The 57671-nt window shown below is 71.4% G+C and carries 36 protein-coding genes, 1 pseudogene and 1 riboswitch (2 of these 38 running past the window's edge); of the genes and pseudogenes, 13 read left to right on the top strand and 24 right to left on the bottom strand.

Going from position 1 to position 57671, the window contains the following annotated elements; genetic code table 11:
* On the bottom strand, nucleotides 1-1032 hold the 5' portion of the coding sequence (locus ACFY2Q_RS17390; RefSeq protein WP_387131243.1) for a peptidoglycan-binding protein. Its footprint begins 87 nt before the window's first position; the window shows 1032 of its 1119 coding nt (coding positions 1-1032); it begins with the start codon at nucleotides 1030-1032; its stop codon lies beyond the left edge, outside the window.
* Nucleotides 1033-1420: 388 nt separating this feature from the next.
* Here ACFY2Q_RS17390 and ACFY2Q_RS17385 point away from each other — a divergent pair, with 388 nt between their 5' ends.
* From ACFY2Q_RS17385 to ACFY2Q_RS17355, 7 genes are all read left to right on the top strand, one after another.
* A complete protein-coding gene (locus ACFY2Q_RS17385) occupies nucleotides 1421-6373 on the top strand; it encodes a hypothetical protein (RefSeq protein WP_387131242.1) in 4953 nt (1650 codons plus the stop codon).
* Entirely contained in the window at nucleotides 6370-9774 is a 3405-nt protein-coding gene (locus ACFY2Q_RS17380; RefSeq protein ID WP_387131241.1) for a DUF6603 domain-containing protein, read from the top strand. The genes ACFY2Q_RS17385 and ACFY2Q_RS17380 overlap by 4 nt, the downstream gene beginning before the upstream one ends.
* Nucleotides 9771-15179, top strand: a complete 5409-nt coding sequence (locus ACFY2Q_RS17375; protein ID WP_387131240.1) for a DUF3892 domain-containing protein — start codon at nucleotides 9771-9773, stop codon at nucleotides 15177-15179. The genes ACFY2Q_RS17380 and ACFY2Q_RS17375 overlap by 4 nt, the downstream gene beginning before the upstream one ends.
* A complete protein-coding gene (locus ACFY2Q_RS17370; RefSeq protein ID WP_387131238.1) occupies nucleotides 15179-19591 on the top strand; it encodes a hypothetical protein in 4413 nt (1470 codons plus the stop codon). The genes ACFY2Q_RS17375 and ACFY2Q_RS17370 overlap by 1 nt, the downstream gene beginning before the upstream one ends.
* A 10-nt stretch (nucleotides 19592-19601) precedes the next feature.
* Nucleotides 19602-21347, top strand: a complete 1746-nt coding sequence (locus ACFY2Q_RS17365) for a hypothetical protein (RefSeq protein ID WP_387131237.1) — start codon at nucleotides 19602-19604, stop codon at nucleotides 21345-21347.
* 106 nt (nucleotides 21348-21453) lie between these two features.
* On the top strand, nucleotides 21454-22215 hold the full coding sequence (locus ACFY2Q_RS17360; protein ID WP_387131235.1) for a cyclase family protein: 762 nt from the start codon (nucleotides 21454-21456) through the stop codon (nucleotides 22213-22215).
* Nucleotides 22202-23866, top strand: a complete 1665-nt coding sequence (locus ACFY2Q_RS17355) for a thiamine pyrophosphate-binding protein (protein ID WP_387131233.1) — start codon at nucleotides 22202-22204, stop codon at nucleotides 23864-23866. The genes ACFY2Q_RS17360 and ACFY2Q_RS17355 overlap by 14 nt, the downstream gene beginning before the upstream one ends.
* Nucleotides 23867-24188: 322 nt before the next feature.
* Here the strand turns inward: ACFY2Q_RS17355 and ACFY2Q_RS17350 are convergent, their stop codons facing one another.
* The gene (locus tag ACFY2Q_RS17350; protein WP_387131232.1) at nucleotides 24189-25553 is read right to left on the bottom strand and encodes an MFS transporter; all 1365 of its coding nucleotides are present in this window, start codon (nucleotides 25551-25553) and stop codon (nucleotides 24189-24191) included.
* 214 nt (nucleotides 25554-25767) lie between these two features.
* Here ACFY2Q_RS17350 and ACFY2Q_RS17345 point away from each other — a divergent pair, with 214 nt between their 5' ends.
* Both ACFY2Q_RS17345 and solA read left to right on the top strand, forming a co-directional pair.
* On the top strand, nucleotides 25768-28953 hold the full coding sequence (locus ACFY2Q_RS17345; RefSeq protein WP_387131230.1) for a penicillin acylase family protein: 3186 nt from the start codon (nucleotides 25768-25770) through the stop codon (nucleotides 28951-28953).
* A 138-nt stretch (nucleotides 28954-29091) separates the two neighbouring features.
* A complete protein-coding gene (solA, locus tag ACFY2Q_RS17340) occupies nucleotides 29092-30246 on the top strand; it encodes an N-methyl-L-tryptophan oxidase (protein WP_387131229.1) in 1155 nt (384 codons plus the stop codon).
* Between the two features lie 70 nt (nucleotides 30247-30316).
* Here solA and ACFY2Q_RS17335 read toward each other — a convergent pair whose 3' ends face one another.
* The 10 genes from ACFY2Q_RS17335 to ACFY2Q_RS17290 form a co-directional block, all read right to left on the bottom strand.
* The gene (locus ACFY2Q_RS17335) at nucleotides 30317-31588 is read right to left on the bottom strand and encodes an MmgE/PrpD family protein (protein ID WP_387131227.1); all 1272 of its coding nucleotides are present in this window, start codon (nucleotides 31586-31588) and stop codon (nucleotides 30317-30319) included.
* Entirely contained in the window at nucleotides 31585-32328 is a 744-nt protein-coding gene (locus tag ACFY2Q_RS17330) for an ABC transporter ATP-binding protein (protein ID WP_387131226.1), read from the bottom strand. The genes ACFY2Q_RS17335 and ACFY2Q_RS17330 overlap by 4 nt, the downstream gene beginning before the upstream one ends.
* Entirely contained in the window at nucleotides 32325-33095 is a 771-nt protein-coding gene (locus ACFY2Q_RS17325; RefSeq protein WP_387131224.1) for an ABC transporter ATP-binding protein, read from the bottom strand. Before ACFY2Q_RS17325 ends, ACFY2Q_RS17330 begins: the two co-directional genes overlap by 4 nt.
* A complete protein-coding gene (locus ACFY2Q_RS17320; RefSeq protein ID WP_387131222.1) occupies nucleotides 33076-34062 on the bottom strand; it encodes a branched-chain amino acid ABC transporter permease in 987 nt (328 codons plus the stop codon). The genes ACFY2Q_RS17325 and ACFY2Q_RS17320 overlap by 20 nt, the downstream gene beginning before the upstream one ends.
* Entirely contained in the window at nucleotides 34059-34955 is an 897-nt protein-coding gene (locus ACFY2Q_RS17315) for a branched-chain amino acid ABC transporter permease (protein ID WP_387131221.1), read from the bottom strand. Before ACFY2Q_RS17315 ends, ACFY2Q_RS17320 begins: the two co-directional genes overlap by 4 nt.
* Before the next feature lies 1 nt (nucleotide 34956).
* Nucleotides 34957-36141 (bottom strand): ABC transporter substrate-binding protein, encoded by a 1185-nt coding sequence (locus ACFY2Q_RS17310; protein WP_387131219.1) that lies wholly within the window; start codon nucleotides 36139-36141, stop codon nucleotides 34957-34959.
* A 22-nt stretch (nucleotides 36142-36163) separates the two neighbouring features.
* Nucleotides 36164-36664 (bottom strand): nuclear transport factor 2 family protein, encoded by a 501-nt coding sequence (locus ACFY2Q_RS17305; RefSeq protein WP_387131217.1) that lies wholly within the window; start codon nucleotides 36662-36664, stop codon nucleotides 36164-36166.
* Nucleotides 36661-37185 (bottom strand): nuclear transport factor 2 family protein, encoded by a 525-nt coding sequence (locus ACFY2Q_RS17300; protein ID WP_387131215.1) that lies wholly within the window; start codon nucleotides 37183-37185, stop codon nucleotides 36661-36663. Before ACFY2Q_RS17300 ends, ACFY2Q_RS17305 begins: the two co-directional genes overlap by 4 nt.
* Nucleotides 37182-37871 carry an NAD(P)-dependent oxidoreductase gene (locus tag ACFY2Q_RS17295; protein ID WP_387131213.1) on the bottom strand — a complete coding sequence of 230 codons (690 nt, stop codon included), beginning with the start codon at nucleotides 37869-37871 and terminating at the stop codon, nucleotides 37182-37184. Before ACFY2Q_RS17295 ends, ACFY2Q_RS17300 begins: the two co-directional genes overlap by 4 nt.
* Nucleotides 37872-37971: 100 nt before the next feature.
* Nucleotides 37972-38082: riboswitch (SAM riboswitch) on the bottom strand.
* Nucleotides 38083-38263: 181 nt separating this feature from the next.
* Nucleotides 38264-39304: a LacI family DNA-binding transcriptional regulator gene (locus ACFY2Q_RS17290; RefSeq protein ID WP_387131212.1), complete on the bottom strand. Its 1041-nt coding sequence runs from the start codon at nucleotides 39302-39304 to the stop codon at nucleotides 38264-38266.
* 532 nt (nucleotides 39305-39836) lie between these two features.
* Between ACFY2Q_RS17290 and ACFY2Q_RS17285 the strand changes: the two genes are divergently transcribed.
* Nucleotides 39837-41573, top strand: a complete 1737-nt coding sequence (locus ACFY2Q_RS17285) for a cellulose binding domain-containing protein (protein ID WP_387131210.1) — start codon at nucleotides 39837-39839, stop codon at nucleotides 41571-41573.
* 152 nt (nucleotides 41574-41725) lie between these two features.
* Here ACFY2Q_RS17285 and ACFY2Q_RS17280 read toward each other — a convergent pair whose 3' ends face one another.
* A complete protein-coding gene (locus ACFY2Q_RS17280; protein ID WP_387131208.1) occupies nucleotides 41726-42529 on the bottom strand; it encodes an SGNH/GDSL hydrolase family protein in 804 nt (267 codons plus the stop codon).
* 571 nt (nucleotides 42530-43100) lie between these two features.
* On the opposite strand from ACFY2Q_RS17280, the gene ACFY2Q_RS17275 reads away from it, so the two are divergent.
* Nucleotides 43101-43643 carry a hypothetical protein gene (locus ACFY2Q_RS17275; protein ID WP_387131206.1) on the top strand — a complete coding sequence of 181 codons (543 nt, stop codon included), beginning with the start codon at nucleotides 43101-43103 and terminating at the stop codon, nucleotides 43641-43643.
* A gap of 87 nt (nucleotides 43644-43730) precedes the next feature.
* On the opposite strand, the pseudogene ACFY2Q_RS17270 reads toward ACFY2Q_RS17275, so the two are convergent.
* From ACFY2Q_RS17270 to ACFY2Q_RS17245, 6 genes and pseudogenes are all read right to left on the bottom strand, one after another.
* Nucleotides 43731-44507 (bottom strand): annotated as a pseudogene (locus ACFY2Q_RS17270) (DUF2470 domain-containing protein); the annotation flags it as partial.
* Nucleotides 44508-44637: 130 nt separating this feature from the next.
* Nucleotides 44638-44934, bottom strand: a complete 297-nt coding sequence (locus ACFY2Q_RS17265; protein ID WP_387131204.1) for a DUF1540 domain-containing protein — start codon at nucleotides 44932-44934, stop codon at nucleotides 44638-44640.
* A 413-nt stretch (nucleotides 44935-45347) separates the two neighbouring features.
* Nucleotides 45348-47870 (bottom strand): FtsX-like permease family protein, encoded by a 2523-nt coding sequence (locus ACFY2Q_RS17260; RefSeq protein WP_387131202.1) that lies wholly within the window; start codon nucleotides 47868-47870, stop codon nucleotides 45348-45350.
* A gap of 3 nt (nucleotides 47871-47873) precedes the next feature.
* Nucleotides 47874-48647: an ABC transporter ATP-binding protein gene (locus ACFY2Q_RS17255; protein WP_387131199.1), complete on the bottom strand. Its 774-nt coding sequence runs from the start codon at nucleotides 48645-48647 to the stop codon at nucleotides 47874-47876.
* Nucleotides 48648-48758: 111 nt separating this feature from the next.
* The gene (locus tag ACFY2Q_RS17250; protein WP_387131197.1) at nucleotides 48759-49418 is read right to left on the bottom strand and encodes a response regulator; all 660 of its coding nucleotides are present in this window, start codon (nucleotides 49416-49418) and stop codon (nucleotides 48759-48761) included.
* On the bottom strand, nucleotides 49406-50689 hold the full coding sequence (locus tag ACFY2Q_RS17245; protein WP_387131196.1) for a sensor histidine kinase: 1284 nt from the start codon (nucleotides 50687-50689) through the stop codon (nucleotides 49406-49408). Before ACFY2Q_RS17245 ends, ACFY2Q_RS17250 begins: the two co-directional genes overlap by 13 nt.
* A 168-nt stretch (nucleotides 50690-50857) precedes the next feature.
* On the opposite strand from ACFY2Q_RS17245, the gene ACFY2Q_RS17240 reads away from it, so the two are divergent.
* Both ACFY2Q_RS17240 and gdhA read left to right on the top strand, forming a co-directional pair.
* On the top strand, nucleotides 50858-51079 hold the full coding sequence (locus ACFY2Q_RS17240) for a hypothetical protein (protein WP_387131194.1): 222 nt from the start codon (nucleotides 50858-50860) through the stop codon (nucleotides 51077-51079).
* Between the two features lie 349 nt (nucleotides 51080-51428).
* Nucleotides 51429-52775, top strand: a complete 1347-nt coding sequence (gene gdhA, locus ACFY2Q_RS17235; protein ID WP_387131191.1) for an NADP-specific glutamate dehydrogenase — start codon at nucleotides 51429-51431, stop codon at nucleotides 52773-52775.
* A 96-nt stretch (nucleotides 52776-52871) separates the two neighbouring features.
* Here the strand turns inward: gdhA and ACFY2Q_RS17230 are convergent, their stop codons facing one another.
* The 5 genes in view from ACFY2Q_RS17230 to ACFY2Q_RS17210 are tightly spaced (each overlapping or abutting the next) and all read right to left on the bottom strand, a layout consistent with a single transcriptional unit that may run on beyond the window.
* Nucleotides 52872-53573: an ABC transporter ATP-binding protein gene (locus ACFY2Q_RS17230; RefSeq protein ID WP_387131189.1), complete on the bottom strand. Its 702-nt coding sequence runs from the start codon at nucleotides 53571-53573 to the stop codon at nucleotides 52872-52874.
* Nucleotides 53570-54574: an ABC transporter ATP-binding protein gene (locus ACFY2Q_RS17225; protein ID WP_387131188.1), complete on the bottom strand. Its 1005-nt coding sequence runs from the start codon at nucleotides 54572-54574 to the stop codon at nucleotides 53570-53572. The genes ACFY2Q_RS17230 and ACFY2Q_RS17225 overlap by 4 nt, the downstream gene beginning before the upstream one ends.
* Nucleotides 54571-55449, bottom strand: coding sequence for an ABC transporter permease (locus ACFY2Q_RS17220; protein WP_387131187.1), 879 nt, complete (start codon nucleotides 55447-55449; stop codon nucleotides 54571-54573). Before ACFY2Q_RS17220 ends, ACFY2Q_RS17225 begins: the two co-directional genes overlap by 4 nt.
* Nucleotides 55442-56461: an ABC transporter permease gene (locus tag ACFY2Q_RS17215; RefSeq protein WP_387131186.1), complete on the bottom strand. Its 1020-nt coding sequence runs from the start codon at nucleotides 56459-56461 to the stop codon at nucleotides 55442-55444. The genes ACFY2Q_RS17220 and ACFY2Q_RS17215 overlap by 8 nt, the downstream gene beginning before the upstream one ends.
* Nucleotides 56431-57671, bottom strand: the 3' portion of a protein-coding gene (locus ACFY2Q_RS17210) for an ABC transporter substrate-binding protein (RefSeq protein WP_387131299.1). The gene runs 349 nt beyond the window's last position; the window shows 1241 of its 1590 coding nt (coding positions 350-1590); its start codon lies beyond the right edge, outside the window; its stop codon occupies nucleotides 56431-56433. The genes ACFY2Q_RS17215 and ACFY2Q_RS17210 overlap by 31 nt, the downstream gene beginning before the upstream one ends.

The raw sequence follows: 57671 nt of genomic DNA, 5'->3' as shown, positions 1-57671 counted from the left end.
GCGCACCCCGGCCTCGGTCCGGGCGCCGAACTTCCCGTCCGCCTTGCCGCACTGCCGCTCGCCGATGAACCGCTGGACGAAGCCGACGTCGTCGCCCGTCGCGTCCCGGCGCAGCGTACGGCTACCGGGCGTCCGTCGCGGCTGAGCCGGCGGCTTGCTCTGCGGCTTCGCGGGCGTGGCCGGCTTGGGGGGAGTCGACGGCTTCGCCGGGGTCGGCTTGGACGCCGCGCGGAGGGCCGCCACGGTCTTCGGCCCGACCAGGCCGTCGACCGTGAGCTTCTTCGCCTTCTGGAAGCCGCGTACCCACGCCTCGGTCCGACTGCCGAAATCGCCGTCCACGGTGAGTGGCGGCTTCGCCCCGAGCGTGTTCGCCAGGGTCTGGAGTTCGCGGACGTCACCGCCCGTGGAACCTTTGCGCAGCACCCGTTCGCCGAGTTTCAGCGCCACTGTCGGTGCGGCGGTGGCGATGCCCCAGGCCCGGCGGCTGTTCTCCAGGTCGGGGGAGTGGCTGACGCTGACGTGCAGGTGCTTGGTGTGCGGGTTCGACCCGGTGTACCGCGACGGCGCGAACCCTCGGGTGCGGCTCCAGATCGTCCGGTCGAAGATCACGTACTGGGTGGACGGGTGGGCGATGGCCCGGCGCACCACCAGTTGCGGATCAATGCCGTCCCGGTCGACGTCAAGCGCGTTGACGGAATTGTCCTGGTCGGGGTTGTGGTCGGATTTCGTGGCCTGGTGGGCGGTGTCGCCGATCCAGCCGTCCGAGGCGCGATCCCGGTTCGGCCAGCGGGCGTTGATCTCATTTCGCAGGCACACAAGCACCGGGGCGAGCCGGACCGGCGGGCGCATGCCCGGAGGTTCCTCGCCGTCGTCGCCCGGCTCACCCCCGCCCGGGTCGGTGCCCGGGTCGTCGGCTGGGTCGTCGGCCGGCCCGAGGTCGTACTCGACCTCCTCGCCGATCAGGCTGCCCGGGTCGTCGTCCTCGTGGTGGTGGGTGACATCGAGCTGGTCGATGTCGGGTGCGTCGTTCATGTCGTCCTCCCAGGGATGTGGATGCCGGCGCCGCGTCGCGGGAGACGAGCCATCCCGGCACCGGCTCCGACCAGGCTGTGTTCTTCGAATGTCCGTCCACAAGGGAGAGTCGGGTTCCTTGCAGCAGGAGGGCCGGACAGGTTGAGGAGCAGGCATCCGATCGGTAGATGGGCCGCCCGCGAAAGGCCCCTGGTTGTCAAACGAAGGGTTACGAGTTGAGCGGCAATCGAGCGATGTTACTCATTGGTCACCCGGCGTTGACTGAACGCGATAGACGGCGACGAGCTTGGGATCGGTGGCGTGTGAAGGGTTTCAGTGCAATGGGTATGTCCAAAGTGGACGGTTGTCGCCAGCACGGCGCCGTCGGCTCGGGCTCGTGGAGGTCGGCGTGACCTGGCAGCCCCGCCCGCTCGCCAGCCTCCCGCTGGTGCTCGCCGGTCCTCTGCTGCGGCGGGTGGACGGCACGTCCGTCACCGTGTGGTTGGCGCTGCGCGAACCCCGCAAGGTCACGCTGCGGGTCTACTCGTCGGACGCCGACGGCGTCGGGGTGACCCAGGTCGGCGAGGGCAGCCGCAACACGGTAAAGGTGGCCGCCAACTGCCACCTGGTAGCGGTCACCGCCACCGCCGCGGCGCCGCTGGCCGCCGGAACCCTCTACCGGTACGACGTGTTCTTCGCCGCCGTCGGCGACGAGTCCGTGCCGGTACCGGCCACCGAGCCCCGGCTGTACTCCCCGAACGTGGTCGCCACCACCGTGGCCGCCGCCCGCACGGCCCTCAGCTACGCCGGGTCGGGCGCGCCGAGCCTGCCGAGCTTCGCCACCCCGCCCCAGGACCTCAACCGCCTGCGCGTGGTGCACACCTCCTGCCGCAAGCCGCACGGCGGTGGCGACGACGCGCTCGCCGTGCTCGACGAGATCCTGCGCGCCGACGCCGCCGACCCGCTCGCCCGCCCGCAGCAACTGGTGCTCAGCGGCAGCCAGATCTACGCCGACGACGTCGCGGACCCGCTGCTGGCGGTCGTCACCGGGCTGGGACGGACCCTCCAGGCCGGCCCGGAGGCGCTGCCCGGGGTCGTCGACGCGGACCCCCGGCTGCGTCCCGGACACCGCCAGGAGCTGGTCACCGGGGCCGCCGGGCTGACCGCCACGGCGGCGAAGAGCCACCTGCTGTCGTTTGCCGAGTTCTGGGCGATGTATCTGCTCGTCTGGTCCGACGTGCTCTGGCCGGAGAACCTGCCGGAGTTCGCCGACGTACACCCGGACGAGCACGCGCTGCTGGAGCGCTCGCTCACCGACTCGGGGCTCTCCGACCCGTGGGCCGCCGCGGCCCGGTACGGCCCGGCCAAGCAGCGGCGGGACACCTTCGCCGACGAACGGGCGGCGGTGCTGGAGTTCCGGTCAAGCGTCGGCGCGGTCCGCCGGGTGCTGGCGAACACCCCGACCTACCTGGTGCTCGGCGAGCACGAGGTAAGTGAGGACTGGTTCTCGACGCAGGGCTGGGCGGAGCGGGCGCTGGCCACCACCGGCGACGCCAGCGGGCTCGGCCGGCGGGTGATCCAGAACGCGCTCGCCGCGTACGCGCTCTGCCAGGCCTGGGGAAACACCCCGGAACGCTTCGCGTCCGCCGGCCCGGCCGGCGAGCCCGGCAGGCGGCTGCTTGCCGCTGTCTCGACCTGGGACGGCACCGAAAACGACACCTCAGCGACCATTCGCACCTGCGTCGGCCTGCCCACCGGCTTCAACAGCGGCGTGCCACTGCGCCCTGCCGGGGCGCTGAGCTGGCACTTCCACGTCGAGTGGGCGAAGCACCAGCTCATCGTGCTGGACACCCGGACCTCCCGGGTCTTCCTCGGCGGGCCGGGCGACCCGCCCGCCCTGCTCTACGGCGACGCCGCTCTGCAGGAACAGTTGCTGGACCCGCCGGACCTCGGCCCGGAGGCGGCCACATTCGTGGTCTCCGCGACGCCTGTGGTCGGCTACCCGTTCGTCTCCGACTTCGTGCAACAACTGCTCGGCAAGCGCTACCGGGGTCGGGCCACAGTGGACGGCGAGGCCTGGGGGCTGCAACGCGCCGGGTACGAGAAGCTGCTGTCCCGGCTGTTCAACCGGGGCGCCGCACGACCGGACGGCACCCGCCGGCAGCGACTCGTCCTGCTCTCCGGCGAGGTCGGCTACGGCTTCGCCGCGCGGCTACGCTACGAGGGCGCGGCGCCGTTCCGGGCCACCGAGCCGGTGCCCACCCGGGGGGTGCTCGCGCAGTTCGTCTCCAGCGCGGCGCGCAACGAGGACGGGCTGACCCGGTTCCTGCACGGCACCGGCTTCGACGTGACAGCCGACGTGCTGCCCCGCAGTAGCCGGGTCGGCTGGACGAACCCGGCCGGCGGGAGCCTCACCGTCGGCACCGAGCTGGTCGACACGATCACCGGGCACCTGCGGAGCGTGCCGTGGACGGTGAGCGGCACCCCCGCCGTGGCGGAGGCCGGGCCGCTGCGCACGGTCACCCGCGCCCCGGACTGGTCCTACGACCTGAGCTTCGCCAAGCACGACGCCGCCGACCCGACGATCCCGCCCCGACCCGGCTCGCCGCGACCGGTCTACCCGCCGACCGGCGACCGCTCGGCGGCCCTCGGGCAGTACCTGGCGGCCACCGAGAACCACGACGACTACCTGGGCAAGTGGGGCGACGGCAAGGAGGTGGTCGGCTACGCGAACATCGGCGAGGTCAGCCTCTCCTGGCAGCCGGGCAACGCCAAGAAGGCCATCCAGACCCTCTGGTGGCGGCTGCCCGGCCAGGACGCCGCCGCACCGTTGACCCGCTGCGTGGTCGACCTCTCCAACCGGGCGGTCGGGGCACCGCACGATCCCGACCACCTAGTCCTGATGACCGGCCGGACCGGTGCCGACGGTGTCGCCGCGACCAGCCAACCCGCCGAGGACGCCTGGGTCTACTGGCGTACCGGCGGCGGAACCCGCCGATTGCGTGCCGGCACCGACGGCTACCTCTACGCCAGTGCAGTCGCCGGCTCGATCGAGCCGTGGGACTACACCGACGCGTTCAAGCCGGCGGCGGGCAGCGTCGCCGAGGTCGCCTACAGCACCGGCGCACGACCGCTGCCGGACGCGTTGCTCGGCACCGCCGGCCTGTTCCAGCAGCGCACCGTACCGCCCATGCCACCGACCGTCGACAGGGAACCCGAGCCGGTCACGATCACCCTCCCCGCCCGTGTGCTGAGTCTGATCAGTCCCCAGGAACTGGCGCTCTGGCCGCTGCTGTGGCACGTGCCGGACACCTACGCCACGGGGAACCTCCGGCAGGAGGCCGACGCGTGGGTGGCTCCAGCCGTGGTGGACGGCAATCCGGCCCCGGCCGCGGTGGCACCGGACCGACCGGTGGAGCGTGGCCTGCGGATCGAGGGGCAGGTCGACGCCGCGGCGACCCAGGTGCGGCTACGGCTGCAGACCGCAGCCGGCGGCGCGCTGCAGTTGCGAACCGGGATCGCGGCCGACGCGCCCACCACCGACGAGGTGACGGCGACGCTGGCACCCGCGGCCGGCGGGGTCCGCACGTTCACCGCGACCGTGTTCCTGGCCAACGCGGCGGCGGCGTTCGGCCCGGTGGAGGTACTTGCCGTCGCCGAGGGCCCGGCGGTGCCACACGTCGAGTCGTTCACCCTGCATCTGTGCGGCCTGCAGACCGCGCTGGTCGACGACCCGACCGCGCAGGGGCGCGGCCCGTTGCGAGGCGAGGCCGACGAACTCCAGGTCGTGGACTTCCTGCGGTCACCACAGGACACTCTGCCCCTCCTCAGTGACCAGACGCGGGTACGCCGAATGGTGCCCTACCACTTGCGGAACGAACGGCGGCCACTCGTCCCCGGAGGGCCGGACCGGCTGCAACCGCAGATGCCGATGTGGATGGGCGAGGTGCAGTTCGTCGGTGTCACCGACGCGCAACTGCGGGACCTGCTGCGCCGGCGGTACACCCGGTCGGCGGTGCTCGACCCGCCGGACCCGGCGGCCAATCCGGCTCCGCCTCGCACGTTGCGCATCGACTGGACCTGGGACCTGCGGCTGAGCTGGGACGGCCCGGATGACAACGCTGACGCCGTGACCGGCCCGGTGCAGAACCCGCACCTCGGCCACAACTACCAGTTGGACCTGACCGGGAGCCCGACGGTGGTGCTGCACTACGGAGCCAACGGCCAGTTCACCGACGCCCAGGGTCGGGACATCGTCGTGGACGGCCAGGGGCGGGTGCCGGCAGCGTTTACGCCCGCACCGACCGCGGTCCCGTTCCCAGTCGCGAACCGGCGGTTGCCCGCCGTGCTGGTCACCGGGCAGCAACGCCCGTGGGGTCGTCACGTCGGTGCCCCGGCCCGGCCGGCGCTGGTGCTGGAGTTCCAGCCCGCGGTGACGCAGAACGGGCGGGAGGTGATCCGGGGCGGCGACGGAAGGCTGGGCGTGTCGGCCCTTTCCTTCGACAAGCGACAGTTGGATCCCGGACTAATTGCCGACGCGGCAGGAGTGCTCGGATCGCCGCCGGCCGCCGTACCGCTGCTGGTGCTGCCCGACTTTCGGGTCCTTGGGCAGAATCCGGCCCCCAACGCCGACATCGAGGCGGTGATCGAGGACTTTGTCGACGAGTACTACAACCGCAATCAGGCCCTGGACCGGGTCAGCATCCTGAGTTTGGCGTGCTGGCGGCGGACCGCGATGCTGATCTTTCGGCATGAGAGCGGCCTACGCGGCGGCTACAACCAGTTCTTTCCCGATGATACGGGCCGCTACAGGTACGAGTACCGGAACCGCGATTGGCGGTACGGCAAAGAGAAGAACATGCCGATGCTCGGGCCACCCCACGGTTACGGGATGGCGCAGCTCGACAACTGGAACGACCCCCCGGTGGGCGCCAGTGCCGACGAGGTGTGGAACTGGGTGGAGAACATCCGCACCGCCGTCCGCCTGATTTTCGAGTACTACGGCGACACGGCCTACAACGTGGTCCGGAACCACCTGCCCAACCCGATCGACCAGCGCAGCCGCGCGGTCTTCCAGCGGGAGACGATCCGCCGCTACAACGGCGGCGGTCGCGAGTTCCGGTGGGGTAACAACGGCTGGGAGATCCAGCCGACCATGCAGTTCCAGACTCCGAACACCCCTGCGGATGGCCCGAACCCCCGGCTGCTCTATCCGAACCAGGTCCTGGCCCGCGCCGGCGTCCCTGCCATCACCTACTTCACCGACGCGGCAGGCGCCGCGAACATCGCCGACGGGGCCGCCACGGTCTACAACCGACCGGCTGCCTTCACCGCGGCTCACTACGGACCGGAGACGGCATGACCGACGACGGCAACTTCCAGACACAATTGCTCGGCGAGATCGAGGCGCTGCTGTCGCCGATCACCATGGCCGCCACCAGCGAGTGGCGTCGCTCCGGCATCCTCGACTCGCTCGGCTGGGACCTCGCCGCCTTGGCGGCGATGCCGGCCGGGGAGTTCGAGAAGTGGTTGGCGGACTGCGCGGAGGCGGTCGACGGCGTACGCCGGATCGTCGAGCAGGGGCCGCCAGAGACGCTCGACGACCTGACCGCGGCGCTGAACACGGTGTCGGCGGCCGTGGCGGCGGTCAGCGGGCTGCCGCCAGCGCTGAGCGCCGGCGCGGCGAACCTGCCGCCCGCCGAGGTGCTGGCCGAGGACCTGATCACCTTCCTCACCGTCAATTTCCTGCAACGCCAGCACCCGGTGGCGTACCAGGTGGCGATCCTGTTGACGCTGCTCACCCCGGCCGGTGAGCCGCCGGTGAGCGCGCCGATGCCGGCGACCGGCACCCCGGTACGGCTGCCCCGGTCCCGACCGGAGCTGCACCTGGACCGGCTCGGTGACCTGCTCACCGACCCGGTCGGCACCCTGCGGGCGGAGTACTTCCCGGACGGGCTGGCCACCACGGCGGCGGCGGACGCGGCGGCGGCGAAGCTCTTTCCCCGCATCGCCGCCGTACTCAAGGAACTCGGCGTGCCGGCGCTGTACGGCCTGAACCCGGCCGACGGGCCGGACCTGGGTGCTGTCGGCACCGCCCTGGCCTCCCGAATGCTCACTGTGGCCGCCCCGGTCCGGGTCGGCGACGCCCAGGTCACCGTCGGGGCGAGCGCGGCGCTCTCCGCCGCCGACCGGGGCGGGCTCGGCCTGGTCCTGGCTCTGCGCGGCGCGCTGGAACTCGACCGGATCGTCGCCGGGTGGGCGTTGAAGCTGGCGGTCCAGGGAGCCGGCGCCGGCTTCGCGATCGGCCCGGACGGGCTGACCCTGCCGGCCGGCCTGGACTCGATGGTGCGGATCGCGCTCACCGCCGACCGGGTGCCCGACGCGACCGGGGTGGCCCTGCGCATCGGCAGCGCCACAGGCACCCGCCTGGAGGTGCAGGGCCTGCGGCTGGCCGTCGGCGCGGCACTGGGCGGCGGGGTGGACGACATCGAGCTGTCGATCTCGGCGGCCCGCGCGGCCCTTGTCGTCGCGGCCGGTGACGGCGACGGCTTCCTCGCCCAGGTGCTGCCGCCGCAAGGGCTGCGCGCCGAGTTCGACCTCGCGCTGACCTGGTCGCTGCGCAAGGGCCTGACGTTCCGGGGCGCGGCCGGGCTCGACGCGGACCTGCCGCTGCACATCTCGGCCGGCCCGGTCGAGATCTTCGGGCTGCACGCGGCGCTCGGCGTACGCGGCGAGGGGCTCTTCGCCGCGCTGGCCGCCTCGGCGACCCTGCGGTTGGGGCCGCTGCACGCGGTGGCCGAGCGGATCGGCGTCGAGGCGGAACTGACGTTCCCGCCGGACGGCGGCAACATCGGCCCGGCGGAGACGGCGCTGGCCTTCAAGCCGCCGTCGGGCATCGGGCTGTCGCTCGCCGCCGGGCCGCTTGTCGGCGGCGGATACCTCTTCGTGGACGCCGACGCCGGCCAGTACGCAGGCGCGCTGCACCTTCAGTTCGAGTCGATCGCGGTGAGCGCGGTCGGCCTGCTCGCCACGAAGAACCCGGACGGGACGCCGATCCGGATGCCGGACGGCAGCGACGGGTTCTCGCTGCTGGTCATCATCGCGGGGGAGTTCACCCCGATCCAGCTCGGCTTCGGCTTCACCCTCAACGGGGTCGGCGGCCTGCTCGGTGTGCACCGGACGGTGAACGTCGAGGCGTTGCGTTCCGGGGTGCGCAACGGGTCGCTGAACTCGCTGATGTTCCCCTCGGACCCGGTGGGCCGGGCCGCGGAGACGGTGGCGGCGGCCGGCGCGATCTTCCCGGTGGCGGTCGGCAGGTACGTCTTCGGCCCGATGGCGCGGCTCGGCTGGGGCACGCCGACCCTGCTCACCTTCGACCTCGGTCTGGTGCTGGAGTTGCCGGCACCGCTGCGGCTCGTGGTGCTGGGGCGGCTGCGGATGGCCCTGCCCGACGAGAAGCACCCGATCGTCAAGATCAATATGGACGTCCTGGGCATCGTCGACTTCGGCGCCGAAGAGGCATCCATCGACGCGTCGCTCTACGACTCGCAGATCGCCGGCTTCCCGATCAGCGGGGACATGGCAATGCGGATGTCCTGGGGCGCGAAGCCGACGTTCGCGCTCGCGGCCGGCGGGTTCAACCCGAGGTTCCAGCCGCCGCCGAACTTCCCGCAACTGCGTCGGCTCGCGATCGCCCTCTCGGAGAAGAACAACCCTCGGCTGCGACTGGAGTCGTACCTGGCTCTGACCTCGAACACCGTGCAGTTCGGTGCCCGGCTGGAGGTCTACGCCGAGGCGGCCGGCTTCAACGTCTCCGGGATGCTGTCCTTCGACACCCATGTGCAGTTGGCGCCGTTGAGCTTCGTCGCCGACATCGCGGCGATGGTGGCACTGCGCCGGGGCAAGCGGGAGCTGATGGCCGTCGCGCTCAGCGTGACGCTCAGCGGGCCCCGGCCGTGGCGGGCGCGCGGCAAGGCCAGGTTCAAGGTGGTGTTCGTCAGCGCCTCGGTCTCGTTCGACCTGACCATCGGGTCGCGTACGCCACCGCCGCTGCCCACACCTGTCGACGTCGGCGGGCAGCTCGACGCGGCATTCGCCGACCCGCGCAACTGGACGGCGCAACTGCCGCCACGGGGAGAGGCACTGGTCACCCTGCGCAAGATCGAGCCCACGGCCGGGCAACTGCTGGCCCACCCGCTCGGCGCGATAGCGGTCACCCAACAAGTCGCCCCGCTGGGCCTGACCATCAACAGGTACGGCAGCGCGCCGGTGACCCAGAAGACCGCGTACACGATCGCGTCGGTGCGGTTCGGCGGGGTCGACGCCACCGACGCCGGCACGGTCACCTACGAGCATTTCGCGCGTGCCCAGTTCCAGACCATTACCGACGACCAACTGCTCTCCACCCCCTCCTTCGAGCGGATGGAGGCGGGCCGCGGCTTCTCCTCCCCGGAGATGGAGTACGACCTGACAGCCCCGCCACCGGTGCCGCTCGGCTACGACGTGCTGATCATCGACGAGCCCGACGTCGCCGCCCGTACCCCCGTCGGGGCCGGGCGGGCGAAGCGGTCGGCGGTCGACCCGGCACCGGCCATGCGGCCGATGGACGGCCCGACACTGAAGCGCCTGACCCGATCCAGCGCCGCCGCGCTGGCCCCCGCACGGGCCACCGGCCCGGGCGTCTACCGCACCGGGCTGACGCCCCTGGTGCGGTTCACCGAGCCGGTCGCCGGCTCGCGCACCCCCGAGGAGGCACGCCGGTGACGGCACAACTGCACTTCCTGGCGTACGTCCGGCAGGGGCTGGCCGCCGCCGGAGCGGTGGCCGACCCGATCGAGGCGGACATCCCCGCCCGGCAGCCGGTCACTGTGGGCGTCCGGCTGGCCGGTCGCACCGAGCACACGTTCGACATCCGCCTGTACGGGCCGGGCGACATCCGGGGCATCGACACCCGTCAGGTGATCCGCACCGATCCGCCGGAGCGGGCCAGCGACTTCGAGCCCAACAACCTGGTCACCATCGAGTTCGACAGGCCGGACTTCCCGTGGCTGTTCACCCCCGCCGCGCCCGGCAGCCGGCAGCGGCTGCGCCCCTGGCTGTTCCTGGTCGTGGTGCCGGTGGCGAACTCCCAGCTGCGTACCGACACCGGCGCCCCGCTGCCGGTGCTGGAGTGCGCGCTGCCGGACCTGCCCGACCTGGCCGAGTCGTGGGCCTGGGCGCACGCCCAGGTCGCCACCACCGGGGCGGGCGAGCCGGTCGCCGAGGTGCTGGCCGGTGACCCGCACCGCACGCTGTCCCGGCTGATCAGCCCACGCCGGCTGGCCGCCGGCATCGCGTACCGGGCCTGCCTGGTGCCGGCGTTCGAGGCCGGCCGGCGGGCCGGGTTGGGGTTGCCCGTCGACGACGGCGAGGCCCTCGCTCCGGCCTGGGCACCCGGGCTCGGGGCCGCGCCGCCGCTGCCGGTCTATCACAGCTGGGAATTCGCCACCGGGGCCGACGGCGACTTCGAGTCCCTGGTCCGGCGGCTGCAGGCCCGGGGTCTGCCCGCCGACGCGGGGCTGCGCCCGATGCTCCTCGGCCGGTCCGGGGTGCCCGGGCTCGACCCGTCGGTGCCGACGGTGACGCTGGGTGCCGAGGGCGCGTTGCGCGGCGCGCTCACCATGCCGACCATCTGGCCGGCGCAGTCCCGGGAGGCGTTCGAGGAGTTGCTGCGCGCGCTGATCGCCGACACCGGCACCCGGCTCGGCCCGCCGCTCTACGGCGGACGGTACGCCGGCGTCGACCGGGTACCCGGCGACGCGGCCCACCCGCACTGGCTCCGGGAGCTGAACCTCGACCCCCGGCACCGGATCGCCGCCGCGCTCGGCACCCGTGTGGTGCGCGAGCAGCAGGAGGAGCTGATGGCGGCGGCCTGGGAGCAGGCGGCCGAGGTGCAGCGGGCCAACGAGGCCGTACGCCAGGCCCAACTCGCCGCCGAGGTCAGCCGCTCGACGTACGACCGCAGGATCGCCGGTCCGGAGGGGGCCGGTCTCGCCCGGTCCGGCACCGGCCGGCTCGCCCTCGGCGGCCCGCTGGCGGCCGGCCGGCTGTTGCAGGTCTCCGGGGCGGTGCTGGACGCCGTGACGGTCACCCCCCGCGGCAAGCGGCTGGTCAGCGGCGAACTGCACCGCAACCCGACCGCGACGGCGACGCTGTCGGCGACGTTCCGCCGGATGACCCGGCCGGACGGTCCACTGGCCCGACGGGCCGGCGTCGACGCGCTGGACTCGGTGGTGGAGGCGGCGGCGAGCAACGAGGTGACCGCGACGCCCCCGGATCAGCCGCCGGCGGGCACTGTGCTCTTCGACGACGTCGCGGGTGACGACATCGCCTTCCACCTGCTCAACAGGACCCGCATCGACCGCGCCGAGCCCTGGTGGCGGGGACGCACCGCGAGCCTCACCGCAGCCCCCGCGACCGTCATCGCGGTGCCGGCTCCGGAAACGGATTCCGTCCGGCCTGCTCCGGTGCCCGAGGCCGCGCTGGCTCTGCCGGCGACGGACGACGGCAGCAGCGGTCCGGGACTTGTCGCGCTGCCCGACACGCCGGTCGGCACCGCCACGGCCGAGCAGTTCGGCCCGGGGTGGACAGGGGCGCCGCTACGACCGCGCGATCAGTACTGGCCGCCGCAGGACCCGCCGCCGGACCCGGAGCCGATCCCGGACCCGCCGCAGCCGCTGCCGGTGCCGTACCCGGACACCAGTCCTCTGCCGGCGGGCGTGCTCGCCCAGCCGACCGGCCTGCCGGGCGTGGTGCTCAGCCCGCCCGGGCCGGCGGTGAACGACCGGCAGACGTTCGTCACCACCACCGACGGCCGGTTGTTCGAGCGGTCCCACGACGGCACCCGGTGGCTCTGGTTCGACCACGGAGCGCCGACCGGCACCCAGGCCGCCGGGGTCGAGCCCGGCGGTGTCATGGACGGCGGCCGACGGATCTTCGTCGCCAGCGTGCACGGCGCCCTTTTCGAGCACTACCGCGAGGACGATCGCTGGTACTGGCGTAAGCATCCGATCCCGCCCGGCAGCTATGGGCTCGGCACGTCACCGTTCCTGGTGCTCAACAACCAGAGCATCTTCGTGACCACCACCACCAACGGGGGCGGCAACCGGCTCTGGGAGCGGCGTCGCGACGGCGCACAGTGGAGTTGGGTCGACCACGGCAACCCCAGCCACTACAGCACCGAGAAGATCATCGGCACCCCGGGCAGCGCCCAGGGCAACACAAGCTTCTTCGTCACGAGCGACGCCGGCCGGCTGTGGCAGCGCTACTGGACCGGCACCCGCTGGGAGTGGCGCTTGCACGGGCGCCCGAACGGGGTCCCGCTGTGGCAGATCTCGCCGCGCACCGCCCCGGTAAGCGTGTTCGCCATCTCCTACGACGGTCGGCTGTTCGAACGGCGACTGACCAACAGCACCTGGGTCGAGCACGGCGCCCCGCCGGGGACCACGCTCAGTAACGCCCCCGGCGACATCATCGTCAGCGGAAACGAGGTGATGGTCTTCTGCGGCGCCTCCGACGGACGGCTGTACATGCGGCTGTGGAACGGGTCGGCCTGGTCGTGGCAGAACCTGGATTTCCCACCCGGCACGAGGGTGATGCAGGTGCCCGGCGCGGCGATGTGGGGCCGGTTGACGGTCTTCGTGACAGGCAGCGACGGCCGCCTCTTCTCGGTGAGCCGCACCGGCAACCGGTGGACTTGGGATGACCCGCACGGCTTCCCCACGGATTCCCGGGGCGCCGGCCCCATCGCCGCGCAGCCGGTCGGCGGGACCCGCTGGGCGCTGCCGCTGGGCTTCATGTCCAACCTGGTCGCCGCGCACGTCGACAACGGCGCGACCGACAACGTCATCTACCACCGGGTGGGTCGCAACCTCGGGTTCGAGGCCGAGGTGCGCGGCGGCTGGACCGCGCAGATCGACAAGCCGGGGCCGATCGGCTGGGAGACCCAGGGCCTGGGCATCGCGGTCGCCGATGTCAACGGCAACGGCCAACCCGACCTGGTGGTGATGTGGGTCGACAACCCGGCCGGCGCCAACGCCGTGCACTACCAGATCGGCTGGAACCTCGGTGCCACAGGTGAGGTGACCGGCGGGTGGAGCGCGGTGCACAGGCTTCCCGACGAGGTGGCCGCCGAGATCCAGGGCGCCGACCTCGCCGTGGCGGACCTCGACGGCGACGGCCGTCCCGAGCTGATCCTGGCGTACGCCACAGGCGGTGCCGCACCAGGGCTGTACTACCGGGTTGGCTGGCGGCTGGACGCCCAGGGTGCGATCAGTCAGGGATGGTCCGACGCGGTGTCGGTGCCCTGGACGCCGGGGCCGGTGCAGGGCGTCGGGGTGGCCGTCGCCGACCTCAACGACAACCTGACGCCGGACATCGTCGTGCTCACCATCGAGCCGGCGGGCGGCACCAACCAGGCTGTCTACCGGATCGGGTGGCAGCTCAACGCCAGGGGCCGGGTCACCGACGGCTGGGCGCCGGCGAAGGTGGTCGGCGGCGGCCCGCTGCCGGCGGCGCACCAGGGCGCCGGCATCGCCGTCATGGATGTCACCGGCACCCGCCGGGCCGACCTGGTGCTGTTCCACGTGGCGAACCCGGCCCAGGCCAACCGCGGCTACTACCGGGTCGGCTGGGACCTGGACCGGCACGGGGTGGCCCGGCAGTGGTCGGCCGACGCCGAGGTCCCCGGGTGGTTCGGGTGGGAGGGGCAGGGGGCGGCGGTCGCCGTCGCCGACCTCGACCCGGCGTTGACGGCCGCCCGCACGGCGATGGGTGACCTGTTCGCCGCCGCGGCCGGGCGGCACCAGGACCGGGTTGTGGCGGCCCAGGCGCTGGCCCGGCCGAAGCAACGGGTCACTGTCGACACCGCCACGCTTGCGGCCCGGGTGACCACCGCCCTGGAACCCGTCGGCGGGATCACCGACCAGACCGCCGGCCGGTTGAAGCTGGCCGGCGCCGAGTCGGCACAAGAACTGCGCGAACTGGTGGTGGTGCCCCGGTTCCCGCGCCCGATGTACGAGGCGCTGCGGGACCTGTCCCAGGAGCTGCTCTTTCCCGGCGTGTCAGCGATTCCGCCGGAGACGGTCACCCTGTTGCGGGTCAACGCGTCCTTCGTGGAGGCGTTCATGGTGGGTCTCAACTCCGAGTTGGGCCGGGAGATGCTGTGGCGGCGGTACCCGACCGACCTGGGTGCCACCTTCTTCTCCCAGTTCTGGGACGTCCGGTCCGCGCAGCCGTCCGTCGGCCCGCTTGCGGACATCCCACCGATCCGGGGCTGGAAGCCCGCCAACGGGCTGGGCGAGAACGCCACAGCGGTCGGTGCCGGCGACCTACTTGTCGTGTTGATCCGCGGCGAGTTGCTGCGTCGGTACCCGGGCACGGCGATCTACGTGCAGAAGGCATTCTTCGCCGAGGACGGCAGCCGGCAGTTGGCCGACGAGACACGCGAGCCGCAGTTCGCCGGCCGCCTCGACCCGGACATCCAGTTCTTCGGCCTGCCGCTGGGAGTGTCCGACGCGCGGGGTAGTGACACCGACGCCGGCTGGTTCATCGTGCTGCGGCAGCCGCCGACCGACGCCCGGTTCGGGCTGGACGCCCCTCCGGACGGGGCGAGCTTCGGCGGCGCCCCGACGCGCTGGTCGGACCTGCACTGGCGACACCTGACGGCCGACCCGGCCGAGGAGCAGCGACTGCGACACGCTCAGGCCGCCGGCCGGCTGGGCAGCCTGCGACTCGGAGGCCTGGAATGGGGCTACAACGGTGCCCACCAGGCGCAGATCACTCTCCAACGGCCGGTCCTTGTGGCGATCCATGCCAGCGACATGATCCCGCCGATCGACGACTCCTGGCAGATCGAGGCCGTCGCCCGGCACACCGCCGGGGTGCCCCAGCACCGGATCGTCGCCGTCGGCGGGCACCGTGCCGACGGCACGCCCTGGCGGATGAGCACCGAGGACGTGATCGCCGCGATCGGCCGACACGAACGATTCTTCGTCGAACGCCCGGTCGGTGACCAGGTCCAGGTGCTTGTCTCCCGGACCGCGACCGGTCGGCCGTACCTCACCACCGAGGCCGACGGCGACCTGCCCAACAACCTGCTATTCCTGCCCGAACTGGCCGAGGACGCGTGATGACTGCACCCAACCCGCTGTGGCACCTGCCCACCCAGTGGCCGGTGGCCCTGCTGCCGGTGCGCGTGGAGACCCGATTCGTCGACACCGGCCCGACCGGCACCGAGCTGTGGCTACGGGTGCTGCCGGACGTGCTGCACGTCGACACCCACCAGCCCGATCTGACCGACGACGAGGTGGCCTGGGGCAAGCAGTACTGGATCGACGTGTGGCGGGCCGGCTGGGTCGCCGCCGACGAGGTCACCGCCTGGCGGCGGCTGTGCCAGCTCGTCGACCCGGAACGGGCCGTCTGGATCGCCCGGGCGTTGGAGCCGTCGCCGGCCGGCCGGCCGAGCCAGCCCGTCCCACCCGGCCGGCGACTGCCGCGGGCCCCGGACTTCCCGCGGGTGGCCGGCGGCGCCGACGCCTGGGACCGCGCGCCGGAGGCCCGCGCCCTGCCGAGCCACTGGCACGTCACCCTGTGGAAGACCGGCGTCGAGCCGGTGTACGCGGAGTCCACGCCTGTGCAACGCCCACTGTTCGTCGGCCCGTCGCCGTCTGTCGACCTGACCTCGGTCGGCGACGACGAGCCCCCGGTCGACGACCAGAGCCGGTGGCTTGTCGACTTCGAGGCCGCTGTCGGCGCCGGCATGGCGATGCGGATCCCGCTGCCGCCGCAGATGGCCCAGGGCGGCATCGACCGGCTCGTCGTGTTCGGTGTGGACACCGACGAGGTGGTCGCGCCGGAGACCCCGGCCGGGCGCGGCGCCCGGGTGCTCGGTGAACTGCTCGATGCCCACTTCCACACCCACGGGCTCGGTTTCGTGCCGCCGGGCACCCCGACGAACAACACGGCCGGTGCTCGCGCCGGCCACGACCCGGACGACCCGGAGCGGATCGACAGGCTGCGGGTGCTGCCCGGCCAGGAGCCGCCGGCCGAGGTGGACGGCGACGCACCGGTCACCGCCCGGGCGCTCGGTGTCCCGCTCGTCGCGCAGCCGGGCGACCCGCTGCACGTCGTCCGGGACGGCACTGTCACCGGGTCGCCCCGGGCGCTTGCCCGCGCCGCGCTCCGCCCGGAAGGGCCGCCCGCCGCCCCGGCCCGTGCCGCGGTGTCCCAAACCGCGGGTGCCCGACACATGAACACTGTCACCTGGGCCGCGACCTGGGGATACTTCCTCAGCGACATGGTGACAGGTGTGGTCACCGAGGACGACATCAGGCACGGGCGGCGGCACTACATCGAGCACGTACGGGCCGCCGGGCCGGTGCCGGCGTTGCGGGTCGCCGAGCAGCCGTACGGGGTGCTGCCGGTGACGGCGCTGGACCGGTGGACAGGCACCGACAACCGGGACACCGCTCTGGTCGGTTTCCTCCGGCTGCTGCGGGACAGGGTGTGGCGCCCGTCGGCCACGGAGATCGAGCCGGACACCGGCCTGCCGGGCGTACCCCGCATCGGTGGTCCGGGCGACCCGCAGGAGGTGCTGTTGCGGATCCTGGGCCAGGGGCCGCTGGGGTCGCAATGGCAGGCGCGCAGCCTGCTCGGCATGGACTACCTGACGCACCTGTGGCGGTTCCTGCGGCTCGACATGGACGAGAACTGGCGGGTACGGCAGGCGTTCGAGCCCAGCCAGGTGATGGCGCTGCTCGAACTCGACTGGGACACCCGGCTGGCCCAGGCCACCTTCGCGGAGCGGGCCTTTCCGATCGGCGGTCCCCTTGTCGCTCCGCCCGAGGGCGTGGGACCGGCCGACTACCTGCCCTGGTTCGCCGCGCTGGAACGGACCTGGACCGACCTGCGCGACCAGGCGGAGACGAACGGCACGGCCACCCCGCTGCTCTACCGGCTGCTGCGCCAGTCCGCCCTGGCCGAGTACGCCACAGCGGCCCGCCGGCTCCAGCAGGTGGTGGCGCCGCTGCCCGCCGACGCGTACCGGGACGCGGAGCTGATCGACATCCGCCCCGACCGGACGAGCTGGCCGCTCTGGCGCCAACTGGCACGCGAGGTCCCGCTGCCGGGCGGGTCGACAGCAGTGGTCGGCGAGCACCTGCGTACCGCCCCGGGCACCGACCTGGTCGCGTTCCGGGAGAGCGCGTTGGCGCTTGCCGCGTACCCGGCCGCCGAACTGGAACGGCTGCTCGCCGAGTCGATCGACCTCTGCTCGTACCGGCTCGACGCCTGGATCACCTCGTACGCGACGAAGCGGCTCGCCACGATGCGCCGGACCCAGCCGAACGGGGTGCACCTGGGCGGGTACGGCTGGGTGGAGAACCTGCGCCGCAGCGGCACCGCCGCCGACCCGGCCGTGCTTCGGGAGGGCGCCCCGGACGCCGGGTACGTGCACGCGCCGTCGCTCGGTCAGGCCACCACCGCCGCGGTGCTGCGCGCCGGATATCGGGCGCACCGCTCCAGCGCTGACAACCCGCTCGCGGTCGACCTCAGCTCCGACCGGGTACGGCTGGCCAGTTGGCTCCTCGACGGCGTACGCCAGGGGCAGCCCCTCACCGAGCTGCTCGGCTACCGGTTCGAGCGTCAACTCCAGGACCACCCCCGGGTGCTGGAGCAGTACCTGCCCCGGTTGCGGGAGATCGCGCCGATACGGGCCCTGCGGGTGCAGCACGGCGCCGAGGTGGAGCCGGTCGTCGCCTCCGCCGCCGTGGTGGACGGCCTCGACCTCTACCAGCGGTGGCGTGACGGCGGGATCGACTGGGCCGGTGATCCGGAGTTGCCGAACCCCGGCAACGGCGACCAGGTGGCGCTCGCCGAGGTGCTCACCTCGCTGGGCGAGGCGATCGACGCGGTGGCCGACGCGCTGCTGGCCGAGAGCGTGCACCAGGCGGCGCAGGGCAACCCGATGCGGACCGGGGCCACCCTGGACGCCGCCTCCCGGGGCGACGTACCCGCCAGCGAGCTGGAGTTCGCCCGGACCCCGCGCACCGGCCTGGCGATCACCCACCGGGTGGTGCTGCTCGGCAACGACTGGCCGGCGGCGACGCCGGACTGGCCGACCACCGGGCCGACTCCCCGGGCGGCGGCCGAGCCCCGGCTCGACGCGCTTGTCGGCGGGCTGCTGCCCCGTCCGGCGTCGGTGCGTGCCCGGGTGGAGTGGGCCGGGCCGGGCGCCCCGCTCATCGGCGAGGTCAGCCTCGACCGGATCGGCCGGTCGCCACTGGACCTGCTCGCGCTCACCGACGCTGAGGAGATCTCCGCCGACGGCGAGCTGGTGGCCCGGGTCCTGGACGCCGCGACCCCGCCCGCAGGCGCGACCGGGTCCCGGCCGCAGCGGGTGCTGCCGGGCCGGGGCGGGGACTGGGCGGCCGACGTGCTGGCGCTGGACGAGTTCGTCGAGGTCGCCCGCGCCGTCCGTACCCTTGTCGCCTCGGCCCGCCCGCTGACCGCCGCCGACCTCACCCCCGGCGGTGCCGAGGCGGACACCGAAAGCACCGGACCGGACGCGGACCCGACTCTGCCCGACCGCGCCGACGACGCGGCGGACCTGCTGGGACGGCTCGTCACCGACCTGGCGAGCGAGGACCCGGCCGTACTCGGTCCGGCGCTGGCGACCGCCGCCGGCATCGGGGTGCTGGGCGCGTACGTCGGTCCGGACGCGACGCCGCCGGCACTGCTGGCCCGGGCCCGCGCGGTCGGCGCGGAGGCCGGTGCCCGGCATGCGGCCCTGCTCGCGTTGACCGCCAGCTTCGACCGGGCCGGGGCCACCGTCGAGCAGCGCCGGGACCATGACGTGGCCCGGTTGCAGGCGGTCTTCGGGGCGGACTTCCGGGTCCTGCCGGCGTTCACCCTCGCCGATCCGGCCGGCCTGAGCGAGGCGCTTGCCGCGAGCACCGACCTACAGGGCGGGTCGCCACACGAGGCCAGCGACTGGCTGGCCGACTCGGCGCCGGTCCGGGCCGGCGCCGACCGGCTGGAGACGGTACGCGGCTACGCACAGGCGGTCCGTCCCGACCGGTACCAGGACCTGCGAGTGGCGCAGCTTCCGTACAAGCCCCACGACAGGTGGGTGGGGCTTCGCTTCGGTGCCGACCGACCCGCCGGATCCCGTCTGTCGATAGTTGTCGACGCGCCGGCCACCGTCGACCCGGCCGCGCCGCTGTGCGGCCTGCTCGTCGACGAGTGGGTCGAGGTGGTGCCGAACGAGGACGAGACCACAGGTGTCGCGTTCCACGCCGAGACGCCCGGTCAGGCGGCACCGCAGGCCATCCTGCTCGCCGTGCCGGCGGACGACGCGCCGATGTGGACCCGGGACGCCCTGGAACGCACGCTCGTGGAGACCCTCGAACTCGCCCCGCTGCGGGCCATCGACGTGGCGACCCTCGGCGAGGTCGGCCAGTTCCTGCCGGCGCTCTACGTCCCGTTCAACACCGACGGCGAAACCGCCGCCACCGACCTCACCCGTACCGTCCCCGCAGGCTAAGGAACCCACGATGTCCTCTGTCACCTCATGGACCCGGCTCGAACCGGGTGCCCGCAGCGACGATCTCGCCCCCGGCCTACAGGCCCGGATTCACGACCCGCTCTGGATGCTGGCCCGGCAGTGGCAGTTGGGCGAGTTCACAGGCGAGGACGCCGGTTCGCCGGTGTCGGTCAGCCTGCGGGCGGAGGTCACACCTGTGACCCACTACCGGCCGCACGGCGGCACCCTGCGGCCCTACGATCGGGGCCGCCCGCTGGAGACGGCTGTCGAGGCCGGCTCTTCCGGCCGGCTCACCGACCTGCGGATCGCGGCCCGGGCCGGCCAGCACTTCCTGCGGCTGCTCGGCGGAGATCAGTCACTGGCCGGCTACCGGGACCGCTTCGCCGCGGCGTACCCGCTGACCCTCGACGACGGCGGTGACGGCCCGCTGGACCCGCAGAGCCGACGCTGGTTGTCGGTGCTGGCACGGCGGACGCCGAGCGGCGCCGAGTTGCTGCCGGAGATGCGCGCTCTGGCCGAGAACGGCACGCCGCCGACCCGGGTGACGGTGGCCTTCGCGGACCTGCGGGCGCTGCGGTCCCGGGCCCGGTCGTGGCTGGCCTGGCTCGACTCGCTGGGGCTCGCCCCGGACGGCACCGAGACCGCACCGCCGGCCTGGGATCCGTCCCGGATGGAGTACCGGTTCGAGGTGGCCGCACGCTCCGGCGGTGTCGACACGGTGCTCTCCGCCGACGAGTACGACGGCGGACGGCTCGACTGGTACTCGTTCAGCCTGGACACCGGCGCCACGCTGCCCGCGGCCGATCCGGTCGAGACGCCGGCCGAGGAGATCATCCGGACCGTGCTGCCGGCCCCGGCCGGCTATCCGGGGATGCCGGCGGCGCGGTGGTGGGAGTTCGAGGACGCGCGGGTGGACTACGGGCGGGTGGAGGCGGAGCCGACCGACCTGTCCCGGCTGCTGCTCGTGGAGTACGCAACCGTCTACAGCAACGACTGGTACCTGCTGCCGCTGACTCTGCCGGTGGCCTCCGTGGTGCAGATCGGGTCGCTTGTGGTCACCGACACCTTCGGCTTCCGGACCCTGATCCGCCCCGCCGGTGCGCTGCCCGGCGACGGTCAGGACTGGAGTCTGTTCCGGCACAGCGTCCCAGGTCCGGGGGCTGCGGCAGGTGAGCGCTCGGACCACTTCCTGGTCGCGCCGGCGATCGCCGACAGCCTGGAGGCCGAGCCGGTGGAGGAGGTCCGGTTCTTCCGGGACGAGATGGCAAACGTCGCCTGGGCTGTGGAGACCACTGTGGCGGGGGCGACCGACCGCCGGGTACGCCGGCACGAGACGGCGGACCTAGCTGGCGCCGACGCGTCGGTTGGCTCCGGCGGCCCGGCGGCGGCCTCCGGTGCGGCGGGAGCGGACCACTACCGGCTTGCCACGAGCGTGCCGGAGCACTGGTTCCCGTTGCTGCCTGTGGAACCGGCCCGGGGCGCCTATCTGCTGCGCCGGGGCAGTGTCCCCCGACGCGACGAGGGGCAGACCGTGGACCCCCGGCCGCGTGGTGAACTGCTCGAACCAGGGCGCGACCTGACGATCCACTCGGAGGAGGTGCCGCGCGAGGGGCTGCACGTCACCCGCGTGCACCAGCGGGCCCGTTGGTCGGACGGGTCGACGTACACCTGGATCGGCCGCCGGAAGCGACCGGGTCGTGGCGAGGGGTCGAGCGGCCTGGTCTTCGACGTCGTCGAGCAGGGCCCGGCCGGGTAGACCGGCCCTGGACGCGACGGACCACGCGTCGGGGCGGTTCCGGAATCCAGGATCGGCGTCCACAGTGGTCCGTCGCGGAGCCGGCTGCGCGGTGTACCGTGCCGGCATGACGGTGCTGCAGGAGTTTGTCGCCGCTCTTTCCAGCGGCCGGATCCAGGTTGTCGACCTCACCGCTCCGCTCTCGGACCAGACCCCGATCCTGGGTCTGCCCGAGCAGTTCGGCCAGACCTGGCCGTTCCAACTCAGCGAGATCAGCCGGTACGACGACCGCGGTCCGGCCTGGTACTGGAACAACTTCTCCACCGGCGAGCACACAGGCACCCACTTCGACGCCCCGGTGCACTGGGTAAGCGGCAAACAGGGCGCGGACGTGTCGCAGGTCCCGGTGAGCCAGTTGATCGCCCCGGCGGTGGTGATCGACCACGCCGCCGACGCCGCCGAGGACCCTGACTTCCTCCTTGAGGTCGAGCACGTCAAGGCGTGGGAGGCGGCACACGGTGCGCTGCCCGCCGGCGGCTGGCTGCTCTACCGCACCGGCTGGGACGCCTACGGCGACGATCCGGAGCGGTACGCCAACGCCGGGCGTACCCCGGGCATCTCCGCCGAGTGCGCCCGCTGGCTGGCCGAGGAGTCGCCGATCCAGGGCGTCGGGGTGGAGACGGTCGGCACCGACGCGGGCGCCGCGCACTCGTTCGACCCGCCGTTCCCGTGCCACTCGTTCCTGCTCGGCCAGGACAAGTACGGCCTGACCCAGCTCCGCAACCTGGCGCAGCTGCCGGCGACCGGCGCGGTGGTGATCGCCGGGCCGCTGCCGATCGTCTCCGGGTCCGGTAGCCCGTGCCGGGTCCTCGCGCTTGTCGAACGGTAGGACCGGCCCCGAGATGCGGGTGGCCGAGGTGGTCGGGCGTGTCCTGCACGGACACGGCGCGCGGTACGTCTTCGGGGTGGTCGGCAGCGGCAACTTCCATGTCACGAACGCGCTCGTGGCCGCCGGCGCACGGTTCGTGGCGGCAGCCCACGAGGGCGGCGCGGCGAGCATGGCCGACGGGTACGCCCGCACCTCCGGGACTGTGGGCGTGCTCTCGGTGCACCAGGGTCCGGGCGTCACAAACGCGCTGACGGGCCTCACCGAGGCCGCGAAGAGCCGTACCCCGATGCTGGTTCTGGCCCCGGAGGCGACCGCGCCCCGGTCGAACTTCTTCATCGACCTTCCGTCGCTCGCCGCCTCGGTCGGTGCCGACTTCCATCGGGTACGCGCGACGCACGCGGCCGAGGACACGGGCGCGGCGTACCGGGCCGTCGCCCGTGGCGCGACTGTGGTGCTGGGCCTCCCGTTGGAGGTGCAGAGCGCCGTGACCGAACCGTGGGTCGGCCCGGTCCCCGCGGTCGTGTCGACCCCGGCCACCGCCCCGCAGGTCGAGCCGTTGCTGGCCGCGCTCCAGGCAGCACGTCGACCGGTCTTCATCGCCGGTCGGGGTGCCCGCACGGCCCGGGACCCGCTGATCCGGCTCGCCGACGCGTGCGGCGCGCTGCTCGCGGTCTCGGCCGCGGCGAAGGGCCTGTTCGCCGGCGACCCGTGGAATCTCGACGTGGCCGGCGGCTTCGCCACCCCGCTCACCGCCGAGTTGATCGGCGCGGCGGACCTGGTGGTCGCGTGGGGGAGCACGCTGAACATGTGGACCACCCGGCACGGCGAGCTGATCCCGCCCTCCGCCGTCGTCGTCCAGGTGGACCACGACCCGGCCGCGTTCGGCGTGAACCGTCCGGTCGACCTCGCGGTGGCCGGCGAGGTGACAGCTGTCGCCGAGGCGGTGCTCGATCGGCTGGGGCAGCACGTCACAGGGTCTGTGGACGGCGGCTGGCGTACGCCGGAGCTGGCACAACGGATTCGTGACCACGGCCGGTGGCGGACGGTCCCGTACCAGGACGAGGGCGGCGGCAGTCCGGCGAGGATCGACCCGAGGACGCTCTCCGCCGCCCTGGACGACCTGCTGCCGCGAGACCGGACGGTGGTGGTCGACTCCGGCAACTTCATGGGCTATCCGTCGATGTGGCTCGACGTGCCGGACGTGGCCGGATTCTGTTTCACCCAGGCGTTCCAGTCGGTCGGGCTCGGCCTGGCCAGCGCGCTCGGCGCGGCGGTCGCCCGGCCGGACCGCCTCACCGTCGCTGCGGTCGGCGACGGCGGCTTCCTCATGTCCGCTACCGAGTTGGTCACCGCCGTCCGGCTGGCGCTGCCCCTCCTCGTGGTGATCTACGACGACGCGGCGTACGGCGCCGAGGTGCACCACTTCGGCCCGGACGGGCACCCGTTGGAGACCGTCACCTTCCCCGACACCGACCTGGCCGCGATCGCCAGTGGTTACGGCTGCGACGGGGTGACCGTCCGGACCATCGACGATCTCGCGCCGCTACGCGCCTGGCTCGCTGGTCCCCGTACCGGTCCGCTTGTCGTCGACGCCAAGGTCTGCGGTACGCGCGGCTCGTGGTGGCTGGAGGAGGCGTTCCGCGGCCACTGAGCCGTCGCCATAGGATCCGTCGATGATCTCCGAGCCGTCGCACCGCGAGCCCTCGCCGACAGTCCGCCGACTGCTGCGGCGACCGCGCAGCATCGTCGCGAGCATGTCGTTGCTGGCGTTGTGGTGGGCGTACATGCTCGCCGTGGACGTGGCGTTGCTCGCCGACGTCGGCGGCGCGGGAAACTGGCTTGCCCTGGCCGTCTGCACGGTGGCGGTCGCGGCAGTGCTCCGAGGGCTCTGGAGCGGCGGGCCGACCGCCTGGCAGGTGGTGCGTCGGTTCGCCGCGCCGGTCGCCGTCGCGTTCCTGCTGGGAATCGGCAGCCTACTGCGCGCCGGGCCGCTTTCCGGGGTGCTGCGCTCGGGTGAACTCGACCCTGCCGTCGCCGCAGCGATGGGGTGCGGTCTGCTGTCGCTGCTTGCCCTGCTGGCCGCCGGGCTGCTGGTGCGTACCGCGTCGGCCCGCGCCTGGTGTGGCCGCTGAACGCTGCCTTCGTGCCGGCCGGATCGTCCGGCTGGCGCTACCGCTTCTCGTGCGGGCCCGCCGGGCGTCCACGGCGAGCAGAGTGAGGGCGGCAAGCGTCAGCAATCCGGCGACGAGTGCCAGCGGGCGTGCCCCCATGGCGGGCAGGAGGCCACCGCCGAGCAGCGACCCGCCGGCGATGCCGGCGTTGAAGGCGGTGCTGACGCCTGCCGACGCGATGTCGGTGCTGCCCGGAGCCAGTTGCAGCATCCGGCTCTGCACGGCGGAGGCGAACGCCGCGTAGGCGAGGCCGATCCCGGCGAGGAGCGCGACAGTGCCGGGCTGGAGCGTGCCGAGCGCGTACAGGCCGAACAGCGAGGCAGTGCCGATGCCCAGCGGCGTCAGCAGGGAGGTGATGGGCCGGGTGTCCAGGGTGCGGGCCGCGACAAGGGTGCCGACGACGCCGGCCGCGCCGGAGACGAACAACAGCGGCGCCAGCACCGCGTCGGTGAAGCCGCTGACGTCGAGCAGGAACGGTGTGACGTAGGTCTGCAGGGTCATGAAGCCGCCGATGCCGAGGGCTGTCGCGATCAGCAGCAGGGCGAAGCGCCGCCCGTGCGGTGCGGTGCCCTGCGCGGCGCCGCCAGCGGCCGGGGGATAGGAGGGAAGGAGGAGGAACACCGCGGCGGCGATCACCAGACCGATCCCGGCAAGCACCGCGAACGCGACACGCCAACCGGCCTGCTGCCCGAGCCAGGTCCCCAGGGGTACGCCGAGGACCGGCGCGAGCGTCGCGCCGGTCGCGAACAGCGCCACCATTCGGCCGCGCACCGCGACCGGGAAGGGGCCGACCACGGTCGCCGTGGCGATGGACCAGAACACCGCCTGAGCGAGGGCCGTCACGAGGCGGGAGCCGGCAAGCACCGTGTACGTCGGCGCGAGCGCGGCGGTGGCGTTCGCGGCGGCGAACAGGAGCATCGTGACGGCGAGCAACTGACGCCGGGGGATCCGCTGGGTCAGTCGGGTCAGCGGTATTGACGACAGTACGACCACGACGGCGTACCCGCTGACCAGCAGACCGATCTGCGAGCGGGACCGGCCGAGGTCGGGTGCGATGTGCGTCAGCAGGCCGACGGGCAGCAGTTCGGTGGTGATGAACGCGAACGCGGCGAGGGAGAGCGCGACAAGCACGGCCCTGGCCCTTCGCGGCGACAGATCAGGCGTCATGGCGACTCCCCCTCGCGCCACTCCCACCGGGCCCGGTCCGGGTGGCGGAAGGCGGCGAAACGTCGGCATTGGCGCGTGGTGAACGACCGCTATCCCGGATGGCGGTCCTGCGCCGATCATTGCCCAGATCGATATGAGTCATTCTCATCTCCGGCCGGAGCGCCCGGACAGAAGGAGTGAGAACGGCCCGACTCCGCGTCCCCGGAGGACCTCCATGCGCAGACCCGCCCTTCGTGCTCGGCTCGCGGCCCTCACCGCCGCGACCCTGACCGCGAGCGTCCTGACGGTCACCCCGCCGTCACCGGCACTCGCCGCCACCACCTTCAGCCCCGACGACTACTGCCTCGGCCAGTGCGCAGACATCCTGCCACCCGGCCAGAACGGCAACGCCACGCTGGTCGGCATCCTGGCCCACCAGGCGCTCGGCACCCGCCCGGCACATTCCAGCGACCAGCTCGACGAGTACGCGAACCTGGTCTACAACTACGCCGGGCTCACCGACGAGCAGATCGCCCACTTCTACAACGACGCCTCGTTCGGCGTCCCCGCCGCGCAGGTCGAGAGCACCGTCTCACCGCGGTCGGACGTCACGATCGTGCGGGACAAGGCGACAGGCGTTCCGCACGTCACCGGCACCACCCGCGCCGGCACCATGTTCGGCGCCGGCTACGCCGGAGCCCAGGACCGGCTGTGGGTGATGGACCTGCTGCGGCACGCCGGTCGCGGCACACTCACCTCGTTCGCTGGCGGCGCCCCGGGCAACCGTGAGCTGGAGCAGAGCATCTGGGCCAACTCGCCCTACTCGGAGGCGGACCTCCAGGCGCAGGTGGACGCGCTGCGACAGAAGGGCACCCGGGGCCAGCAGCTCTACACCGACGTGGTCGACTACATCGCCGGCATCAACGCCTACATCGACAAGTCGATCGCCGACGACAACTACCCCGGTGAGTACGTGCTGACCGGCGCTGGCAAGCCGACGCACTTCACAATGACCGATCTGATCGCCACCGCCGGTGTGGTCGGCGGGCTCTTCGGCGGGGGCGGCGGCACCGAGATCCAGTCAGCGCTGGTCCGGGTGGCTGCACGGGCCAAGTACGGCGCCACCGAGGGCGACCGGGTCTGGCAGGCGTTCCGCTCGCAGAACGACCCGGAGACCGTGCTCACGCTGCACGACGGGCAGAGCTTCCCGTACGGCGCGACACCGCCGGGCGCGACGAGCGCGGTGCTCCCCGACGCCGGCACGGTGATCGCCGAGCCCCTCGCCTACGACGCCACAGGCGGGGCCGCCGCCCGCACCGGCGCCAGCACGGCCACCAACGACCTGCTCGGCGGGCTGTCCAACCTGCGCGCCCACGGCATGTCCAACGCGGTGGTGGTCTCCGGCTCGCACACCACCACCGGCAACCCGGTCGCCGTGTTCGGCCCGCAGACCGGCTACTTCGCCCCGCAACTGCTCATGCTCCAGGAACTCCAGGGGCCGGGGATCAGCGCGCGTGGTGCGGCGTTCGCCGGGCTGAACCTCTACGTGCTGCTCGGTCGCGGCCAGGACTACGCCTGGAGCGCCACCTCCGCCTCCCAGGACCTGACCGACACGTACGCGGTGCCGCTGTGCACCACCGACGGCAGCGCGCCGACGCTGCGCTCCAACCGTTACCTCTACCGTGGCCAGTGCGTTGCGATGGAGGTGCTGGAGAAGCGCAACTCCTGGTCGCCGACACTCGCCGACTCCACCCCGGCGGGCGCTTACACACTGCGCTCGCTGCGCACCAAGTACGGGCTTGTGGCATACCGGGGCCTGGTGGACGGTAAGCCGACCGCGTTCACCAAGCTGCGCTCGACCTACCGGCACGAGGCCGAATCGGCTATCGGTTTCCAGGCGTACAACGACCCGGCGGCGATGGGCAGCGCGGCTGCGTTCCAGGCGTCCGCCGCAAGCGTCGGGTACGCGTTCAACTGGTTCTACGTCAACTCCACCGAGGCGGCGTACTTCAACTCCGGCTCGAACCCGGTCCGCCCGTCCGGGCTCGACCCGAACCTTCCGGCGAGGGCCGAGCCGGCGTACGAGTGGGTCGGCTGGAACCCGGACACCAACGACGCCACCTACGCCCCGACGTCGGCGCGTCCGCAGTCGGTGAACCAGGACTACTACGTCAGCTGGAACAACAAGCAGGCGAAGGATTTCGGGGCGGCCGACGGCAACTTCAGCTACGGCGCGGTACACCGGGGTCAGTTGCTCGACGGTCCGGTGCGCGCGGCCATCGCCCAGGGCAAGGTCGGTCGCGCCGACGTCGTCCGGATCACGGCGCAGGCGGCAGTGACCGACCTGCGCGGTCAGCAGGTGCTCGGTGAGCTGCTGCGGGTGTTGGACAGCACGCCTGTCACCGACCCGGCACGTGCCGACGCGATCGGCAAGCTGCGGGCCTGGCAGCAGGCCGGCTCCCGCCGGGTGGAGACATCGCCCGGCTCGAAGGTCTACCAGCACGCCGAGGCCATCCGGATCTTCGACGCCTGGTGGCCGCTGCTGGCCTCGGCCCAGTTCCGCCCCGGCCTCGGGCCGGACCTCTACGCCGCGCTCGTCGACGCCATCGAGGTGAACGAGGCGCCGTCGGGCGGCCAGAACGCCGCGCGCGACGGCACCGTGAGCTGGGCGTCGCAGGGGCAGGCGCACAAGGGCTCGTCGTTCCAGTACGGCTGGTGGGGCTACGTCGACAAGGACCTGCGCACCGTGCTCGGCGACCCCGTCGCCGGCGGGCTCGGACGCGCGTACTGCGGCAACGGCAACCTCGGCGCGTGTCGGCAGGCGTTGCTCGACACACTCGGCCAGGCCGCGGCGGTGCCGGCCACGACTGTCTACCCGGGTGACTCGTCCTGCGGGGCCGGCGACCAGTGGTGCGCCGACGCCATCGCCCAGTCCGGGCTCGGAGGTATCACCCACCCGCTGATCGCCTGGCAGAACCGTCCCACCTACCAGCAGGTCGTCTCGTTCCCGGCGCGTCGCGGCGACAATCTCACCAACCTGGCGCAGGGCCGCCCGGCCACCGCGTCGAGCACCCAGTTCCTGACAAGCAACACCCCGGCCAAGGCCGTCGACGGCAGCCTCGGCAGCCGGTGGGCCAGCAGCTACAACGACAACCAGTGGCTCCGGGTGGACCTCGGGGCGACGCGGACGGTCAGCCGGGCGGTGCTGCGGTGGGAGGCCGCCTACGGCACGGCCTACCGGGTCGAGGTCTCCGGTGACGGCACGTCCTGGCAGCCGGTGTTCAGCACCACCACCGGCAACGGCGGCGTCGACAACGTCACCTTCGCCCCGGTCACCGCCCGCTACGTGCGGGTGTACGGGGTCAGCCGGGCCACCTCGTACGGGTTCTCGCTCTACGAATTCGAGCTCTACGGACGATGACCTCGACGGGGGCCGGCGGGAACCACCCGCCGGCCCCCGTAGTCGCCGCACGCCCCGCTCGCCACCCCCGCGCCGACCGCCCTCCGGCCGGCGCGGTAGGTTCCGTCCGCGGATCATCGCAGGCAGGAGGCCCCGGACATGGCGGACCACGACGTCATAGTGGTCGGACTCGGCGGGATGGGCAGCAGCGCCGCCTACCACCTCGCGGCACGCGGCCAGCGGGTGCTCGGTCTGGAACAGTTCGGGCCGGCACACGACCGCGGATCCAGCCACGGTGGCTCGCGCATCACCCGGCAGGCCTACTTCGAGGACCCGGCCTACGTGCCGTTGCTGCTGCGGGCGTACGAGCTGTGGGAGCGGTTGGAACGCGACAGCGGGCGGGAGATCATCTCGCTCACCGGCGGGGTGTTCGTGGGCCGACCGGACAGCGCTACGGTGGCCGGGAGCCTGCGCGCCGCCCGGGAGTGGGACCTGCCCCACGAGACGCTCGACGCGGGCGAGCTGCGCCGCCGCTTCCCGAACTTCACCCCGGCCGACGACGAGGTCGCGCTCTATGAGGCCAGGGCGGGTTTCGTACGCCCCGAGGCGACCGTCTCCGCGCACCTCGACCTCGCCGCCCGGCACGGCGCCGACCTGCACTACGACGAGCCGGTACGCGGCTGGCAGGTGCTGCCCGACGGCGACGTCCTCGTCACCACCGACCAGGCGTCCTACCGGGCGGCCCGTCTCGTCGTCTGCCCCGGCGCGTGGGCGCCGGAGCTGCTCGCCGACCTCGACGTGCCGTTCACCGTCGAGCGGCAGGTCATGTACTGGTTCCAGCCCGAGGCCGGGGTGGGCCCGTTCCAGCCGGGGCGGCATCCGATCTATATCCATGAGGACACCGCCGGCAGCCAGGTCTACGGTTTCCCGTCCATCGACGGCCCGCAGGGCGGCGTCAAGGTGGCGTTCTTCCGCCACGGTGAGGCCTGTACGCCGGACACCATCGACAGGCGGGTGCGCCCGACCGAGGTCCGGGAGATGGCCGAGCGTGTGGGGAGGATCCTGCCCACGCTCGCGGGCCGGCTGGTCAGGGGTGTCACGTGCATGTACACGAACACCCCGGACCAGCACTTCGTCATCGCGACCCACCCGGAGCATCCGCAGGTCACCGTGGCCTGCGGTTTCTCCGGCCACGGCTTCAAGTTCGTCCCGGTCGTCGGCGAGATCCTCGCCGACCTGGCGACCGAGGGCGCGACCCGGCATCCCATCGGCCTGTTCGACCCGCGCCGCATTTTCCGCGCCACGTCGATCTGACCAGGTCTCCGCGGGCGGGTCGTGGTGCCGGTGGGCGCTCGCGGTGCCTGCTCTCGTCGCCGTACCGCCCTCAGAACTGGGGCAGGCCGGCGGACGGGGCGTCGAGCACGGCGGTGAGCAGGGCGGACGCCGACCGCCCGGCGGTGGCATGGAGTTTGGCGCAGAGGTCCGCCTCGGTCAGCGGGCGGGCGGTGTGCCCCCGGGCGTACGGCACGTCGATGGGGAAACCGCCCTCGGTGGTGGTGAGCGTGACCCGCGCCGGGTAGCCGTCGCCCGTGTCGGAAAGCGTCTCCGAGGCGCGTACCGTGACGCGGCGGCTCAGCGCGAGGATGCCGGGGTCGGCCAGGTCGTCGAACCAGGACAGCGGCGCCGGCGGGCCGGTGTGCAGGGCCGCCGCGACGACGTACGGGATGCTGAACTGCGCCTCTTCAAGGGTGCGCGGCGTCGGGTCGGTCAGGGCCGCGGCGCCCGCCGTCGTCTGCACGTCGACCGCGAGCACGTCGCCTTCCGGGTGGGCGCGGCGCAGGGCGAGCACACCGTCGAGCGGGGCGTGGGCGGCCCGGCAGCACGGGTACGGCTTGACGTAGCACCGCCCGGACTCCCAGCGGGTGCCCCAGGAGCCGGCGAAGCCGGCAGGCGGACCGTCGAAGCAGGTGGCGGGGATCCCGAGCGCGTCGGCGGCGACCGGGCCCGCGTCGAACCCGTCCTGGACCAGGTGCACGGCGGTGACTCCGGTGGCCGCGGCCCAGCCGATGGATTCCTTCACCATGGGCAGTTGCAGCGTGGCGACCGGGGCGTGTGCGGAGGCGATCCGCAGCGCGCGTGCGGTGTCGCCGACCGAGAGCCCGCACAACCGGGCCAGGGCCGCAGCGGCGCCGATGGCGGAGGCGCCGCCGGTGGCCCGGTACGCGCCGCCGGTGTGCCCGGGCGACAGCAGGTGTCCGGCCCGGATGGCGACCTCGTACCCGACGACCTGTGCGCGCAGGAAATCGTCGAGCAACGTGTCCGGGGTGGACGCGGCAAGCAGCGCCGGAACGATCGTGGAGCCGGGGTGGATGCCGCCGCCCCGGTAGTGCCCGTCGTCGAAGTCCAGCGCGCTTGCCGCCACGGCGTTGGCAAGCGCGGCAGCGGCGGGCGAGGCGGTGCCGCCCGCGTACACCACTGCCGCGCCGGGGGAGCGCCGGGCGGTGCGGGCTGCGGCCTGGGCCGCGGCCGTGCCGGTGCCGGCCAGCAGCACGCCGACCGTGTCCAGGAACGCCCACCGGGCGCGGTGCAGCACCTCGGCCGGGATCGGGGCGGACGCGGCGAACGACGCCGCGGCCCGTAGACCGCTGTCGGTCACCGCGCCGCCGGGGGTTCGGCGCGCGTCGCCCGTGCACCCAAATAGACCGTGCGCAGGTCATCGTTCTCCAGAACCGCAGCGGGCGGGCCGTCGAGCAGCACCGTGCCCTGGTCGAGGACGATGAGCCGGTCCGAGACACCTACCGCTGCGGCCACGTTCTGTTCGACGACGAGCACGCACACCCCGGAGTCGGCGATCTGGCGGATCCGTTGGAACACGTCGGCGCGCGAGCCGGGCGCCAGGCCGAGCGACGGCTCGTCGAGAAGCAGCACCGACGGATCGCTTACCAGCGCCATCGAGATCTCCACGGACTGCTGCTGGCCGCCGGAGAGGTCGCTGACCCGGTCCTTCCACCGCTTGTCGGTGACCGGGTCGTTGGCTCGGACCCACGCCAACCGCTCGGCCACCTGCCGGCGGGGCAGCCCGTACGCGCCGAGCCGGACGTTCTCGGCCACGGTCAGGTCGGGGAAGTTCGCGCGGCCCTGGGCGCAGAGCGCCACTCCGGCGCGTACCCGGGCGGTGGCGTCCTCGCCTTCCAGACTTCGGTGGCCGACGGTGATCCGACCGGCGCGGACCGGCACCAGCCCGGAGATCGTCTTGAGCAGCGTCGACTTGCCGGCGCCGTTCGGGCCGATCACCGTGCTGATGGTGCCGCTGGAGAAGGCGAGGCTGACGCCGCGCACGATCGGCGCGGCCCGGCCGTAGCCCGACACCAGGTCGGTGACCGCGAGCGCGTTCACCGGGTGGTCCCGGAGAGCGTGGCGAACACGACGTCGTCGGAGAGCACCGACGGTGGGCCGGCCGCGACCACCTGCCCCTCGGCGAGCACCACGACCTGGTCGCTGATGTCGGCGACGAAGTCGATGTCGTGCTCGACCACCAGCAGGGTGACGCCGCGACGACGTACCTCACCGAGGACGCCGACAAGCACGTCGGTCAGTCGCGGGCTGACGCCGGCGAGGGGTTCGTCGAGGCAGAGCACGTTCGGCTCGCCGGCCAGGGCGATGGCGAGGCCGAGCAGCTTCTGCTGCCCGTAGGAGAGCGCGGAGGCCTGGTCGCCTGCGCGACCGGCGAGTCCGACGAGTTCGAGCACGGGCATCGCCTTCTCCGTGGCGGTCTTCTCGGCGCGGCGCAGCCCGGGGGAGCGCACCACCTGGGCGAGCCAGCGCACGCCGTCGGTCTCCTGCTGTGCGATGAGCATGTGCTCCAGCACGGTGAGCCCGGCGAACGTGTGCACGGCCTGGAAGGTGCGGCGCAGTCCGGCCCGGACGCGGGCTCGTTGCGAGGTCCGGCCGAGGTCCGCGCCGCGCAGCCGTACGCTGCCGGAGGTGGGCCGGGTCACGCCTGTGACGCAGTCGACGAGCGTGCTCTTGCCGGAGCCGTTCGGGCCGACCAGGCAGGTCACCTCGCCGGTGGTGAAGGTGAGGTTCACGGCGTCGAGCGCGGTCACGCCGCCGAACCTGCGGGTCAGCGCGGTGACCTCCAGTTCAGGCACGGGCCGGGACATCGTCGGCCTCCTCGATCGGTGCGGGTGGGTGGCGTCGCAGCCGCGCCGTCCAGGAGCGGACGGCCGCGGGCAGGCCCTGGGGGAACAGCAGCGCGGCCACCAGCAGCAGCCCGCCGTAGAGCAGATTGCGGTACGCGTCGAGCTCGCGGAACAGCTCCGGAATCGCCGTCACCACGATCGCCGCCACGGTGACGCCGAGGAAGTTTCCCGGCCCTCCGATGTAGACGATCGCGAACAGCGGCGCCAGGAACGTCAGCGACAGCAGGCTCGGGTCGGCGACGCTGATGCGCAGCACGTGCACGCCGCCGATCAGTCCGCTCGCGATCGCCGCGACGACCAGGGCCAGCACCCGGTGGAAGGTGAGGTTGACCCCGACCGAGGCGGCCAGCAGCTCGTCGGACCGGCTCGCCCGCAGCGTGCGACCCCAGCGGGAGGTGACCAGCGCCGCGAAGGTGCCGAGCACGACGAGCGCGATCGCAAGTGTCGCCCAGTAGAACTCGGCCCTGTCGGCGATGCGCAACGAGCCGATCTCGATCACCGGCAGGCCGGCGATGCCCTGGGTGCCGCCGGTGGCCGCCCGCCAGCCGCGGGCGAGGACCGCGGCGAAGAGCACGAGCACGAGCGTGAGGATGACGAAGGCGTCCCGGCCGCGCGGCATGGCGACCAGGCCGACGACGAGTCCGACAAGTCCGGCCAGGAGCGCGCCGAGCAGGATCGCGGTGACGGTGCCGATGTCGGTGCTGTCCACCAGCCGTGCGGTGGTGAAGGCGCCGACGGCCCAGAACACGGTGATGCCCAGGCAGAGGTAGCCGGCGTAGCCGTACACCAGGTTGAGTGCCTGGCCCAGCACCAGGAAGGTAAGTGCCAGCGAGCCCACCGAGATCCACTGGTTGTCGGCGATAAGGGGCCAGGCGACGGCGAGCGCGCCGCCGGCCGCGACCCCGGTCCAGGTGACTGCCCGTTTCATGCCTTCCTCGCCGCCCGTCCGAACAGACCCTGTGGCCGCACGAGCACCACCAGAGCCATGATGATCAAGGGAATGGCGCTGGCTGCGGTCGCCGAGATCGCACCGCCGACCAGGCTTGTCACCACGCCCACGATGAGCGCGGCGACGACGCTGCCGGCGACGCTCGTCAGGCCGCCCATGAACACGATGGCGAAGGCGACGAAGCCGAAGCCCGCGCCCATCGACGGGTACACCCCGTAGTAGGGGGCGACCGCCGCGGCGGCCAGTCCGGACAGCGCGGTGCCGATTCCGATGGCGTACCCGTTGACCCGGCTGGTGCGGATGCCGAGCGTGGCCGCCAGTTCCCGGTTCTGGGGCATCGCGCGGACCGCGAGCCCGGCCCGGGTCCGGGTCAGGAACCAGCCCAGCCCGGCCAGCGCGATCACGGCCAGGCCGAGGCTGACCAACCGGACACCCTCGATGGTCACGCCGCCCAGGCGCAGGTCGGGCACTCCGACGTCGGCGACGGGCCGCCGCGCCGTGCTGCCGAAGAGCTGCAATGCGCCCTCCTGCAGCACGAGCGACAGCCCGAGCGTCATGACGATGCCGATCTCCAGCGACCGCGCGTTCTGGGTGACCCGACGGAAGATCGTCGCGTTCAGTCCCAGACCGAGCAGCCCCAGCGCCGCGGTGGTGACCGCGAGCGTCGGCCAGAATCCGAGGCCGAGCGACACGGCGCTGAAGACCGCGACGTAGCCGCCGACCATGAAGAACTCGCCCTGCGCGAAGTTCATGATCTTCGCGGCGCCGAAGATGAGCGTCAGTCCCGAGCCGAAGAGCGCGTACAGGCCGCCGAGCGCGACGCCGGAGACGACAAGGCCGAGCCAGAACGCGGGCGGATAGCCGAGCAGCATGTCACTGATCCAGCAGTCGCACTGCGGTCTTGGCGCCGGACTCGGAGAACTCCTCCACGACGATCTTGTCGTGTGCCTGGTGGTTCTGGTCGAACTTGATGGTGCCGCCCACGATGGTGGGGCTGTAGGTGAGGTTCTTCAACGCCTCGCGGACGCCCTTCGGGCTGATCTCGTCGGCAGCCCGCAGCGCGGCGGCGAGGATCTGGACGCTCTGGTAGCCGTCCCAGCCGACGTACGCGTTCGCCGTCGTCCCGCCGTTTGCCTCCCACGCCTTCAGGTACGCCTGGTTCTGCGGGGTGTCGACGGAGGCCGAGTACGCCGCGGAGTTGTAGCCCTTCAGCGCCTTTGTCGACGAGGACAGCTGCGCCATGTCCAACTGCCCGGCGATCGGCACGCTCTGCAGGCCCGCGGCGCCGTACTGCTGGTAGAAGTTCGCCACCTGGGAGCCGCTGTTGAGCCAGAGGACCACGGCGTCGGGCTTCTTGGTCCCGATCCGCGCGACGACCGCGGCGAAGTCGGGGTCGTTGAGGTTCATCGCGTCGTCGGAGACGATCGTGATCCCGGCGTTCTTCGCCGCGTCGGTGATCGCGGTACGACCGCCCTGCCCGAACGAGTCGTCGCTCGTGACGAGCGCGATGGTGCGCACCGTGCCCAACTGGGCCAGGTTCGTCACCGCGGAGACGGCTGTGACGTCGTCGTTCGGGCCCCAGCGGAAGATCCACTTGTTGCCGTCCTCGCCGGCCTGCTTGGTGATCTCCGGGTTGCTCGCCAGGTCGATAAGCAGCGGCACGCCGGCCCGCTCGACAAGGGGGAGCGCGGCGAGCGTGGAGTCGCTGCACAGGCCGCCGATGATCGCCACCGGGTCGTCGCCCAGCAGGGACTCGACTGCGCTCGCGCCGTTCGTCGAGGTGCAGCCGTTGTCCTGCACGGCCAGCTCGACCTGCCGGCCGTCGATGCCGCCGGCCGCGTTGATCTCGGAGACCGCCAGCTTCGCGCCATCCGCGGCGGGCTGGCCGAAACCGCCGACGGCGGCGGCGAGGGGGGTGAAGAGGCCGATCCTGATCGGACCGTCGGACGAGGCGTCGCTGTCGGAGCCGCCGCAGGCCGCGATGGCGAGGAGGAGTACGGACGCGGCGGCGGCGCCACCGAGGCGCAGTCGACCGGAGCGAGAGGTGCGGAAAGACATGGGTGGTTCTCCTCAGTAACTGCTACAGCCAGCGGAAGGCGCTCGTGCGCCGGATCGTCTCGATCAGCTCCGGGGCGTACGTGACGGTGTCGATCTCGACGTTCTTCTGCGAGATCACCCGGTGCTTGATGCGCCAGCCGGCGGTGGTGCGGACAAAGTCGTCGACGTACAGGCTGTTGGCCTGGGTTCTGCTGAGCACACCCTCGGTGTCGGTGGTCTGCAGCGTGATCGAGGCGAGCTCGCTGATGGTGCGTGCCGTGTCGCCGTGGATCCTGAACAGCGTGTTGCTTATGGAGTGCTGGCCGGAGAGGCGGGTGGGGGTGAACCGCTCCACGAGGAACGCGCGGAACGCGGCAGGGCTCAGCGTGCCGTCGAGCCCACTGCCGGGCAGTTCCATTACCGCGTCGTCGGTGAAGACGGCGTCGAGCAGGTGCCACTCCTGCTGGTCCTGGGCCTGGCAGTAGGCGACGAGCACATCGGTGATCTCGGCCCGGTCGATGAGTTCCTGGACGTCGACGCTCATGCCGTCGCACTCCTCAGACGATGGGTCCACGGGGTCGTGGAGGTGGTGCGGAACGCCTCAGCCAACGGGCCGGCGTACGTCTGCCGCCGCTCCTCGAAGCTCTTGAGCGCCAGCACCCGCCGGGTGATCCGCCAGCCGTCCGGCGTGCGGACCAGGTCGTCGACATAGAGGCCCGCAGCGTGCAGACAGGCCACAAGGGTCGGCTGATCCCGGACCCGTTCGAGCGTCGTGGCGAGGAACTCGGTGACCGTGTGCGCGGTGTCGCCGTCGATCCGGAAGATCGTGTTGCTCAGCACGTGCTGGCCCGAGAGCCGGATGTCGTCGAACGCGTCGACAAGTTCGTCGCGGAATCTCTCCGGCGAGCGCGGGCCGGTGCCGTCGATAAGCGCGTCCACAGTCGCGTCAGTGGCGAACGCGCTGCGATAGAGATCCCAGTCGCGCTGGTCGACGCCCTGCGCGTACGCGTTGAGCGCGTCGGTGATGCCGGCCCGGTCGGCCAGTGCCGCCGGCGTGAGACTCATGACGGCGATCCGGGCCCGGCTTCGCCGGTCAGCGGCTCGGTGATGGTCAGGATCTTGCCGACGTGCTTCGGTTCGGTGATCTCGGAGAGCGTGAACGCGGCGAGGTCGGTGTAGGTGACCTTCGAGGTGTCGTCAAGCACGATCTTCTCGTGGACCCCGTACGGCTGCCCGGCCGGACCGTCGTAGATCAGCGGGTTGCGGATCACGGTCCAGTCGACGGGCGCGTCACTGGCGGCGATGAACGCCTCCATGTCGTCCTTGTCGGCGACCCGGTTGCCCACCAGTTCGCGCAGCGCCACCACGTACGGCGAACCGTCGTTGCTGCTGCCGGCGCCGTGCGTGCTCATCAGCACGATGCGCTGTACTCCCGCGTCCGGCATCTGCGCGAACAGGTGCCTGGTGGAGGCCGTGCAGACGTCCACCACTTCGCTGTCGTCGACCTCGGCCCGGGTGCTGCCCGCGGCGGGTCGTCCCAGGCTGCTCACGACGGCGTCCTGCCCCTCGATGACAGCCGCGATGTGGTCCGCGTTGCGGGCGTCGCCCACGACGATCCGCAGCGCCTCGTGCCGAATCGGCAGCGCCTCGGGGCGGCGTGCCAGGGCGACGACGGAATGTCCTCCGGCGAGGGCCTGCCGAATGATCTCCTGGCCAGTCTTGCCGGTGGCACCGAATACAGCGATCTTCACAATTGTTCCTTCCTGCCAGGACAACGCGAACCGGCAGGAAATCTCGCTCAATGGAGGTAGACCGCTGGCGCGGGCATGTTTCCAAGCCGGGACCCGCGAAGGTCCGCTATTGCGCCTGCGGAAGCAGGCGCCTGGTCATCACCCGGGGCACCCCATCGCGGACGAGGGTTGCCTGCCAGCGAGCCGGGGCTTGGCGCTGGCCATCTGGACCTAGCCCAGACCATAACCAGGCCCGCGCCGAACAGGTAACACGCAAATCCCATCTGTGATGTAGGTAATTCCGCCGCCGGTGACTTCCACTGCCTTCACCTGCTTGGCCCTCGAATCGCCTGTTCAGGTGCCGGATGTCCGAACCGGCCGCCGTCGCGGGGCATCTCCTCGCGCGACAGGGATCAATGGGTGGGAGGCGGCGCGGTGCTGCCACGCACGACGAGGGTCGTGCCGAGTTCGTATCGTTCCTGGGCCAGGCGACCGCCGTCGGCAAGGGCCAGTGCGAGCCGAGCCGCGGTGGCACCGATCTCACCGAACGGCTGTCGCACAGTGGTGAGGGGCGGTGTCAGCCATGCCGCCTGGTCGATGTCATCGAAGCCGATGACGCTGAGGTCCTCCGGAATCCGCAGGCGTGACGCCCGCGCCGCGGCGTAGACGCCAAGCGCCTGGAGGTCGTTGCCGCAGACGACGGCTGTCGGCGGGGCGGAGTGGGCGAGCAACTGGGCGCCGAGTTCACGGCCGTCGTCGAAGCTGAAGACACCGCGCCGTTCGAGGGTTTCGTCCAACGGGACGTCGGCGTAGTCCAGCGCGGCCCGGAAGCCGTCCAGGCGAGCCCGCGCGGCCAGGTCGTCGACCGGTCCGGTGATCACACCGATCCGCCGGTGGCCGAGGTCGAGAAGGTGTCGAGTGGCGGCGAGGGCACCACTCCAGTTGGTTGCCCCGACAGCGGGCGTGGGGGACAGGTCAACGGTCGGATCGATGGCGACAAGCGGTATGCCGGCGGCGGTCAATCGCTTCCCGTGATCGGCGGTGACCAGGGAGAACGCGGTGATGACCGCTGTCGGCTGGCGCAGGAGCAGGGGCTCCACCCACTGCTGGCCCGCCAGTATGCGTCGTCGGACATCGGTGAAGCCGACTGTGCAGTCCCTCGTGCCGGCGACCTCCTGGACACCGCGCAGGATCTCCATGGCGATCGAGGGCAGCATCTGGTGAAAGACGACCTCGATGCAGAGGGACGCACCGCTGGACTGTCGTCGGCGGTAGCCGTGGTCGCGCAGCAGCGCCTCCACCCGTTGCCGGGTCTGCTCGCCGACACCACCTCGGCCGTTGAGAACCTTGGAGACCGTGGGCGGGGAGACCCCGGCGAGTTCGGCGATCGTGGCGATGGGCAGGTCACCGCGCCAGGGCTTGCGGGCATGGCGTCCTTGACCTTCCTCGATCACGAGAGGAATTCTACGGGCGGACCACGGAATGCTCGGCCAGCCGCGTACCGCCTGACCTTAGGAAATGTTCACGACAACATTTCGTGCCCGCGCGTTCCGACGTAAGCCGACGCGGATATCGAGCGGGGTCGGCAGATCCGATGTGGTGCGGGGCCGCATCCGAGCTGGTCAATGGCGTAGTTTCGCGCCGGGCGGGCTGCTGATCCTCGCCCGAGGGGTGCCGGAGCGAGCGTGGTCGAGGGTGTCGACCGGCATGCGCCTCGGGCCAAACTTTCGCGAAACCTCTTGGTCACGTCTTGACGAGTGATATCGCCATCCACGACAGTCGATGTGGGCACAGCTGGCGCGCCGTCCGGGAGCTCGGGCGCCAGCGAGACGTCGATGAGTTCGCTGCTGGGTGCGACGGGCCGCACATGTTAGCGCTAACGACGATCTGGTCAGCTCACCTGGCCACGACATCGATTCCCCGGCGGCAATGGATCGCTGCCGGGGAGCCGTACGGGTCGCGGCCAAACACCCAGGAGAGATGTCGATGAGAAGATCGAGAAAGACAAACGCGGCCCTGATGTCCGCCGGTGCCGTTCTGTTGGCCTCGACGGCGGTCGCCGTGGCGATGCCGGCCGGGGCCGCGGCCGCCGGCTGTTCGGTGAACTACAGCGTGTCGTCACAGTGGCAGGACGGCTTCGGGGCCAACGTCACCATCACGAATCTCGGTGACCCGATCACGAGTTGGGCGTTGACCTGGTCCTATGGTGCCGGGCAGACCGTCACGCAGGCGTGGAACGCGACGGTGACCCAGAGCGGTGCGGCGGTCACCGCGAGAAACGTCAGCTACAACGGGGGCATCGCGACCAACGGCACGACCTCGTTCGGTTTCAACGGCTCGTGGACCGGCAGCAACCCGGCTCCGACCAGCTTCGCGCTGAACGGGGTGGCCTGCACCGGCGGCACGGCACCGACGACTTCGCCGCCGCCCACGTCACCACCGCCGACCACGCCGCCGCCGACGACCCCGCCCCCCACGACCCCACCGCCGAACGGGCCGGCGGACATCACTGTCAACAATGCCACCAGATACCAGACCGTCGACGGGTTCGGGGCCGCGCAGTCGATCTGGGGTAGCGCGTGGTCGACGGCCGAGACGCAGACGCTTGTCGGGATGGGCCCCAACCAGTTGGGGCTGTCGATCGTGCGTACCGGCCTCTCGCCGGTGTCCAGTGAGTGGGCGACGCACGTGAACTCGCTGAAGACAGCGAAGGCGTCGGGGTCGAACGTGAAGATCCTCGCGTCGCCGTGGACGGCGCCGGCGGCGTGGAAGACCAACAACAGTCGGGTCAACGGCGGCAAGTTGAGGACCGACTACTACGACGACTACGCCAACCATCTGAACAGCTACGTGCAGTACATGCGTGGTCAGGGCGTGACCATCGACGTGACCTCGGTGCAGAACGAGCCGGACTGGCACCCGGACTACGACTCGATGGACTGGAGCGGCACCGAGCTGCGCACATTCGTCCGCGACCAGGGCGCCAGGGTGCAGAACACCAAGCTGATGGTCGCCGAGGCCGTGAACCTGAACTACAACTTCACCGATCCGACCCTCAACGACGCGTCCGCCCGCAACAACATCGGCTACATCGGCGGGCATCTGTACGGCACCGAAGACTCGGGCCGGCTGCGGCCATACTCCCTGGCCGAGCAGCACAACAAGCCGGTATGGATGACCGAGTGGAACCTGCACGCCGCAGACGGTGGCGGCTCCAACATCTGGGGCAACCCCGCCAACGCGGCGGTCTGGAACGAGACGCTCGACGACATCATGCGCACGGTGCACAAGTCGATGGAGGCCAACTGGAGCGCCTACATCTGGTGGTACGGCAAGCGTTACTACTCCTTCATCGGTGACGGCGAGTCCGCGTACGGCACCGTCGCGGGCGCTCCGCTCAAGCGCGGGTACGCCTTCTCCCAGTACGCCAAGTACGTGCGCCCCGGCTACCAGCGCGTCGCCCTGACCAAGAACTCCAAGGCGTCGCCGCTTGAGGTGACCGCCTACCAGGGCGACGGGAAGATCACCCTGGTGATCCTCAACAGGTCGAACAGCGCGGTGAACAACGCAGTGGTCCAGGCCCCGCAGAACGTCACCCGGGCCGAGCACTACCTCACCTCGCAGAACGCCAACGCGGCAAGCCAACCCACAAGTGTCAACGGCGGTCAGGCCACGATCAACGTCGGCGCACGCAGCATCTCCACGCTCGTCTTCACCCTCTGAGACATCCGGTCGGGGCCTGTGGGTGCGGTTCATCGGCTGCACCCACAGGCTCGACCGCCCAGGTGACGTCGTCCGCCACCCGTCGCTCGTGTTAACGGCCTACCGTGTCGCCGGCCGAAGCCCGACGCGCTACCCCCGTGCGCGCCCCGACGTCAGCCGGCGACGGAGCGGAAGACCGGGTAGTAGCCGCCGGACTGTCCGGCCGCGGTCGGATGGTAGGAGACGCCGATGTTCGCGAAATTCAAGGCGTGCAACCACTTCTCGCCGTAGCTGCACAGTTGGTGCCCGACGAACTTCGACCGGACGTCAGCGAAGGTGAAGCCGGCGGACAGGGCGGCGCTCTTGATGATGTCATCCACCAGGTTGATGCCCTCGTTGATCTTCGCGCGGGAGGTGGCGCTGAGCCCGACACACGTCGTACCCAGTTGGTAGAAGACCGGGTAGCCGACGACCACCACCCGGGCTGAGGGCGCTCGGGTGCGGATTCCGTTGTAGACGGTGCGCAGCAGGCTGGGAAGGTCGGCCCGGGCCTTGTTCTGGGCGGCCTGCACGGCGGCCACACATTCGGTGGTCCCGTAGAGCACGCAGGTGGTCATGATGTTGGCGAAGCCGACGTCGTTGCCGCCGACCGTGACGCTGACCAGGGTGGTGGTGGCACTGAGCGCGCTGAGCTGGGTGTTGATCACACTCGTGGTGGTGGCACCGGAGCAGGCGACCGAGCGGTACGACGCGGGTCGCACGTTGGTGGCGTACAGCGCCGGGTAGGCGTTGGTGCTGCGCTGACAGGACCCGCTTTCGGAGGTGTAGCTACCGGCGCCCACCCCGGAGGAGTAGGAGTCGCCGAGGGCGACGTAATGGTCGCCGGGAGCGGCCTGGGCGGGCGCTGCCAGAGTGAGGGTGGCACCCAGGGCCGTGGCCAGGCTCAGGGCGAGGGTTGTCAGACGGGATCTCCACACGTCGCGCTCCGGGGGTAGGAGGATCAGTGTGAAATAGATAGCACTAAATATTGACGGTGAAAAGATCCCTACGAGTACAGCCGACGCCCAGCCGCATCCGGTCGCGCCGGCCGGCGACACGGACGGCCACGACCGTGAAGACCTCGGGGCTCCGCCCCGAACCCCGAATCCCTCGTGAGTACGCCCCGAGCCACGGCATCACGGCAACGGGATGCGCACGACCCTGCCTCGTCGAGTCCGGCCGTCTCGATCGCGGCGGGCACGTGGTCACCGTCTCGTCAAGCGCCTATCGCGCGGCGCACATCGACCTCGTCATGGCCGCCGGCACGCCGCTGCTCGCCCACGGCCCGCAAGGCGGCGCACTCCCGACGCTGCTTGCGGCGACCGGTCGCGCCATGATCCCCGCGCCGGGAATGAAGGTGCCTTCCGTAACAGGAACATCGGACCCTCAACGGCCCTACTCACCCTGATCAGATGGCGCATCTTTTCTATCGGGTCACCCCACGACACGGACAGCCGCCAACGAGGGACAGAGGCTCGCCGCTGGTAGCTTGCCAGGATGGTCCTGGCTATGAATGACCTGGTCCGAGCGACGTTCCTGAGCACCGTGGCGTCCATGCGCGATGAGGTTCAACGGATGCCTCTCGATCGCTGGAACGAGTCCGTCTTTCGCTACTCCTTCTGTCGGCATCTCTCGCATGCCAGCCCTGATGTCAGGCAGTTCGTGGAGTGCAATCGAATCGACTTGGTCTTGCATCGCGGCGAGGAGAAGGCGTTCGTAGAGTTCAAGTTCTATCTCCACCAGCCCAGGTTCAACCCCTACACGGGCGACCGGTCGGGCTTCAAAGGCGGCCCGAGCCCGCAAAACCTGACCGAATTTCGAAAGTGCGTGGATCGGCTTCACGACCGACAATCGACGCACGGGCTATCCAAGTACGTCGTCCTCGTCTACGCCGACCCAGTCTCCGCAGCCGGCACGGGGAAGGCATATTCAGTTCATTACGACGACTATCGCCATCCGCGCGGTGAGGTAAGCCTCGAGCTCTTGGAGGCCACAGGGCCAGACTGTTCTGCGGAAAACCGCCTCATGGCCAGTCTCTTCACCGTGCATTGATGAAGAGTCGGTGCCGAGAGCGGCAGTGCGGCTCGGGTCAGCCGACCGCGTTGTCAACCGGCTTGTTCAGAGCGCATCCGCGAATCAGTGCTGTGTCGCCTCGGCGAGCAATAGCCGCAGCCCTTCGGCGAGGCCGGCGCTCCGGGTGACTCGCTTGGCGAACGGGAGCCGGACGTCCGTGTGCCGGTCCGGTGCCTCGGCGCGGAGCACTATGCCGTCGGCGTCGACGGCGACCGGCACGACTCGCGCCGACCCGTGGGTCACGGCGGGGTCGACGAGCGTGGCGAGCTGGTCGAGGAGGTCGCGGTGCTGGTCGGTGAGGTGTTGCAGGTGTGCGGCTTCGTCGGCGGCGAGCGGGTCGGGCCGTGCGGCGCGGTAGGCGCTGACGCTCACAGCGGTGTCGCCGATGTCGCGGGTGAGGCCGATCTCGACGGGCTCGACAGCCCACAGGGCGACGGGAGGCAGGTTGAGCAGGGCCATGACGGTGTCGCCGTCGCACGAGTCCAGGATGCCCGAGTCGAACCGGCGCGCGGTCCCCAGCATCCACACTCTGGCCCGCACACGGGACCGTACGGCGATGGGGGCGATGTGCGTCACGTCGAGCCGCGTCGCGCCCTGGCGACCGCGTGCGGCGACAAGTAGGCCGCCGGTTCGGGTCATCGCGTCCACCGCGAGGATCACCGTGCCGTCGGGGAGGACAGCGTGCGATTCGATGAGGTCGGCGCAGGCGTCGCCGAGCCGGAGCCGCAGGGACGGGGCAGCGGCCAGGGCCGATCGTGCTGTCACGGCGGCCGGATCAGCAGGTGTGGCGGCGTGCGTGGGATCCGCCAGCTCCGTTGGTTGCCCGGCTGGGTGGAACGCCATGTCAGTCCCCTCGGCCAGGAAGTGAAGGTGAGCGTGGCCTCGGGACGTGACATTAGTAGGTAAGGCTTACCTTTGCCAAGGCGGTGACGTGCCGTGGGTGCGACGTCACGTTGGCAGGCGACCGTGGGCGTCAGGCGGGCTGGTAGGTGAGGCAGTCGCTGACGGTGGCGCCCGGGCCGACGGTGATGGACTCGGCGGTGCAGGCGAGGTTGGCGTTGTGGACGCACTCGGAACGCGCACACGCGCCCACGGCACCGGTCACCTCCGGGATGCCGCCCTGGACGGACGACTCCACGAACGTGGCGCAGGACGCGGCGTCACCCGTCGACGCCACGGTGATCGCCGGAGCGTGGCAGCCCTTGGCGTTGAAACTGCACGCGGTGGCGGCACATTCACGCACCGGGGGCGACTGCAGCAGAGTTTTCATGATGTTCTCCCAAACCGTAGGGCCGGCGCGGCAGCGGAACTCGTCGGGCCGGCGTGCTCATATGTCAGTCAGTATTTGCCACGCAGGTGGACGGCAAACCCGCCACCGTGCGGGACCTGGAATCAGAGTGTCGAACCACATAACGCTAACAACGGGACGTCCGTCGCACTGACGTTTTCACCGTTCCCGCCACCGTTGCGTTGAGGGCAGGTCGCCTTCTTAGGTAAGTCTTGCCTTACCGAGGAAACGGCGGTTCGGCAGTTATCGCCGACCAATACGCCAATTGTTCACCGGCGAGAGACGGCCGCCCCTGCGTGGCCGCTGAGCGCGGCACGCAGGGGCGGCGGGTCACCTGACCGGGTGTACGTCAAGCTCCTGTTTCGGCTTGAACGTGTCGAGCGGAGAGCCGGCGTTCACTCCTTGACCCCGATGCTGCTCACCGGCGGCCTCCGCAGGAGTGCGCCGATGGGCAGGACTGTGGTGGCCAGCGCGAGCAGCGCGGTTCCGCCGATGATCGACACCCATCCGGCGGTCGGGACGTAGGGCACGAGTTGCCCGGTGAACGTCCGGACCACCGAGATCAACGTGACAGCGGCGATGGCGCCACCGATGAGCAGTGATGTGCCGAGCAGACCGACCTGTTCGGCGTGCACCATCCGCTTGACCTGACGTGTGGTCACCCCGACCAGGCGCAGCAGGGCCAGTTCGCGGCCCCTGGCCAGTGCGGCCATGACCATCGTGTTGGCGGCTGCCAGGGCGGCGTAGCCGACCATGACGCCGATGAGCATCTTGTTCAGCCAGGCGTTGAGTGCCAGGTCCTTCTCCAACTGGCCGTTGATGGCGCTCGTGTCGATCAGACCGCTGCCCGGGTAGCTGTCGACCAGGCCCGCGAGGTCGGCGTCGGCCCCGGTCCGGATCAGAACCTGGTCGTCGAGGTTCGTGGCGGTGTGGCCGCTGACCGTCTCCCGGTTGAGGGTGACGTCACCGAAGCCGAGCCCGCGTTCATAGAGGGCGACGACCCGCAACGTCACAGCGGTACCGTCGCCCAGCCACATGCTTACCCGGTCGCCGAGATCCGCCCCCTGCGACGACGCCTGGAGGGTCGACAACGCCACAGTCGCGCCGCGCAGATCGGCGAGGCTGCCCTCGGTGACCTTGAGGTCCATTGTCTTGTCGACGCCGTCGATGTCGATGCCCTGTGCGCCGACGGCCTGCGCCTCACCCAGCACGCGGGTGATGACCTCGGTGCGCCGGATGCCTGTCGCGGCGATGACTCCGGGCACCTTGCGGGCGTCCGCCACGGCGGTCTCCGGCAGCCCGACCGCCGACACCAGCGCGTGTTGGGCAAGCATCCCGTCCTGGCTCTGGGCGATGGTCTGTCGTTGCAGGTTGTCCTGGAGGAACCAGACCGAACCGCCGAAGCCCACCGTCAGCACAAGCGCCGTCAGCACGGTCACCATGCCCTGCGCGTTCGCCCGCAGGTTCGCGGCGGCCAGATATCCGCTGTCGCGCCAGACGGCCCGCAACACCGGGCCGAGCGCCCCTGCGGCGTACCTGTTGATCCAGGGCGCGAGCAGTGCGGCGGCGAGGACGAAGACGTACAACATGCCGATCGCCGCGCCGAGTGCGGCCTGGCCACGCACGGCTGCGGTGAGCAGGGTGAGCACGCCGCCACCGCCGAGCGCCAGCAGGCCGACGACGAGCCGGAAACGGCTGTTGCGGGGCGACTCCACGGCGACCTCGCCGAGCGCCTCGGTCGGCCGGATGCGTACCGTGCGGCGGGCGGCGATCAACGCCGCGGCCGCTGCCACCAGCAGCGTCGCTCCGGTCACCGCCACGGCGGAGAGGACGCCGCCGCTGATCGGGAAGCCGTCCGGAATGAAGCCGCGCGTGATCAACTGCCTGTGCACCCAGTGCGTCACGAGCAGTCCGGCCGGCACGCCAAGCACCACCGAGATGATGCTCAGCTGCACAACCTCCGCGAGGATCATCTGCCGCACCTGGCCCGGCGTCGCCGCCACCGCCCGCAAGAGGGCGAGATCGCGGCGGCGGTGGCGGACCGCCAGCCCGACGGTGCCGGCGACGACGAACATCACGAGCCCTGCGACGTAGCCGCCGAAGACGGTGCCGAGCTGGATCAGCATCGCGCGTGCCGCGAGGGCCTCGGACTGTTCCAACTTTCCGCGATCGGTGCCGGTGTAGACCTGCGCTCCGGCCTCGGCGGCCAGCCGGCGTACCTCCGTCAACGTGGCGGGGGAGTCCGCGCCCGGAGCCATGGTGATCCCGATCGCACCGGCCCGGCCGGGACGCGGGCTCAGCGCCGCGGCGTGGTCGTCGGTGAAGAAGAGCGCCGACGGCCAGTCGCCGGTGACCGCGCGTTCCACGACGCCACTGACCCGGTATTCGCGGACGCCACCACCGACCAGGACCGGGATCCGGTCGCCGGGGCGGACCTCCGCCCCGGCGACACTGGCGATCCGGTTGTCGATGGCGACCTCGTCGTCGGCGTTCGGCCGACTGCCGGCGACGATCCGGAACGGCGTCAGCGCGGCGCTGCTCCAACCGTGCGCGACCGTCTCCTGCCCCGACACGGTGGGCACGACCACCGGCAGCGAATAGTCGACGGCGACGGACACGACCCCTGGCAGTTCCCGGAACTGCTCGGCGAGCGTCACCGGAACCGACCCGCCCGCCGGCAGCGGCACAGTGGTTCTGGTGATCTCACCGTCGAGCTCCCGGCCCGTGATGCTGATCTCGCCCCGCGCCACGACGATGTCGGCGTCGGCGTACCGCTGGGGTGCGGGCTCGTAGCGCATTCCGGACTCGACGAGCAGGCCCATCGACATGAGGATCATGACGCCGGCGGTGAGCGCGACGAGTGTGGCGACAGCGCTTCCGATCCGGTGGCGCAGCATCCGTACGGCAAGTCTCAGCATGGTTCAGCTCCCCTGCGTGGCGAGCTGGCGGCGTCCGAGCAGCGCCAACTGCTCGGCGATCCGCTGCACACCCGGCTGCGCCGTGTCGTGCACGATCCGGCCGTCGGCGAGGACGATCACCCGATCGGCGTACGAGGCCGCCACCGGGTCGTGGGTCACCATGATCACCGCCTGGTGTGTCTCATCGACCACCGACCGCAACAGGGCCAGCACCTCCGACGCGGTCTGCGTGTCAAGCGCGCCCGTCGGCTCGTCACAGAAGATCACCTCGGGGCGGGTCGCCAGTGCCCGGGCGATCGCCACCCGCTGCTGCTGCCCACCTGACAGCTCGGCCGGACGGTGGCGCAACCGATCGGCCAACCCGACCCGGTCGATCACCTGCCCGAGCCACGCGGGATCGGGGCGGACCCCGGACAGCCGCAGCGGCAGGTGGATGTTCTCCTCGACGTTAAGCGCACCGATCAGGTTGAACGCCTGAAAGATGAAGCCAATCCGGCTGCGCCGGAGCTTTGTCAGTTTCGTCTCCGACAGCCGCGACAATTCCTCGTCGCCGATCCACACCTGGCCGGAGGTGGGCCGGTCCAGGCCCGCCGCGGTCTGCAACAGGGTGCTCTTGCCGGAACCGGACGGCCCCATCACCGCCGTGAGCGTGCCGCGGTGGAACTCCGCGTCGACGCCGGCGAGCGCGGTGACCGCCTGTGGGCCGGTGCCGTAGGTGCGGGTGAGTTGTCCGACGCGGACCGCCGTCTCGGCGGATCGCCCAACGCTGACGGGCATGAGTCCCAGCCTTTCCGTAATTCTCGACAATTCGAGTACACGGAAAAGCTATGGCGACGCCGATCAATGGGCGATCTAGCGTACGGGCCAATCGGGGTACAGCAGGCTGTACTACATCCGGCGCTGAGTGTCCTTCAGATACCGCAGGACCGCCGTCACCCGCCGGTCGGCGCGGTCGTCCGGTGCGAGGCCGAGCTTGGCGAAAATGCTGCGGATGTGCTTGTGCACGGCCCCCTCGGTGACGAACAGCCGCTCCGCGATCGCGGTGTTGCCGAGCCCCTCCGCCATCAGGGTGAGCACGTCACGTTCGCGTGCGCTGAGCAGGCTCAGTGTGCTGTCGGGGCGGCTGCGGGCGAACAGTTGGCTGACCACCTCCGGGTCGATAGCCGTGCCGCCCCCGGCGACGCGGTGCAGCGCGCCGAGGAACTCCTCGACCCGACCGACCCGCTCCTTGAGCAGATAGCCGAGCCGCCCCGCACCGTCGGCCAGCAGGTCGGTGGCGAACGCCTGCTCCACGTACGCCGAAAGGACCAGCACCGCGAGGCCGGGGTGGCGGCGCCGGGCCTCGACGGCGGCCACGATGCCCTCGTCGGTGTGGGTGGGCGGCATGCGGACGTCGACGATCGCCACGTCCGGCCGGAACTCGTCCACAGCGGCCAGAAACGGTTCCGGTGAGTCGGTGGTGGCGACCACGTCGAGCCCTTCGGCCCGCAGCAGCAGGGCCAGACCTTCCCGCAGCAGAGCGTCGTCCTCGGCGATCACGATCCGCACGGCAACTCCACGTTTATCGTTGTCGGCCCACCGGGTGGGCTGGTCACTGTGAAACGACCGTCGTGGGCCTCGACCCGCCGGCGGATGCCGCCGATCCCCGAGCCGCGGCTCTCGTCGGCGCCGCCACGGCCGTCGTCGGACACCGAGAGGTGCAGCCTGTCGGCGCGGCGCCCCACGCTTACCGCCGCCGCGCTGGCACCGCTGTGCCGGGCCACGTTGGTGAGCGCCTCCGCCACCACGAAGTACGCGGTCGCCTCGACCGAGGCGGCACATCGGCCCGGCAGGTCGACCTCCACCGTGCACGGCACGGCGGAGCCGGCGGCCAGACCGTGCAGCGCACCGGCGAGCCCACGATCGTCGAGCACCGGCGGCAGGATTCCACGCACCACGGTCCGCAGTTCCGCGAGCGCCAACTCGGCAGCGTCCTGCGCCCGGTCCAGCACCTCCGCCGCCCGCTCCGGATCACGGGCCAGCGCCCGTCGTGCCGCGCCGAGCAGCACGGTGACCGCGACCAGCCGGTTCTGCGCCCCGTCGTGCAGGGAGCGTTCGATGCGGCGCAACTCGACCGCGTGCGCGTCGAGTGCGCCCGCGCGTGTGGCGGTCAGCTCGGCGATGCGCAGCGACATGTCGACGTCGCGCGGCGGCGCCAGCAGCCGTCGTCCCGGCAACGCCTGCAGGCGGGCCATCCGCGGGCCGAGCGCGACGGCCACGGCGAGCCAGCCGACGCCGATAAGCGCGACGACGAGCGCGTCGAGTAGCCCGCCGATCCGCCAATTGATGAAGCCGGGGCCACCCATGTCCGGCGGCACCAACCAGAAGTACAGCGGGAACAGGAGATTCTGCACGGCGGTGAGCGGCAGCGACAGCCCGACCGCGCCCAGCACGAACCCGAACGTGCCGTGTGTGGCCACGAACGCGCACTCGCGGCGGACCCACGGGTCGCGCAGGGCGGCGCGCAGGTCGGTGGGGACCGGCGGCGGCATGGGCAGATCGAACGCCCACCGAGACAGTCGGGCGCGCTCCCGATCGGCGGCCGACCGCACGACCTTCAGCACCGACGGGACCACCACCAGGCCGACACCGACAAGGCACGCCAGCGCCACCACCGACAACAGCAGGAACGCCGTCAGCGCCAGGATCGACGTACCGAGGCCACCGACGAGGTGCTCAAGAGCGTCGACAGATATGCGTACGCGCTCCCGGAGGTACTGGCGCACCGCGTGCCCGCGCTCGCGTTCCGCCGACCCGGGTTCGGCGTCTCCGCCATGCATATGCCCACCTCCCCGGCAGAGACGATAGGCGACCGGCTCCGGATTCCGCCTCGTCGGGGCCCATTGGTACAGCCTGCTGTACCCCTGTTGGCCCGTTGGCTGGATCGTCACTCATTGATCTTCGGCATAGCGTTGCGATCATTACCAACCACTACTGAGGGAGTAGTCATGACAGACCACTACCGCACCGCCCCCACCGCGACGCAGGACGGCGCCGAGCAGCGCAAGCTGGTCCGTCCCGTGCTGTGGCTGGTGCTGGTCGTCAGCGCCGTCATCAACGGGACGATGTCGATCACCGGTCAGAACGTCTTCGTCAGCGGCGCTTTCGGACTGGTCACCCTTGCTGCCGCGGTCGGGCTCGTCGTGCACCACTATCGGCACCGCGCTTAGGCCCGTGCCACCGAGCGGCTGCTGGCCGGGTTCACCGATCCGACGGTCACGCCGCACTCCGTCGCCTGAAACCGCAGGTCGCGGCACACCCGTCACCTGGGAAACCCGCGAAGCCGAGGGCCTACCAGCAACTGGGAATGCCAGACTGAACGACGACGAGGCATCGGCAGGGCAGGGTCAATGGGGGACTCCGTCCTGCTGAGGCTTCCCGTTCAACTCGCCGAAGCAGTCGTGTCGGGGGCAGGTTGTTGCTCACGCAACGATGCTCTGTCGCGGTCGTGCCGTGTGGGTGACTCGTGGGTCCCCGGGCGTGGGGCAACCGGGCCATGGTCGCGCATGAGGAGGAACAGTGCTGGTACAGGACAAGCTCGAATCGATCTTCACTTCCGTGGTGCGGCGCAACCCTGGCGAGGGCGAATTCCACCAGGCGGTGCGGGAGGTGCTCGACAGTGTGGCACCGGCCCTGAAGAGGCATCCCGAGTACGCCGAAGCGAAGATCATCGAGCGGATCTGCGAGCCGGAGCGGCAGATCATCTTCCGGGTGCCCTGGGAGGACGACCGCGGTGAGGTCCACATCAACCGTGGCTTCCGGGTGGAGTTCAACAGCGCACTGGGTCCGTACAAGGGTGGTCTCCGTTTCCACCCGTCGGTCTATCTGGGGATCGTGAAGTTCCTCGGATTCGAACAACTGTTCAAGAACGCGTTGACAGGCATGCCGATCGGCGGTGGCAAGGGTGGGTCGGACTTCGACCCGAAGGGCCGCTCCGATCGGGAGGTGATGCGGTTCTGTCAGTCGTTCATGACCGAGCTGTATCGGCACATCGGCGAGTACACGGACGTGCCGGCAGGTGACATCGGCGTCGGTGGGCGGGAGATCGGCTACCTGTTCGGGCAGTACAAGCGGATCACCAACAGGTACGAATCCGCCGTGCTGACCGGCAAAGCCCTCAGTTACGGCGGCGCCCAGGTACGCCGGGAGGCCACCGGCTACGGCGCGGTGTTCTTCGCCGAGGAGATGCTGCGCGCTGCCGGCGGCGACAGCCTCGACGGCAAGCGGGTGGTGGTCTCCGGCTCGGGCAACGTGGCGATCTACGCGATCGAGAAGGTGCACCAACTCGGTGGCACCGTGGTGGCCTGCTCGGACTCCTCCGGCTACATCCACGACCCGAAGGGCATCAACGTCGAGGTGCTCAAGCACCTCAAGGAGGTCCGCCGGGCACGGATCGACGAGTACGTCGAGGCATATCCGCACGCCACGTTCGTCGCCGGACGCCCGATCTGGGAGGTGCCCTGCCAGGTGGCGATCCCCTGCGCGACCCAGAACGAACTCACGGCCGCCGACGCGCTCAGCCTGATCGCGGGTGGCTGCACCACTGTGGTGGAGGGGGCGAACATGCCCACCACCCCGGAGGCGGTGCGGAACTTCGCCGAGGCCGGGGTGCGGTTCGCACCCGGTAAGGCGGCCAACGCCGGCGGTGTCGCGGCGAGCGCGCTGGAGATGCAGCAGAACGCCAGCCGCGACTCGTGGACCTTCGAGTATTCCGAGCAGCGGCTACGGGAGGTCATGAAGACCATCCACGCCCGCTGCCACGCCACCGCCGACGAGTACGGAATGCCCGGCAACTACGTCGCCGGCGCCAACATCGACGGCTTCCGGCTCGTCGCCGAGGCGATGCTCGCCCACGGCCTCATCTGAGGCGCCGACACGGCCGTACCAGAGGATGCCCGGCCCTCGGCGTTCGTCGAGACCTGCCCGGTCTGTCGACCCCGGGGCACACGTGGTCGACAGGCGTCAGCGGTGGGAAACCTGGGCTCCGGAACGTGCTGTCGCCGCGTCGGCCAGGTCGACGATCCGGTCGGCCCAGCGGTCCATCAGGGTCTGGTCGTGGGTGATGACAAGGACGCCGGCCTGCTGGTTCCGCTGGTAGTCGCGGATGACGGCGGCGACGTGCGCCTGCGTCGAGGCGTCGAGCATCGCCGTGGCCTCGTCGCAGAGCAGGTAGTCGGGGCGGTGCACGAGGGCCCGGGCGAGGCAGGCGCGTTGCAGTTGCCCGTCGGACACCGCGTGTGGCCGTCGACCGCGCAGGTCCGCGGTGAGGCCGACGAGGTCGGCGAGTTCGGCCACCCGTTCGCGGACGACCGGCTCGGGCGTACGGGTGGCGCGTAGCGGTTCGGCGATCAGGTCGGTGATGCTCAGTCGGGGGTCGGCGGCGGCGCGGGGGCTCTGGAAGAGGGCGGCGACGCGGGTCCGTAGGGCGACCGGCACGGAGTAGCGGACGGCGTCGACAGCTGTGCCGTCGATGCTGACCCGACCTCGGTCCGGGCGGTGCAGCAGTGCCAGCACCCGGACAAGTGTCGACTTGCCGCCGCCGGACGGGCCGCGTAGCCCGACCGTCTCGCCCCGGCCGATCCGCAGTGTGACGCTGTCGAGCACGACCTGACGGCCGTACCCGACGGTCACCTCGTCGGCGAGCAGGTGCTGCGGGCTTGTCACGTGACTGCTCCGGTGGGGATCGGGTGGTGGCAGGCCACGGTGCCGCCACCGAGCGCCGGCGTCGGTTGGGGCCGGGTCGCGCAGTCGTCGGTACGGCGCGGGCAGCGGGGCGCGAACGCGCATCCCGGGGGCAGTGCCGTGAGCATCGGCGGGTCGCCCGGCACCGGGCGGAATGCCCGGTCGGGCAGGGCGTCGAGCAGCGCCGAGGCGTACGGGTGGGCCGGTGCGGTGAACAGGTGGTCGGTGTCCCGGTGCTCCACGACACGGCTGGCGTACATGACAGCGACGGTGTCGGCGACCCGGCGCGCGGCGGCCAGGTCGTGAGTGATGAGCACGACTGCCGAGCCGTTGTCGCAGCGGCGACGCAGCAGGTCGAGGGTGTGGTCCACGAGCGGTCGGTCCAGCCCGGTGGTGGGCTCGTCGGCTATGAGCAGGGAGGGGTCCGGTGCCAGCGCGAGCGCGGTGACCAGACGCTGTGCCATGCCGCCGGACAGCTCGTGGGGATAGCGGTCCAGATCCTCCGGGTCGAGTCCGACGTCGGCAGCGAGCCGGTCGGCGTCGCGGCGGTCCCGGCCGTGCGCCCGCAGCGTCTCGGCGAGCAGTCGTCGCCCGGTGCGGACCGGGTTCAGCGCGGTGGCCGGGCTCTGCGGGACCAGCCCGACGCGTCGACCGCGTACCTTGCGGGCCAGGTGACGCTGGCCGCAGGTGACGAGGTCGACGGGATCGCCGTCGGGGTCGTGCAGCACGGCGTGACCGGTGATCGTGGCGTTGCCGGGCAGGAGGCCGAGCAGGGCGTGGGCCAGGACGGACTTGCCGCAGCCGGACTCACCGACGACGGCCAGCAGCTCGCCGGCCCGTACGGTGAGGCTGAGATCGCCGACGGCGCGCACGCTCGCGTCGCGGAGCCGGAACTGGACGCCGAGGCCGTCCACGGCGAGCAGCGGCCGACCTGCGGCGGTGCGGGGAGACGCCGGGGCGGCGACAGCTTCGGTGGTGGTCACAGGTGCAGCTCCGCTCGGACCCGGGGATCGAGGCGGTCGCGCCAGCGGGCGGCGAGGACCGCGATGGCGAGGGTGACGACGACGATGGCCGCGCCCGGCGCCAAGCTGGCCCACCAGGCACCTGTCAACAGCGACCCCTGACCGTCGTTGATCATGTTGCCCAGCGAGGCGAGGTGCGGTGGCAGGCCGAGGCCGAGGAATGACAGGGCCGTCTCGTGCCACACCGCGTGCGGGATCATGAGGGTGGTGGCAAGCGCGAGCCGGGGCAGCACGTGTGGCAGCAGGTGCCGCGTCAGGACCCTGCGCCGGCTGGCTCCGCCGCTGATGGCGGCGTCGACGAACGGTCGGGTACGAAGACTCAGCAGCTCGGATCGGACGATGCGGGCGGTGGACAGCCAGTGGGTGAGACCTACCGAGGCGATCACCGCGCCGAGGCTGGGACGCAGCATCGCGACGATGAAGATGCCCAGCAGCAGGTGCGGCATCGCGGCGATGGTGTCCACGATCCGCATCAGGATCCGATCGACAGGGCCGCCGAGCGTGCCGGCTATCCCGCCGACCACGCCGCCGAGGACTGTGGCGACGAGCGCGGCGACCGCGCCGACGAGCAGCGACACCCGTAGCCCGTAGACGGCCCGGTGGGCCACGTCCCGGCCGAGGTCGTCGGTGCCGGCGGGATGGGTCCAGGACGGCGCCAGCCGGGTCTGGTCCAGCGCGACAGCGCTCTGGTCGAGCGGCCAGACGAGCGGGGCGAGCAGCGAACCGGCGACGGCCACGAGGAGGACGAGACCGGCCGCGACGGCAGCGGCCTGGCCGGGTCGCAGTCGGAACCGGACCATCCGCAGCAGCGATGGTCGGGCAGCGAGGTCAGTCATCGAGTCGTACCCTCGGATCGGCCGCGGCGTAGGCGAGGTCGGTGGCGAGATTCGCGGCCAGCACCACGGCGGTGGTGACCAGCGTGATCGCCGCCAGCAGCGGGAAGTCGCTGCCCAGCGCGGCGGCGACAGTGACGGCACCCAGCCCCGGCAGCGAGAAGACGGTCTCGACAAGCACCGCACCGCCGACCAGTTCCGGCAGGTGGGTGCCGACCAGAGTGAGGAACGGCAGCAACGCCGTCCGCAGCGCGTGCCCGAACAGCACGATCCGCCCGGGCAGCCCGCGCGCCCGCGCCGCGAGCACGTGGTCGTCGCGCAGGCTCTCCGCGACCGCGTCCCGGACGAACAGCACGAACCACGGCGCCTGGGACACCGCCAGCACACCGACCGGCAGGATCAGGTGCCACGCCACGTCGGACCAGGACGTACCGGTCGCTGCCACGTCGGTGAGCCCGCCGGCCGGCAACCAGCCCAGGGCCAGCGCGAACACGGCGATCGCGGCCAGGCCCAACCAGAAGACCGGCATCGCCTGCACCGCGTACGCGGCCGTCCGCAACGCACGGTCGAAGAGCCCACCGCGCCGGTACGCGGCAAACGAACCCAGCAGCAGGCTCCCGACCAGGACCAGGGCGAGGGCCACGCCGATCAGCAGCAACGTCCAGCCGGCCCGCGCGGCGAGCACCGAGACGACCGGCTCGTGTCGGCTTGTCGACCAGCCCAGGTCACCCTGGATCAGGTTGCCGATCCAGCGCAGGTACTGCACCGGCAGTGGGTCGTCGACACCCCAGTTGGCGCGGATCTGCGCCAGGTTTTCCTCGGTGGCGGTGAAGGCCGCCGCGCCCGCGTACTGCTTGGCGGGGTCGATCGGCGACGCGGCGCCGAGGGCGAACATCCCGATGCTCGTCGCGGCGAGCACCGGCACGGCGACGAGGAGCCGACGCCTGACCACCGTGCCCGCACCGGCCAGTCGACCGGAGCGGGTCACGACCGGGTCCAGGTGTCGATGTTCCACCAGATGCTGTTAGCCACCCCGTGCTCGTGCGCCTCGACCCGGGGAGTCACGCCCTGGACCGAGGCTTTCAGCACGTAGGTGTGCCGCAGGTAGGTGAGGAACAGCCACGGCACGTCCTTGGCCAGCTGCTGCTGGAACCGCGCGTACGCGACCTTGCGGTGGGCCGGGTCGTACTTGTCGCGGCCGTCCTGAAGTGCCCGGTCCACCACCTCGGAGCGGTACGAGCCGGGGTTGAAGTAGCCCTGCCCCGCGAACCGCGAGCCGAACAGCTTGTACGTGACGAAGTCCGGGTCGTACGGCGTGCCGTAGCCCATGAGCAGGGCGTCGGACTTCATCCGCTTGTCGATGGCGTCCCAGGTGAGCCCCGCCGGGGTGACCTCGATGCCGATCTTCTTCGCGTCGGCGGTCACCGCCAGGGCCAGGTCCTTGCGGAGCGTGTCGCTCGCCGGGTACATCAGCGTGAACCGGGCCGGTCGGCCGTCCTTGACGCGTACGCCGCCGCGGCCGGGGGTCCAACCGGCCGCGTCGAGCAGCGCACCCGCCGCCGTCGGGTCGGCTGTCGACTTGCCGATGATCGAGGGCTCGGCGAACTCGGAGGTCGGGGGGATCGGCCCGAACGCCGGCTCGCCAGCGCCGCCGAGGATGCCGGCCACCATCGCCGATCGGTCCACGGCCAGGTTGAGCGCCCGGCGGACCGCCGGGTCGTCCAGGACCGGGTTGCCCGACGGCAGCATCACGCCCCGGTAGTCGGCGGTCGGCACCCGCTGCACCTGGTACGCGGCGTCGGTGTCGAAGCCGGAGGCGAGCTTCGGCGGCAACTCGGCCGCGTCGAACTCGCCGGCCCGCATCCGCTGGGCGCGTACGTTGTCGTCGGCGACGAACGCGACCACCACCCGGTTGTTCGCCGGCCGGCGGCCGAAGTAGCGCTCGTTGGCAGTGAGCACCAGCCGGCTACCAGGTGTCCAGGAGTCGACCCGGTAGGGCCCGGTTCCGACCGGCTTCCGATTGAACGCGGCGGTGTTGATGTCCTGGCCGCTGAGCAGCTTGGCCGGCACGATGCCGAGGGTGAGCCGCTGGACGAACGGCGCGTACGGGTAGCGCAGCCGGAACACGACAGTGGCCGGGTCGGGTGCGGTAACCGACTCGATCATGTCCAGGTCGGAGCGCAGCGTCGAGTCGACCTTCGGGTCGAGGACGGCCTGGTAGGTGA

The organism is Micromonospora sp. NPDC000316 (assembly GCF_042898885.1).
Taxonomy (GTDB): domain Bacteria; phylum Actinomycetota; class Actinomycetes; order Mycobacteriales; family Micromonosporaceae; genus Micromonospora.
This window is presented reverse-complemented; position numbering and strand designations above follow the sequence as displayed.

Excerpts from the sequence above, each read along its gene's own strand:
- ACFY2Q_RS17380 (WP_387131241.1), top strand. The coding sequence starts at position 6,370 with ATGACCGACGACGGCAACTTCCAGACACAATTGCTCGGCGAGATCGAG.
- ACFY2Q_RS17370 (WP_387131238.1), top strand. The coding sequence starts at position 15,179 with ATGACTGCACCCAACCCGCTGTGGCACCTGCCCACCCAGTGGCCGGTG.
- ACFY2Q_RS17365 (WP_387131237.1), top strand. The coding sequence starts at position 19,602 with ATGTCCTCTGTCACCTCATGGACCCGGCTCGAACCGGGTGCCCGCAGC.
- ACFY2Q_RS17360 (WP_387131235.1), top strand. The coding sequence starts at position 21,454 with ATGACGGTGCTGCAGGAGTTTGTCGCCGCTCTTTCCAGCGGCCGGATC.
- ACFY2Q_RS17350 (WP_387131232.1), bottom strand. The coding sequence starts at position 25,553 with ATGACGCCTGATCTGTCGCCGCGAAGGGCCAGGGCCGTGCTTGTCGCG.
- ACFY2Q_RS17345 (WP_387131230.1), top strand. The coding sequence starts at position 25,768 with ATGCGCAGACCCGCCCTTCGTGCTCGGCTCGCGGCCCTCACCGCCGCG.
- solA (WP_387131229.1), top strand. The coding sequence starts at position 29,092 with ATGGCGGACCACGACGTCATAGTGGTCGGACTCGGCGGGATGGGCAGC.
- ACFY2Q_RS17325 (WP_387131224.1), bottom strand. The coding sequence starts at position 33,095 with ATGTCCCGGCCCGTGCCTGAACTGGAGGTCACCGCGCTGACCCGCAGG.
- ACFY2Q_RS17320 (WP_387131222.1), bottom strand. The coding sequence starts at position 34,062 with ATGAAACGGGCAGTCACCTGGACCGGGGTCGCGGCCGGCGGCGCGCTC.
- ACFY2Q_RS17315 (WP_387131221.1), bottom strand. The coding sequence starts at position 34,955 with ATGCTGCTCGGCTATCCGCCCGCGTTCTGGCTCGGCCTTGTCGTCTCC.
- ACFY2Q_RS17310 (WP_387131219.1), bottom strand. The coding sequence starts at position 36,141 with ATGTCTTTCCGCACCTCTCGCTCCGGTCGACTGCGCCTCGGTGGCGCC.
- ACFY2Q_RS17305 (WP_387131217.1), bottom strand. The coding sequence starts at position 36,664 with ATGAGCGTCGACGTCCAGGAACTCATCGACCGGGCCGAGATCACCGAT.
- ACFY2Q_RS17300 (WP_387131215.1), bottom strand. The coding sequence starts at position 37,185 with ATGAGTCTCACGCCGGCGGCACTGGCCGACCGGGCCGGCATCACCGAC.
- ACFY2Q_RS17285 (WP_387131210.1), top strand. The coding sequence starts at position 39,837 with ATGAGAAGATCGAGAAAGACAAACGCGGCCCTGATGTCCGCCGGTGCC.
- ACFY2Q_RS17275 (WP_387131206.1), top strand. The coding sequence starts at position 43,101 with ATGAATGACCTGGTCCGAGCGACGTTCCTGAGCACCGTGGCGTCCATG.
- ACFY2Q_RS17265 (WP_387131204.1), bottom strand. The coding sequence starts at position 44,934 with ATGAAAACTCTGCTGCAGTCGCCCCCGGTGCGTGAATGTGCCGCCACC.
- ACFY2Q_RS17260 (WP_387131202.1), bottom strand. The coding sequence starts at position 47,870 with ATGCTGAGACTTGCCGTACGGATGCTGCGCCACCGGATCGGAAGCGCT.
- ACFY2Q_RS17255 (WP_387131199.1), bottom strand. The coding sequence starts at position 48,647 with ATGCCCGTCAGCGTTGGGCGATCCGCCGAGACGGCGGTCCGCGTCGGA.
- ACFY2Q_RS17245 (WP_387131196.1), bottom strand. The coding sequence starts at position 50,689 with ATGCATGGCGGAGACGCCGAACCCGGGTCGGCGGAACGCGAGCGCGGG.
- ACFY2Q_RS17240 (WP_387131194.1), top strand. The coding sequence starts at position 50,858 with ATGACAGACCACTACCGCACCGCCCCCACCGCGACGCAGGACGGCGCC.
- ACFY2Q_RS17220 (WP_387131187.1), bottom strand. The coding sequence starts at position 55,449 with ATGACTGACCTCGCTGCCCGACCATCGCTGCTGCGGATGGTCCGGTTC.